Genomic DNA, 57,671 nt, shown 5'->3' with positions numbered 1-57,671 from the left:
GGCTGGCGCACGGTGCGGCTGTCGGCAGGCGGCGGGCGCGACGTCGAGGCCGACGTGTTCGTCGTGCACCCGGACACCCGCTTCGGGCTGCTGTCCGACATCGACGACACCGTCATGGTGACCTCGCTCCCCCGCCCCATGCTCGCCGCCTGGAACTCGTTCGTGCTGACCGAGCACGCCCGCCGCCCGGTGCCGGGCATGTCCGTGCTGTACGAGCGGATCCTCGCGCAGCACCCCGGCTCCCCGACGGTCTACCTGTCGACCGGGGCGTGGAACGTCGCCCCGACGCTGCAGCGCTTCCTGTCGCGCAACATGTACCCGTCCGGCACGCTCCTGCTCACCGACTGGGGTCCCACCCACGACCGGTTCTTCCGAAGCGGCCAGCTGCACAAGCAGGAGAACCTGCGGCGGCTCGCCAAGGACTTCCCGGACATCCGCTGGCTCCTGGTCGGCGACGACGGACAGCACGACGAGAGCCTCTACGGGGACTTCTCGCGGGAACACCCGGACAACGTCGCGGGCGTCGCCATCCGGCAGCTGTCCACGAGCGAAGCGGTCCTGGCCGGTGGTCGCTCGCGGGCGCAGGAACGCTCCCGTGACTCGTCGGCGCCCTGGGTGTACGCACCGGACGGCGCCGGCCTGTGGAGCGAGCTCGCGCGGGTCGGCATCATCGAGTCCGACGCCTCCGACCCGGCCTGAGCGACCCTTCATCACGATCTCGGCCCGGAGCCCCCGTCGCCGACCGCGGCGCTCGGGCATCGGGTGTTCGATCGGTCCATGAGCACCGAGCCGGCCGCACCGCCCGAAGCCGCACCACACCCAGCCGCACCGCACGCAGCCGCGCCGCAACCAGCGCCGAACACACCGCCGAACCGGATCGAGGACCACGCCCTGATCGGCGACACCGGCACCGCTGCCCTGGTCGGCCGCGACGGGACCATCGACTGGGCGTGCCTGCCGCGCTTCGACAGCTCGTCCACCTTCGCCTCGCTGCTCGGCACCGAGGACCACGGGCACTGGACACTCCGACCCGTCGACGACGACGCCACCGCCGAGTGGCGGTACCACGGCGACACCCTGGTGCTCTCGACCGTGTGGACCACCCGTGACGGCGTGGTCGAGGTCACCGAGTTCATGCCCGTCGGCGCGCACCGCCCCTCGATCGTCCGCCGGGTACGCGGGCTCCGCGGCACCGTCGAGCTCCGGCAGACGCTCCGGATCCGCTTCGACTACTCGCGCGCCCTGCCCTGGATCCGGCAGATCGGGGACGACGACGAACCCGCCTTGCTCGCGACGGCGGGCCCCGGCTCGGTGATCGTCCGGGGACCCCGGTTCCGCGCCGACGACCACCGGCACACCGCCGTCACGACGATCCACGACGGCGACGTGCTCGACACGGTGCTCACCTGGTACCCGTCGCACCGCGAGCCGCCGGAGCCGCTCGACGTCGACGCGGCCCTCGCCCACACCGTCTCGTGGTGGACGGCGTGGACCGCCCCCGCGCAGACCACCGGTCGGTACGCCCACGCCGCACGACGGTCGCTGGTGTTCCTCCGCGCGATGACCCACGGCGAGACCGGTGGCGTCGTCGCCGCCGCGACCACGGGCCTGCCGGAGGACCCCGGCGGCGAACGCAACTGGGACTACCGCTACGTGTGGCTCCGCGACGCCTCCCTCGCGCTCGCGTCGCTCATCGCCCACGGCTACCGCGACGAGGCCACGCACTGGCGCGGCTGGCTGCTGCGCGCGATCGCAGGCGACCCCGCCGACGTGCAGATCATGTACGGCATCGCCGGCGAACGCGAGCTGCCCGAACGGGAGCTGCCCGAACTGCCGGGGTACCTCGGGTCGACGCCCGTGCGCGTCGGCAACGGCGCCTCGACGCAGTACCAGGGCGACGTCTTCGGCGAGGTGCTCGCGGCACTGCACGACGCGCGCGAGCTCGGGGTCGAGGAGAACGCCGACTCCTGGGCGCTGCAACGGGCGCTACTCGGCTACGTCGAGGAGCACTGGCAGGAGCCGGACAACGGCATCTGGGAGATGCGCGGCCCGCGGCGCAGCTTCACCCACTCGCGGGTGATGATCTGGGCTGCGTTCGACCGCGGGGTCGCCGCGGTCGAGGAGTTCGGCCTCGAGGGCCCCGTCGACCGCTGGCGCACCCTGCGCGACACCGTCCGCGCCGAGATCGAGGAGCACGGCTGGAACGCCGAGCGCGGTTCGTTCCGCCAGCACTACGACACCGACGAGGTCGACGCGAGCCTGCTCGTCCTGCCGCAGGTCGGGTTCTGCCGCGCCGACGACCCCCGGATGACGGGCACCGTCCACGCCATCGAGGAGGACCTGCGCGTCGGGGACGAGGGCCTCGTGCTCCGCTACCGCACGACGGCCGGCTTCGACGGGCTGTCCGGTGCCGAGCACCCGTTCCTGGCGTGCTCGTTCTGGCTGGTGGAGCAGTACGCCGCCTCGGGACGGGTCGAGGACGCCGAGCATCTGATGGACGTGCTCGTCGGGTACGCCAACGACGTCGGCATGCTCTCCGAGGAGATCGACGTCGCCACCGGGCACCACATCGGCAACACCCCGCAGGTGCTGTCGCACCTGACGCTCGTGTCGGCAGCGGACGCCATCGAGCGCGCACGTGGCGCGACCGTCGGGCACCGCACGCGGTTGCCCGTCCACGACGGCGGCACGCGGTCGTGGACCGGCGAGGGTGAGCGCGCCGGCTCCCCCGCCTGACGTCCGGCTCAGCCCCCCGGGAGACGCCGTGTCTTCGCGCGACACCTCGAAGCCGCCGAGACGCCGCAGGATCCGGCGGCGTCTCGAAGACACGACGGCGTCTTGCGGTGCCCTGATGGTGACCCCACGACGGACGGGAGGCCCGGTGCCAGCTGGCACCGGGCCTCCCGTCCGTCAGGGCGTCCGTTCAGGACGTCGGCAGCGTGTCCGTCAGGACGACGACTCCCAGTCCGCCGGGCCGCGCGAACCGGCGCGGTACTCCTCGAGCGGGACCTCGTCGGCCTTCCAGGCGGCGACGACCGGCTCCACGATCTCCCAGCAGCGCTCGGCCACGTCACCGCGGATGGAGAGCAGCGGGTCGTCGTGGAAGATGCCGTTCAGGACCTCGCCGTACGGGGTGAGCTCGCCGTCGCTGAACGACGACGACAGGGTGACCTGTCCCATCTCGAACGGGTTGCCACCGCCGTTGGCCGACACCGACAGCTCGATCTCGTCCGGGTTCAGGACGATGCGCAGCGTGTCGGTCTTCGGGCGACCGCTCAGACCGGAGGGCAGACGCGTGACCGGCTTGAAGGTGATCAGCACCTCCTTGCGGCTGGCGCCGAGGGCCTTGCCGGAGCGCAGCGTGAAGGGGACACCTGCCCAGCGGGCGGTGTCGACCTCGACCGAGATCTCGGCGAGGGTCTCCGTCTGGCGCGACGGGTCGACGCCGTCCTCTTCCTGGTACGACGGCAGTTCCTTGCCGTCGATGGTGCCGGCGGTGTAGACCGCGCGGCGCGAGGCGATCTTCGCGTCGTCGCCCTTGAGGCGGGTGGAGCGCAGGACCCGGGCGAGCGACGAGCGGAACTCGACCGCGTCGATCGCGGCCGGGGCGTCCATCGTGACCAGGCCGAGGATCTGCAGCAGGTGCGACTGGATCATGTCGACCATCGCACCGGCCTCGTCGTAGTACTGGGCGCGGTTCTCGAGACCGAGGGTCTCGTCGTAGAAGATGTCGACCTTCTCGATGTTCTCGGCGTTCCAGATGGGCTCGAACAGGCGGTTCGCGAAGCGCAGACCGATGATGTTCAGCACCGTGGTGCGGCCGAGGAAGTGGTCGGTGCGGTGCACGCGGTCCTCGGGGACGAGCTTGAGCACCGTCTCGTTGAGGGCCTGGGCGCTGGCGACGTCGGTGCCGAAGGGCTTCTCGAAGGCCAGGGTCGTGCCCTCGGGGAGCTCGACGTGCTCGAGCGCCTCGCAGATGTCGGAGGCGATCTGCGGAGGGAGGGCGAAGTACAGGATCGGCTCGGAGTCGGCCGCGGCCAGGAGCGCCTCGAGGTGCTTCGGGTCGGTGGGGTCGCCCTGGATGAACTGCGTCGACTCGATGGTCGCGTCGACCTCCGGCCCCTTGACGTCCTGCGACGCGAAGGACTGCGTGACGATGTCCTTCCACTTCTCGGGGCTGCGCTCGCTGCGGCCCGTGCCGATCAGCTGCACGGGGACGGCACGGCCGCTCTGCAGGAACGTGCCGAGGCCCGGCAGGAGCAGGCGGGAGGCGAGGTCGCCCGTTGCGCCGAAGATGATGAGGGTGCGCTTGTCGGTCACCTGAGGTGACTCCTTTCGCTGTGGTGGGAGGTCCGCTCCAGTCAAGTCGCGGGCGGGCCCGTTTGTTCCGGATCGGGACCGGAGTTCGTCTCCTGGACGCACTTCGGGCGGCACCGTTCTGGTGCCGCCCGAAGTGTCAGGTGCGCTGCAGCGCCGGGTCAGTGCCCGAAGTTGCCGCGGTAGTACTCGTAGACCCAGCCGACCAGGGTGATCGCCACGAGGACGAGCCCGATCGGGACGATCCACAGGCCGGCGGCCACGCCGAGGAAGCACACGGCGACCGCGGCGGCCAGCAGGATGGGCCACCACGACCACGGGCTGAAGTGCCCGAGCTCGGCGTCGCCGTCCTCGATGTTGGCGTCGGGACGGTCCTCGGGCAGGACCCCGCCCTGGGACGACATCACCTTGCCCAGGTAGAAGGCGATGAACGCCGACATCAGGCCGGTCAGGCCGATCGCCACGGTGCCCACCCACTCGGGCTCGCCGTAGTAGATCATCGCCCACGTGGTGTAGGCGGCGTCCGCCAGGATGAAGAACCCGAAGAGGATCCAGAACAGGTTGGTGTTCGCGCGCATGGCGTTACTTCACCTCGCCCTTCGCGGCGTCGTAGGTCGGGGCATCGGGGGCGTCCTTCGCGGGACCCACACCGATCGGCACACCGGCCTCGGGGTGGTTCAGGTCGAAGGCCGGGGACTCCGAACGGATGCGCGGGATCGACGTGAAGTTGTGGCGCGGCGGCGGGCAGGAGGTCGCCCACTCGAGCGAGCGGCCGTAGCCCCACGGGTCGTTCACGGCGACCTTCGGTGCGTTCCGGGCGGTCACGTAGACGTTGAAGATGAACGGCAGGAACGAGATCGCGAGGATCATCGAGCCGATCGTCGACAGCTGGTTCATCCAGGTGAAGCCGTCGTTCGGCAGGTACGTCGCGTACCGACGCGGCATGCCGATGACGCCCAGCCAGTGCTGGATGAGGAACGTCGTGTGGAACCCGATGAACAGGAGCCAGAAGTGGATCTTGCCGAGACGCTCGTTGAGCATCTTGCCGGTCCACTTCGGCCACCAGAAGTAGAAGCCGGAGAACATCGCGAAGACGACGGTGCCGAAGACCACGTAGTGGAAGTGCGCCACGACGAAGTACGAGTCGGACACGTGGAAGTCGAGCGGCGGCGACGCCAGGATCACACCGGTGAGACCACCGAAGGTGAACGTGATGAGGAAGCCGAGGGCCCAGAGGAGCGGGGTCTCGAACGTGACCGAACCGCGCCACATGGTGCCGACCCAGTTGAAGATCTTCACGCCGGTCGGGACCGCGATGAGCATCGTCATGAGCGAGAACCACGGGAGCAGGACGCCACCGGTGACGTACATGTGGTGCGCCCACACCGTGACCGAGAGTGCCGCGATGGAGATCGTCGCGTAGACCAGGGTCTTGTACCCGAAGATCGGCTTGCGGCTGAACACCGGGAAGACCTCGGAGACGATGCCGAAGAACGGCAGCGCGATGATGTAGACCTCGGGGTGCCCGAAGAACCAGAACAGGTGCTGCCAGAGCAGGGCCCCGCCGTTGGCCGGGTTGAAGATCTGTGCGTCGAACACTCGGTCGAGCCCGAGGCCGAAGAGCGCCGTCGCGAGGACCGGGAAGGCCATCAGGACGAGGAGCGCCGTCACGAGGGTGTTCCACGTGAAGATCGACATACGGAACATGGTCAGACCCGGGGCACGCATCGTGATGATCGTGGTGATGAAGTTCACCGCGCCGAGGATCGTCGAGAAGCCGGTCATGCCGAGCCCGAAGACCCAGAGTGTCCCGCCGAGCCCTGGTGTGAACGTCGTGTCACTCAGTGGCGCGTAGGCGAACCACCCGAACGAGGCAGCGCCCTGCGGGGTGAGGAAGCCGCCGACCGCGATGAGCGAGCCGAACAGGTAGAGCCAGAAGGCGAAGCCGTTGAGTCGCGGGAAGGCGACGTCCGGCGCGCCGATCTGGAGCGGCATGATCGCGTTCGCGAAGCCCGAGAACAGCGGCGTCGCGAACATCAGCAGCATGATCGTGCCGTGCATCGTGAACAGCTGGTTGTACTGCTCCTTCGTCGCGACCACGTGCAGGCCGGGTTCGAAGAGCTGGGCACGGATCACGAGGGCCATCACACCTGCGAGCAGGAAGAAGATGAACGACGCGATCAGGTACATGTACCCGATGGTCTTGTGGTCGGTGGAGGTGATCCACCGAACGACGATGTTGCCCTTCCGACCCACCTTCGACGCCTGGAAGTCCGGCGACGAGGTCTGGGTCGGTTGGCCGACGAGTGACGTTGTCATCTGACGAGCCCCTACTTGTTCTCGCTGGACGCCTCGACCGGCGCCTTGTTGTTCGGTTCGTTGGTGTTGGTGTTGTACTCGTCACCGAGCAGACCGACCTTGCCCTGGTCCTTCAGGGTGTCGAGGTAGTCCTGGTACTGCGCCGGCGTGACGACCTTCACCTGGAAGAGCATCAGCGAGTGGTACTCACCGCAGAGCTCCGCGCACTTGCCCTGGTACGTGCCGAGCTTCTCCGGGATGAAGTACTCCCAGTTGGTCTTGCCCGGGAGCATGTCCTTCTTGTAGAGGAAGTCGATGACCCAGAAGGAGTGGTCGACGTCGCGCGAGGAGAGCTCGATCGCGACCTTCTTGCCCTTCGGCAGGTAGAGGGTCGGCAGCTGCGACTCGTCGATCGCCCCGTTGGCGTTCTCTTCTTCCTGGGCCTGGATGCCCTGGTAGTAGACGCTCTCTTCGGGGTTGTCCTTGTTGATGTAGTTGAAGTCCCACGCCCAGCGCTTGCCGTACACGTGCACGGTGGCGTCGGGGTCGGCGAAGGGCTTCTCGATCGCGGCCTGGTCCTTCGCGGTGAAGGCGAAGAAGCCCAGCACCAGGATCAGCGGCACGATCGTGTAGAAGATCTCGAGCGGCATGTTGTACCGCATCTGCACGGGCAGGCCGGTCTGCCCCTTCCGGCGGCGGTAGACGATCGCTGCCCAGATGATCAGGCCCCACACGATGAGACCGACGGCGAGGAGAACGACCCAGCTGGTGGTCCACAGGCCGACGATGCGGCTCGTGTGGTTGGTGACGTTCTTCGTCTCCTCCGTGCCGGGGAGCCATCCGTTCATCTGCTGCTGCGTGCAGCCAGCCAGTGCGATGACCAGACCGACGGCCACCGGGACGGCCGCCCAACGTATACGGCGATTCGAACGCACTGTTACCTCTCGCAAAAGACGTGAGCTTCAGGAGGTCAGCCCGTCGAGTCCGACGGCGAGCCGCACGAAGGCGGCGCATGGCTGGCTCCCAGCTTGATTGGAACACTCCTAGCTTACTCGCAGCTCGGTACCGCTCGCGCACACACGACACGGTTCTGGCCTCGATCCGCACGTCGGCGGGCACCATTTCGCCCGGTCACGCCGCGCCCCGGCGCGCCACGTCCGGCCACACGAACGCGAGCGGGGAGCGACCGTTCCGGTCGCTCCCCGCTCGCGTGTCGGATCGCTGGTGATCAGTGGAAGCTGTCACCACAGGCGCAGCTGCCCTGCGCGTTCGGGTTGTCGATCGTGAAGCCCTGCTTCTGGATCGTGTCCTCGAAGTCGATCGTCGCGCCGTCGAGGTACGGGACGCTCATCTTGTCGACGACGACCTCGACCCCGTCGAACTCGGCGGTGACGTCACCGTCGAGCAGACGCTCGTCGAAGTACAGCTGGTAGATCAGGCCCGAGCAGCCACCGGGCTGGACGGCGAGGCGCAGGCGCAGGTCGTCGCGGCCCTCCTGCTCGAGCAGGCTCGCCACCTTGCCGGCAGCGGCGTCGCTCAGGAGGACGCCGTGCGACTGCGTTTCGGTCGCCGGTGCTTCGGTGATGGTGTCGCTCATCGCGCGTCTCCCTCCGGGCGGTGCTGGTCACCGCGCCTGGCGTCGATTGTAAGCACCCTCAGCTGCGCGTCGCGAGCCTGGCGAGCAGGATCGTCTCCGACACGATGGCACGGTGCAGGACACCGAGGTGCTGCGACTCGTTCGGGCTGTGCGCGCGGGTGTCCTGGTCCTCGACGCCGGTGACCAGGATCTGCGCGTCCGGGAACTCCGCGGCGAGGTCGGACACGAACGGGATCGACCCGCCGATGCCCTGCTCGACCGCCTCGGCGCCCCACCCCTCGCGCATCGCCGTGCGGGCCTCCTGGACGGCCCAGCCAGCGGTGTCGACGAGGAACCCGTCGCCGCTGTCCGGCTCGGTGATCTCCATCCGTGCACCGAACGGGACGTGCTCGCGCAGGTGGCGCTCGACGGCCGCGGACGCCTGCCGGGCGTCCTGGCCGGGGGCGACGCGGACCGAGACCCGTGCCGAGACCGTGGGCAGCAGGGTGTTCGAGGCGTTCGCGACGCTCGGCACGTCCATGCCGGTCACCGTGATCGACGGCTGGAACCACATGCGGGACAACACGGCGCCTGTGCCGATCGGGCGCACACCGGGCACGAGCGCGGCGTCGACGGCGAGTTCGTCCTCGGTGCGCTCCGGCACGTCGGCCTCGTACGAGCTCAGCCCGTCGACGGCGACCGAGCCGTCGGCGTCGTGCAGCGAGGCGAGCAGCCGCACCATGGGGATCATCGCGTCCGGGGCCGCTCCCCCGAACATGCCGCTGTGGCTGGCGTGCTCGAGCGTGGTCAGGGTGAGCTTGAAGGTGACGTTGCCGCGCAGGGAGACCGTGATCGACGGCACCTCGGTCGACCAGTTGTCGCTGTCCGCCACGACGATGACGTCGGCGGCGAGGTGCTCCTTCTGCTCGCGCAGGAACGTGCGGAACGAGCGGGAGCCGAACTCCTCCTCGCCCTCGACGAACAGCACGATCCCGAGGTCGAGGTCGTCACCGAACTGGGCGTGCACCGCGCGGAGCGACGCGATGTGCGTCATCACACCGGCCTTGTCGTCCGAGGCGCCGCGGCCGTACAGGCGGTCACCGCGCAGGGTCGGCTCGAACGGCGGCGTCTCCCACAGGGCCTCGTCGCCCTGCGGCTGCACGTCGTGGTGGGCGTAGAGCATCACCGTCGGCTTGCCGTTCCGCGCCGGGCGCACCGCGAGCACCGCGGGCTGGCCGAGCTCGGTCTCGGCGTCGGCCTCGGCGACGTCTGCCGTCGAGCCGGACACCGCCGACCGCACGATCCGGACGTCGTCCGCGCCGAACACCCCGGTGGACCGTGCGATGTCCGCGACGGCCTCGGCACTCGCGCGCACGTTCGCCGGGTCGAAGGCCGACCAGGACACCGACGGCAGGCGCACCAGCGCGGACAGGTCGGCGATCGTCGTGGGCAGTGCCCCCTGCACGTGTTCGCGCAGGGCGTCGAGGAGCGCGGGGTCGGTCGCGGGGCTGTGCTGTTCGCTGTCGGTCATGCCCGGTAATCTAGAGGAGATCCCGCACGCACACCGCCGTTAGGAACGCACCGTGGCGAAGGCAGCCCCCAAGACCAACACGACCGTCAACCCGACCGAGGCCGAGCTCCTCGAGCAGGGCAAGGGCCGCCCCACGCCGTCCCGCCGCGAGCGAGAGGCAGCGAACCGCCGCCCCCTCGTCGGCAACACGCCGGTCGACAAGAAGGCCGCCCGCGCTCGTCTCAACTCGGAACGCGAGCGTGCCCGGGTCGGCATGGCGAACGGCGAGGAGCGCTACCTGCCGGCGAAGGATCGCGGTGAGCAGCGACGCTTCGTCCGCGACTGGATCGACGCCCGCTGGAACGTCGGCGAGGTCATGATGCCCGTGCTCGTGCTGTTCCTGATCGTCGGGTTCGCGGCCGCGCAGACCGTGATCGCGTCCTACTCGCTCCTGCTGGTGTGGGCGTTCGTGGCGCTGTTCATCATCGACTGCGTGGTGCTGTGGCTGTCGCTCCGCCGCAAGCTCACCACCAAGTTCGGCGAGCTCCAGCGCGGCACGTTCCTCTACATCCTCACGCGGGCGTGGCAGCTGCGCTTCCTGCGGCTGCCGAAGCCCCAGGTCCGGCGTGGGCAGTACCCCACGCTCTAGCCACACGCACACGACGAAGCGCCGCCCGGCCTGCCGGGCGGCGCTTCGTCGTTCCCGCTCCCCCATTCCTGCTCACGAAGCGGCCGTGGGCGCACCCACACGACGGACTGGAGGCCCGTGGCGGTGTCGCCACGGGCCTCCAGTCCGTCAGGTGGTCGCGCCTACCGCGCGGCGCGACGCAGCCGCCGTCGGCGCAGCCGGTTGATGCGCGCGGCCCAGGTCGGTCCCTCGTAGAGGAACGCCGTGTAGCCCTGCACGAGCGTGGCCCCGGCGTCGATGCGGTCCTGCACGTCCTGCTCGGTGGTCACACCACCGACGGCGATGACGCAGAAGTCGGCGGGCACCGCGGCGCGGACGCGACGCAGGACCTCGAGCGAGCGGGCGGCGACCGGCGCACCGGAGAGGCCCCCGGCACCCATCGCCTCGACGTCGGACGGATCGGCCGTCAGGCCCTCACGGGAGATCGTCGTGTTGTTGGCGATCACCCCGGACAGTCCGAGCTCGACCGCGAGGCCCGCGATCGCGTCGATCTGCTCGTCGGTCAGGTCCGGTGCGATCTTGACGAGCACCGGCGTCCGGCCGGCGGCGTCACGCACCGCGGACAGCAGCGGTCGGAGCTGGTCGAGTTCCTGCAGTCCGCGCAGGCCGGGCGTGTTCGGCGAGCTGACGTTGACCGCCAGGTAGTCCGCGAACGTCGCGAGCCGACGGGTGGACTCGAGGTAGTCGTCGATGGCGTCCTCGACGGAGACGACCCGGCTCTTGCCGATGTTCACGCCGATGACCGGTCGGCCGGGGTTGCGGCGGGCGCGCTCGAGGCGTCGGGCGGCCGCAGCGGCGCCGTGGTTGTTGAAGCCCATGCGGTTGATCAGGGCGCGGTCGCCGATCAGCCGGAACAGGCGCGGGCGCTCGTTGCCGGGCTGCGGCTTGGCGGTGATGGTGCCGACCTCGACGTGGCCGAAGCCGAGCAGGCCGAGACCGGCGATGCCGCGGGCGTCCTTGTCGAACCCGGCGGCCAGGCCGAAGCGCGACGGGAAGTGGATGCCCATCGTGGTGACGCCGTCGGCCGCCGCGGGACGGCAGTACCGCTCGACGACGCCGCTCAGGAACGGCACGCGGGGCAGCCCCGCGATGACGGCGAACGCCAGGTGGTGGGCGCGCTCCGGGTCCATGTTCGCGAACACGGAACGGAACACGACGCGGTAGCCACCGCGCACGATCCGTTCGGCGATGCCGCTCACGCGCGCGTGCCGGACGGTGCGGACGACCCGGCGGCCGTGTCGGATGCCCCGTGGTGGTCGCGGCGGAGCTGGCCGATGGCGTCCTCGAAGTCCTCGAGCGAGTCGAACGCCTGGTAGACGCTCGCGAACCGCAGGTAGGCGACCTCGTCGAGCTCCCGCAGGGGCGCGAGGATCGCGAGGCCGATGTCGTTCGCGTCGATCTGGCTGGATCCGGAGGACCGGACCGTCTCCTCGACGCGCTGAGCGAGCACGGCCAGGTCACCGTCGGTGACCGGGCGCCCCTGGCACGCCTTGCGCACGCCGGAGACGATCTTGTCGCGGCTGAACGGCTCGGTGACACCGTTGCGCTTCACGACGTTGAGCGATGCGGTCTCGGTGGTCGAGAACCGTCGACCGCAGTTGGGGCACTGACGACGGCGGCGGATGGAGGTTCCGTCGTCGCTCGTCCGTGAGTCGACGACGCGGGAGTCCGGGTGGCGGCAGAAGGGGCAGAACATGTCGTTCCCCAGGCTATCGGTTCGTGCGCTCCGTCACGGCGGCCCCGTGCGCGGGGAGCTGCTCCTCGGTGGACAGCGCGACGATGTGCGGCGCGACCTCGGCCAGGGCCTCGGGCGTGTACCGCACGATCTGCTGGGGCCGCAGGAACGTCGACGCCGACAGCCCGGACCCGAACCGGGCCTGGCCGCCGGTCGGCAGCACGTGGTTCGACCCCGCCAGGTAGTCCCCCAGGCTCACCGGCGTGCTCGGTCCGACGAACACCGCACCGGCGGCGTCGATGTCGGCCAGCACCGCGTCGTCGTCGACCGTCTGGATCTCCAGGTGCTCCGGCCCGTACGCGTTGCTCACGGTCGCGGCGTCGGTCAGGGAGTCCACCAGGACGATCGCGGACTGCGGTCCGTCCAGGGCGGCCTGGAGGCGCGCAGCCGTCCCGAGCACCGCCGTGCGTTCCGGGATGGCCGCCTCGACCGCGTCGGCGAACGCCGCGGACGTCGTCACCAGCACGCTGCCGGCCTGCTCGTCGTGCTCGGCCTGGCTGATGAGGTCGGCGGCCACGAACCCGGCGTCGGCGGTGTCGTCCGCGATCACGAGGATCTCGGTCGCTCCGGCCTCGGAGTCGATGCCCACCACCCCGCGCACCAGGCGCTTGGCCGCGGCGACGTAGTTGTTGCCCGGACCGGTGACCAGGTCGACCGGCTCGAGGTCGATCTCGGCGACGCCGTACGCCAGTGCGCCGACGGCTCCCGCGCCGCCCATGGCGTAGACCTCGTCGATGCCGAGCAGCCCCGCCGCCGCGAGGATCGTCGGGTGCACCGCGCCGCCGTGGTCGCGCTGCGGCGGCGACACGAGGGCGATCGAGGGCACGCCCGCGACCTGGGCCGCGACGACGTTCATCACGACGCTGGACGGGTAGACGGCCTTGCCACCGGGCACGTAGAGCCCCACGCGGCGCATCGGCTGCCAGCGCTGGTGGACCTCGGCGCCGTCGGCCAGGGTCGTCACGGACGGGGCGGGGATCTGCGCGGCACTCGCGGCCCGGACGCGGCGGATGGCCTCGTCGAGGGCGGCTCGGACCTCAGGGGTGAGCCCCGCCACGGCGGCGGTGATCTCGGCAGCGGGCACCCGGACGTCCGCGGGTGCCCCGCCGTCGAAGCGCTCGGCCTGGTCGTGCAGGGCCGCGGCACCACGGTGCCGGACGTCCTCGATCAACTCGCGCGCGGCGTCGACCGCGTGCGACACGTCACCCGCGGCGCGGGGCATGAGTCGGAGGAGTTCGGCACGGGCGGGGAGGCCGCCGCGGAGGTCGATTCGCTGCATCATGAGGCCTCCAGCGTACCGGCGGCGTGCTGCACGACGGCGTCGACCACCGGCCGGTGGCGGACCGTCTGCTCGGCGTCCCACGCGTCGAGCAGGTGCAGCGTGGCGATCCGGAACGCCAGGGCACGGACGAGCAGCTGCGGCCACTCGGGGACGCCGGTGCCGAGCACGCCGAGCCGACCGACGGCGACCCCGTGCCAGCACACGGCGTCGACCGCGGCGATCGCGGCGCCGAGGCCCGCCGGGCGCCAGTACACTGCCCAGTCGAACACCGTGGGCGGCTCCCCCGGCGTGAAGAGCACGTTGCCGAGCAGGTCGCCGTGGACGAGCTGCGACGGGGACGTCACCGGCCGGAACGTCGCGGCCAGGCGGTCCAGCGTCGGGTCGTCGGGAAGGGCGGCTCCGCCCCAGGCCGCGCGGTCCGCCTGGCTCCAGGGCTCGTCGCGGTCGTCGAGGAAGTCCGGGCGTGGCAGATGGGCGATCGCCCGGTGGAACGCTGCGCCCGCGGCGATCACGTCGTCCACGCGAGTCGGGTCGGTCCGACCGTCGACCCACCGCCAGGCCTCCCAACCGTCGTCGTCGGCGTCGCCGGCAGCGGCGCGGGCGTCCACGACCCAGTCCCCGGGCGTGGCGGCGACCGGGCGCGGGGTCCGGAACCCGGCCGTGTGGTCGAGCCGCGCCAGCGTGGCGGACCGCCACCGGGCCTCCAGGCGGTCACCGGACGGGCGGAGGACGACGTCCCCGGCGCGCCACGTGAGTCCACGCCCGCCGCCGAGGCGCTCGAGCGCCCGGTCGTGCACGCCGAACGCCCGGAGGACGTGCGGTGCCGGCTGCCCGTCGGTCACGCGGTCCGCAGGATCTTCACCATCGGCCGGCCCTTGGCGATCTCGTCGACGAGCTTGTCGAGGTACCGGATCTGCCGCATGAGCGGGTCGTCGAGCTCCTCGATCCGCACCCCGCAGATCACCCCGGTGATGAGCGGGGCGTTCGGGTTGAGGTGCGCGCCGGCGAAGAAGTCCTCGAACGTGGTCCGGTCGGCCAGGTGCTGCGCGAGCGCCAGGTCGTCGAAGCCGGTCAACCACTCGATGACGGTGTCGAGCTCCGCCTTCGTGTGGCCCTTCCGCTCCACCTTCGCCAGGTAGTGCCCGTAGACGTCCGCGACGGGCGTCCCGAAGATCCGGTGACCGGCCATGGTCGACGCTCCTACACCAGGCAGCGGGGTCCGAGCAGGCTCTTCAGCTCGCCGAACAGGTCGGGGGTCAGGTTCACCGGGAACGGCAGCTCGAAGGTGCGCGCGACGTCGTCCTTGAGCAGCTTCAGCCGGACCTCGGTGTCACCCTGGTGGCGACCGAGCACGGCGGCGAGTTCCGTCACCGTTGTCGTCGTGGCCTGGCGTTCCGGCAGGGACAGGGTGAGCGGGCCGGAGCCCATCGCGTCGCCGACGTTCGGCTGGAACATGCTCACCGCGTGCAGGGCCTTGCCGTCGTCGCGGACGTTGACGCGGCCGCGCAGGACGACGATCGAGTCGGGCACCAGGGACGGGCCGAACTCCTGGTACGTCTTGCCCAGGAACATCACGCCGATCTGGCCGCCGAAGTCCTCGATGTCGACGATGCCGTACGGGTTGCCGCTCGTCTTCGCCACCCGGTGCTGCACGCTCGTCAGCAGGCCGGCGACGGTGACCGTCTCGCCCTCGATCGAGTCGTCGGCCGTCAGCAGGTCGGCGATGGTGATCGACTGGTGCTTCGCGAGCTCGATCTCGAGCCCGGCGAGCGGGTGGTCGGACACGTAGAGCCCGAGCATGTCCCGCTCGAACGCGAGCTTGTCGCGCTTGGACCACTCCGGACGGTCCGGCACCTGCGACACCGCGGCGCTCGGGGCGTCCTCGGCTGCCTCGGCGAAGAGCGAGTCGAAGTCGAACCCGACGTTGCCGTGGGCCTCGTCGCGCTTGACCTTGACCGCGCCCTCGACCGCGCCCTCGTGGATCTCCACCAGGGCACGTCGGGTGTCGCCGAACTCGTCGAAGGCACCGGCCTTGATGAGCGACTCGACCGTGCGCTTGTTCGCCGACGAGATCGGGATCTTGCGCAGGAAGTCGTGGAACGACTCGAAGGCGCCCTTCTCGGTCCGGGCCTTGACGATGTCGTCGACGACGTTGAACCCGACGTTGCGGATGGCACCCATGCCGAACCGGATGTCGTCGCCGACGGCGGCGAAGAAGCCGATCGACTCGTTGACGTCCGGCGGCATCACCTTGATGCCCATCCGGCGGCACTCGTTGAGGTACAGGGCGAGCTTGTCGCGGGCGTCGCCGACGCTCGTCAGCAGCGCCGCCATGTACTCGGCCGGGTAGTGCGCCTTGAGGTAGGCGGTCCAGAAGGACACCACACCGTAGGCCGCCGAGTGCGCCTTGTTGAACGCGTAGTCGGAGAAGGGCAGCAGGATGTCCCACAGCGTCTTGATCGCCGCGTCGGAGTACCCGTTGTCCTTCATGCCCTGCTGGAAGCCCGCGTACTGCTTGTCGAGCTCGGACTTCTTCTTCTTGCCCATCGCGCGGCGGAGGATGTCCGCCTGGCCGAGGGAGAACCCCGCGACCTTCTGCGCGATGGCCATGACCTGCTCCTGGTAGATGATCAGGCCGTAGGTCGTGCCGATGATGTCCTTGAGGGGCTCTTCGAGCTCCGGGTGGATCGGCGTGATCGGCTGCTCGCCGTTCTTGCGGAGCGCGTAGTTCGTGTGCGAGTTCGCACCCATGGGCCCCGGGCGGTACAGGGCGATGAGCGCGGAGATGTCCTCGAAGTTGTCGGGCTTCATCAGCCGCAGCAGGCCACGCATCGGCCCGCCGTCGAGCTGGAACACGCCGAGGGTGTCGCCGCGCTGCAGGAGTGCGTACGCCTCGGGGTCTTCGAGACCCATGTTCTCGAGGTCGAGCTCGGTCCCGCGGTTCGTCTTGATGTTGTCGAGGGCGTCACTGATGATCGTGAGGTTGCGGAGCCCCAGGAAGTCCATCTTGATCAGGCCGAGCGACTCCGCTGCCGGGTAGTCGAACTGCGTGACGATCTGGCCGTCCTGCTCCCGCTTCATGATCGGGATGATGTCGATCAGCGGGTCGCTCGACATGATGACGCCGGCCGCGTGCACGCCCCACTGGCGCTTCAGCCCCTCGAGCCCGAGAGCGGTGTCGAAGACGGTCTTCGCCTCGGGGTCGGTCTCGACCACGGTGCGGACGTCGACGGCTTCCTTGTAGCGCGGGTGGTCCTTGTCGAAGATCCCGGTGAGCGGGATGTCCTTGCCCATCACGGGCGGCGGCATCGCCTTCGTGAGCTTCTCGCCCATGCCGAACGGGAACCCGAGGACGCGCGAGGAGTCCTTGAGCGCCTGCTTCGCCTTGATCGTGCCGTACGTGACGATCTGCGCGACGCGCTCCGACCCGTACTTCTCGGTGACGTACTTGATCGCCTCACCGCGGCGCCGGTCGTCGAAGTCGACGTCGAAGTCGGGCATCGAGACGCGGTCCGGGTTGAGGAACCGCTCGAAGATCAGGCCGTGCCGGATGGGGTCGAGGTCGGTGATGCGCATCGCGTACGCGACCATCGAGCCAGCACCGGAGCCACGCCCCGGACCGACGCGGATGCCGTTGTTCTTGGACCAGTTGATGAAGTCCGCGACCACCAGGAAGTAGCCGGGGAAGCCCATCTGGTTGATGATGCCGACCTCGTAGTCGGCGCGGTCCTGGACCTCTTTCGAGATGCCGTCCGGGTACCGGTAGTCCAGCCCCTTCGCGACCTCTTTCTCGAACCAGGAGTGCTCGGTCTCGCCCTCGGGCACCGGGAACTTCGGCATGTAGTTGGCCGAGGTGTCGAACTCGACGTTGCAGCGTTCCGCGATGAGCAGCGTGTTGTCGCAGGCCTCGAGGTTGTCGCGGAAGACGTGCCGCATCTGCGCCGGGGTCTTCAGGTAGAACTCGTCGGCGTCGAACTTGAAGCGGTTCGGGTCGTTCAGGGTCGAGCCGGACTGCACGCAGAGCAGTGCCGCGTGCGACTTGGCGTCGTGGGCGTGCGTGTAGTGCAGGTCGTTCGTGCCGACCAGCGGGATGTCGAGGTCCTTCGCCAGGCGGATCAGGTCGCTCATGATCCGGCGTTCGATCTCGAGGCCGTGGTCCATGACCTCGGCGAAGTAGTTCTCCTTGCCGAAGATGTCGCGGTAGTCGGCGGCCGCCTGCACTGCTTCGTCGTACTGGCCGAGACGCAGGCGCGTCTGGATCTCCCCCGAGGGGCAGCCCGTGGTGGCGATGATGCCCTCGTGGTACTCCTGCAGGAGTTCGATGTCCATGCGGGGCTTGAAGTAGTAGCCCTCGAGCGACGCCTTGGACGACAGCCGGAACAGGTTGTGCATGCCCGTCGTGTTCTCGGCGAACATCGTCATGTGCGTGTACGAACCGGCGCCGGACACGTCGTCGCCACCACCGTCACCCCAGCGCACACGGGTCTTGTCCGAGCGGTGCGTGCGCGGCGTGATGTACGCCTCGGTCCCGATGATCGGTTTGACGCCACCGGCCTTGGCGGCCTTCCAGAACTCGAAGGCGCCGAACATGTTGCCGTGGTCGGTCACCGCCACGGCGGGCATCCCCTGCGCGGCGGTCTCCGCCACGAGGTCGGAGAGCCTGGCGGCACCGTCGAGCATCGAGTACTCGCTGTGCACGTGCAGGTGGACGAAGGAGTCGGAATCCGACACGGAACCTCCGGTTCGTACGGTGTGCTGCGGGGTGGGAACAGCCTAACCGCGGCCGCCCACATTCCCGCGCGCGTCGGGGCGGTCTGGAGGCGCGTGGCGGGGCCGCACTGCGCCCCCAGGCCGGCAGCGGGTCGCGACACGCGCGGGGCGCGCCGCCGAGCGGCCGGGACACGCCGCACGCGCGCCGCGGCGGGTGCGGAAAGCGTCGCCTGGCGGCCTCCCAACCGACCGTTCGTGACCCCTCAGCGAGAGAGGCCAGGCGCGTCGGGCGCGTCGGCCTGGAGGCGCGGGGCGGGGCCGAACCGCGCCCCCAGGCCGGCAGCTGGCCGCGACACGCGCGGGGCGCGGCGCCCAGCGGTCAGGAAACGCCGCGCGCGGGCCGCCGCGGGTACAGAACCCGTCGCCTGGCCGCCTCCCAGCCGACAGTTCGTGACCCTTCGGCGCAAACGGCGGGGCGCGTCGGCCTGGAGGCACGTGGCGACCCCGCACCGTGCCTCCAGGCCGGCAGCGGGACGCGACACGCGCGGGGTGCGCCGCCCAGCGGTCAGGACACGCCGCCCGCGAGCCGGCGCGGGTGCGGAACCCGTCGCCTGGCGGCGCCGCAGCCGACAGTTCCTGACCCCTCGGCGCGAGAGGCCGGGCGCGCCGGCCTCGGGTCGGGACACGCGCGGGGCGCGCCGCCGAGCGGGCGCGACACACCGCACGCGGGCCGCGGCAGGTACGGAACCCGTCGCCCGTCGGCGCCCCAGCCGACGGTTCGTGACCACTCGGCGCAGACGGCCGGGCGCGTCAGAGCGACGCGCTCCGGATCTGCTCCAGCGCGGCCTGCAGGTCGTCCGGGTACTGCGCTTCGAACGACACCCACTCGCCCGTGCGGGGGTGGTCGAAGCCCAGCCGGACGGCGTCGAGCCACTGGCGCGTGAGCCCGAGCTCGGCCGCCAGCACCGGGTCGGCGCCGTACATCGTGTCCCCGACGAGCGGGTGGCGTATCGCCGCCATGTGCACCCGGATCTGGTGGGTGCGCCCGGTCTCCAGGTGCACCTCGAGCAGGGTGGCGGCGCGGAAGGCCTCGAGCGTCTCGTAGTGGGTGACGCTCGGCTTGCCCTCGGACGTGACCGCGAACTTCCAGTCACTCGACGGGTGCCGGCCGATCGGAGCATCGATCGTGCCCGACGTGGGGTCGGGGTGGCCCTGCGCGAGCGCGTGGTAGACCTTCTCGACCGTGCGCTCCTTGAACGCCCGCTTGAGGTGCGTGTACGCCAGCTCGGTCTTCGCGACCACCATCAGGCCCGAGGTCCCGACGTCGAGGCGGTGCACGATCCCGGCACGTTCGGCGGCACCGGACGTCGCGATCGTGAAGCCGGCGGCGGCGAGGCCTCCGGGCACGGTCGGCCCGTCCCACCCCGGCGAGGGGTGCGCAGCGACGCCGACGGGCTTGTCCACGACGACGATGTCCTCGTCGTCGTGCACGATCGTCATGCCCGGCACGGCCGCCGGAACGATGCGCGGCGGCTCCTTCGGGGTCCACTCGACCTCGAGCCAGGAGTCCGCATGGAGCCGGTCCGACTTGTCGACGGGCACCCCGTCGACGCGGACGCCCCCGGCGGCGACGACGTCGGCCGCGAACGACCGGCTGAAGCCGAGGAGCTTCGCGATGGCGGCGTCGACGCGCTCACCGGCGAGCCCGTCGGGCACGGGAAGAGATCGCGATTCGCTCACGTGGCGTCGTGGCCCAGCGTGTCGCGACGGTCGCGGCCCTCCGGCCTGGAGGCGCGGGTCGGCTCGTCGAGCGCCGCATCAGCCGACGAGAACGCGGCCCCACCGTCGAGCGGCTGAGCCGCGTCGACCGGCTGCGACGCGTCGAGCTGCGCCTGGCGCTTGGCCGAGAGCGTGCGGGTACCGTCGAGGTTCACCCCGAGGATCACCAGCAGCACGAAGACCACCATGCTGATGCAGATGAAGGAGTCGGCGACGTTGTAGATCGCCGGCATCATCCACGGCGTCGAGATGAAGTCGACGACGTGGCCCCGACCGAAGCCGGGCTCACGGAAGAGCCGGTCGAGCAGGTTGCCCAGCGCGCCGCCGAGCAGCATGCCGAGCACGATGGCCCACCACATCGACCGGATGCGACGCGAGTACACGATGATCGCGACGACGACCGCGGCCGAGATGACCGAGAACACCCAGGTCATGTTCACCGCGAACGAGAACGCGGCCCCCGGGTTCCGGACGTACAGGAACTGCAACGCCCCGCCGAGGACCGGGACGGGGGTGCCGTACGGCAGGTTCGCGACGACCAGCGTCTTGGCGACCTGGTCGAACGCCACCACCACGACAGCGGCGAAGGCCAGTGCCGCGATTGCGCGGACACTGACCTTCGCTCGTGATGCTGGTCGCGACAACGTCAGTTGCCGAAGCCCTGCGCCGAAGCCGGCGCCGGGGTGAGACCGGACTGCTCGCCCGAGTCGAGCTCGGAGAGCTGCCCCTGGATGTAGCTCTTGAGCTGCGCACGGTAGTCACGCTCGAAGGTCCGGAGCTCGTCGATCTTGCCCTCGAGCTGGCGCTGCTCCTGCTCGAGCACCGCAACACGCTGACGGTTCGTGTTCTCGGTGTCGGCGATGATCTGGCGCTGCTTCGCCTCGGCCTCGGAGACCAGGCGAGCGGCCTGGGCCGTGCCCTCGGCGATGAGCGCGTCGCGCTTCTCGATGCCCTCGCGGACGTGCTCCTCGTGGAGACGACGCGCCAGGGTCAGGAGGTTCGTGGTGCCCTCGGTGTCCTCGTCGGCGGGGACCGTGGTGGTCGGTGCCGCCGCGGCGACCGGAGCGGGCTCCGGTGCTGCCTCGACCGGGGCCGGGGTGGGCTCCGGCTCGGCTGCGGGAGCGGGCTGCTCGGCCTGCGCCGACTGCGGGGCCGATTCGGCCGCCTGCAGGCGCTGGCGGAGCTCGTCGTTCTCCGCGGTCAGGCGACGGAGCTCGACCACGACCTCGTCGAGGAAGTCGTCGACCTCGTCCTGGTCGTAGCCCTCGCGGAACTTCGTCGGCTGGAACCGCTTGTTGACTACGTCTTCCGGCGTCAAAGCCATTGCCGTCACCTCAATAGAACTGCTGAACGTGTGGAACCGCGTGCGGTGCGACCGAATGTACCAGTCGTACCGTGCGGTGCGGATGCGCCACCGGAGCGGGCATCGATCCCGACCACCGTACACCGACGATGGGGAGGAACCGTGCCGCGCGCCTGGCGTGGCGCGTGTCGCGGACGGGAGTCCGCTCAGATACCGCGTGCCAGGGCGGCGACCACGAACCGGGCGATGATGACGACGAGCATCACGATCGTCCAGCCGAAGTCGAGCGCCACCGGCCCCAGGCGGAGCGGCGGGAGGACCCGTCGCACCGCTCGGATGGGCGGATCCGTGATCGTGTAGACGAACTCGGACACCACGAGCATGCCCCCGCGCGGACGCCAGGAACGGTTGAAGCTCTGCACGAGGTCGAGCGCGAAACGCCCCCACATCACGAAGAAGTACAGGAGCAACGCGAGGGAGATGATCCCTAGGATCACGGACACGATGGGGCTCGCTCGTCTCGGGCGAGCGTCGTCAGACGACGCTCAGGGGCGGGTGTGCCGGGTACGGCTCAGGACTGGGCGAAGAAGTTCGCCTCGATGTCGGACTCTACCTCAGCGGGCTCACCGCTCACTGCGACGTGTGCCGGCGACAGGAGGAAGACCTTGTTCGTGACGCGCTCGATCTTGCCGAAAAGACCGAGCGACAGCCCGGAGGCGAAGTCGATCATGCGTCGGGCGTCACCCTCGGTCATCTGCGAGAGGTTGATGATGACGGGGATGCCGTCGCGGAAGCTCTCGGCGATGGACTGGGCGTCCTTGTACTCGCGCGGGTGGACGGTGAGGATCTCGTTCATTTCCTGGACCGGGGTCGCCTTCTGTGCGGTCGTGTGCGAGCGGCGGAGCGGAGTGACCTGGGCGCCGCGCTGGTGGGTGTGCGTCTTGGTGGGAGCCGGGACGGCTGCGGGAGCGGCCGCGGGGGCTGCTGCCGCCGCGGGGGTCTCCTGCGGCTCGGCGGGCGCCGGAGCAGCCGCTGCGGCCTGGCGGGCAGGGGCTGCCTGCTGGCGCGCGGGCTCGGCCTGCTGCTCGTCCTCGTAGTCGAGTTCCTCATCGGCGAGGCCGAGGTAGACCATCGTCTTCTTCAGCGGGTTGGCCATGGTTCCTCCGGGGTTCGTGCTCGTGGTGCCCTGCAACGAGGCTAGGGTGCGGGCGGCCGGTTTCCCGTGATTGCGGTGCCGATCCGCAGGTGTGTCGCGCCCTCGAGGATCGCCTCGGCGTAGTCCCCGCTCATGCCGGCCGAGATGTCGGTCGCAGCAGGCTCGAGCGCCACGACCCGTTCGGAGATCGAGCGGAGTCGGGCGAAGGCGGCTCGGGGCTCCTCGTCCAGTGGCGCGACCGCCATGACACCCCGCAGTCGGATCGTCCCGGTGTCCAGCACGCGCGACACCATGGCCTCGACGTCGTCCGGCTGCACCCCGCCACGGCCGGGGTCGTCGGTGAGGTTCACCTGCACGAACCCGTCGATGACCCGGGGTTCTGGCTCGGCCTCGGTCGGGGCGAACGCGTCGACGACGGACCCACGGTCGAGCGACTGCACCACGTGGGCGTACCGCCGGGCCTGCCGGGCCTTCTTCGACTGCAGCTGCCCGACGAAGTGCCAGGTCAGGCCGAGGTCCGCCAGCTCGGCGGCCTTCGCCTGCGCCTCCTGGTGGCGGTTCTCCCCCACGTCCGTCACGCCGAGCGCGGCGAGCTCGCGGACGAGCGACGCCGGGTGGTACTTCGTGACGACGACGAGCGTCAGCTCGTCGGGCGAGCGCCCTGCGGCGCGCGCCGCGTCGGCGATGCCGCTCCTGACGGACGCGAGACGCGCCTCCGGTCCGTCGTCGGGTGACGAGGCGGACGGGAGGCGCGTGTCGGCTACCAAGGGTGGGTTACTTCAGGAAGTCGGGGACGTCGAGCTCGTCGTCGTCGTCGAACGCCGGGTCGGCGGCGCGCTGCACCGGCGGCTGGTGCTCCTGCGAGGCCCAGGACGGGCTCGACGTGGTCGAGTCCTCGATCGCGCCGGTCGAGGCGGCGACGGGCGCCGCGGCACTCGACTCCGGGTCGACGTAGCTCGAGCGGCGTTCCTTCTGCTGCTGCGCCGGCTCGCCGCCGTCGAAGCCCGCGGCGATGACGGTCACGCGGACCTCGTCACCCAGGGTGTCGTCGATGACCGCACCGAAGATGATGTTCGCCTCGGGGTGCACGGCTTCCTGCACCAGACGCGCGGCGTCGTTGATCTCGAAGATGCCGAGGTTCGAGCCACCCTGGATCGACAGCAGCACGCCGTGCGCACCGTCGATCGAGGCCTCGAGCAGCGGCGACGCGACGGCGAGCTCGGCCGCCTTGATCGCACGGTCGGCACCGCGGGACGAGCCGATGCCCATGAGTGCGGAACCCGCACCCTGCATGACGCTCTTGACGTCGGCGAAGTCGAGGTTGATCAGACCCGGGGTGGTGATGAGGTCGGTGATGCCCTGCACACCGGCGAGGAGCACCTGGTCGGCCGTGGCGAAGGCCTCGACCATGGAGATGCCACGGTCGCTGATCTCGAGCAGGCGGTCGTTCGGGACGACGATGAGCGTGTCGACCTCGTCCTTGAGGCCCGCGACGCCGTTCTCGGCCTGCGACTGGCGACGCTTGCCCTCGAAGCTGAAGGGCTTCGTCACGACACCGATGGTCAGTGCACCGATGGACTTCGCGATGCGTGCGACGACCGGTGCGCCACCGGTGCCGGTGCCGCCGCCCTCGCCCGCGGTGACGAACACCATGTCGGCGCCGGCCAGGGCCTCTTCGATCTCCTCGGCGTGGTCCTCGGCGGCACGACGGCCGACCTCGGGGTCCGCGCCGGCACCGAGGCCGCGGGTGATCTCGCGGCCGACGTCGAGCTTGACGTCGGCGTCGCTGAGCAGCAGGGCCTGGGCGTCGGTGTTGATCGCGATGAACTCGACGCCACGGAGACCGAGCTCGATCATGCGGTTGACGGCGTTGACGCCGCCGCCGCCGACACCGACGACCTTGATGACGGCGAGGTAGTTGTGGTTCGTGGTCACGTCAGTCAGGCCTCCGGTCGAACCCTCAACCTCTACTTGAAGTTCAGGGGCAATGCTGGTAGATGTGGTGCTGTCTTCGACGCTACGGGTGCGTTCGGCGCACTGTCGCCCCGCCACGCCGCGTGTCGCCGATCAGGTCCGGCAATTCAGTCCTTCGCGCGGATCACGCCGTTGTCCGGTGCCGAGACGTCGTACTCGACGACGACGCCGGGGTTCCGCGCCGCGTGGTCCTTGACCAGCGCGGCGAGCAGTTGGGCCTTCGCCTCCGAGTCGTCCGGGCTCCCCCACACGACCGTCGAGCCGTCCTTGAGGGTCAGGGTGACGTCGTCGGCCGTCGACCCGGCGACGCGCGTCACCTGGGAACGGACGGTCGACGGCAGTGCCAGCACGACCTCGGTCATGGTGCGGAAGCTCGCGGAACCGAGGCGCGCCCGACCGATGTCGGCGAGCGGCATCGTGGCGGGACGCTTCGGCGACGACTGCACGACGATGCCAGCGGGGTCGACGAGGTCGAACGTGCTGCCGGACTGCACCGCGACCACCGGCGTGCGCTCGGTCACCGTGACGACGAGCGTGTGCGGCGGAGCCTCCTCGGTCACGTAGCTCTCGATGAGCGGGAAGCCGGCGACGTCCCGCTTGATCGCGTCGAAGTCGAGCCGGGCCAGGGGCGTGCCGATCTGGTCGGACAGCGCCTGGCGCAGCGCGGACTCGTCGACGCGGTTGGTGCCCTTGATCTCGATCGTGCGGAGCGCCATCAGCGGTGAGAACACCGCGACGAGGATCGAGACCCCGAGCACGAGGACGACGCTCGCCGCCGTGATCCACGCGGCGCGACGGTGCCGGCTGCGCCGGGTGAACCGGCGGACCTCGGCACGCTCGAGCAACCGGCGTCGGCGCTTCGCGATGCGTGCCTCACGCGCGGTCTCGGCAGCGCGCACCCGCGCCCCGATGGGCGCCTCGGCGTGCTGGTCGGTCCGGGAGGCACCGGTCGCGTCGAGCACGTCGGTCACGGTCGCGTCGTGGTCGGCTCCACCGCTCGTGGCGGCTCGGCGTTCCGCGTCGCGGCGGTCGGTCTCCGGGTCCCGGTGGTCCTCGTTCGGCGTGTACTCACGCAGGCGGTCCGCCACGGTGGAGAGTCCGGCGCCGAAGCGGCGTCCGGCCGCACCGGCGAAGGCGCCGACGCGGTCCCGCTGGGGACCGGAGGTGTCGACGTCGGGCTGGACCGCGGGGGTGGGGTCGACCGTCTCGTCGACCGGGGGTTCCGGGGCGGACGCGGGGCGGGCCTCCCGGTCGTCGGCGACGCGTCCGCGGAACGGGAGCCGCGGCTTCGAGGGACGACGACGCTGCCGGGGCGCTTCCGCGGCCTCGGCCGGGGCGTCCCTGCGGGCGTCCCCCTCGTCGAACCCCTCGGGTCGCTTCACCGGGACGACGCTCCGTCGGTACCCAGGGCGCCGAGCACCTGCGGGATGATCCGGTACACGTCGCCGCAGCTGAGCGTCATGATGATGTCGCCGTCACGGGCGACCGCGGCCGCGCGTGCCGCCGCCTCGTCCCAGTCGGGCAGGAACTCGACGCGCGACTGGTCGGCGAAACGCTCCTGCACCAGGGCGCCGGTCACGCCGGGCTCCGGGTCCTCGCGGGCACCGTAGACGTCGAGCACGACCGTGTGGTCGGCGAGCTCCTCGTACACCTTGGCGAAGTCACCCGCCATCAGGCGGGTGCGCGAGTACAGGTGCGGCTGGTGGATGGCGATGATGCGGCCGTCGCCGACGACGTTGCGGGCGGCCTTGAGCGCCGCGGCGACCTCGGTCGGGTGGTGGGCGTAGTCGTCGTAGACCGAGACCCCGCGCTCGACGCCGTGCAGCTCGAAGCGGCGCTGGGTGCCGCCGAACGCCTCGAGCCCGCGGATCGCGTCGGCCGGGGCGACGCCGAGACCGGTCAGGACCGCGAAGGCGCCGACGGCGTTGATCGCGTTGTGCCGGCCGGGCACGCGGAGGGTCAGGTGGTACGCCTCGCCACCGGCGCGGAAGTCGACCTCGACGCCGGCCGACTCGGTGATGCCCTCGATGCGGACGTCCGCGTCGACGGCCTCGCCGAACGTGACGATCTCGGGGGCGTCGGCGCGCTGGCGGATGCCGGCCGTGACCGTCTTCGCACCGGCGTCGTCGCTCGAGATGACGACGCGCTCGCTCGCCTTCGCGGCGAACTCGACGAAGGCCTCGGTGAAGGCCTCCTCGCTGCCGTAGTGGTCCAGGTGGTCGGCGTCGACGTTGGTGACCAGGGCCACGGCGACGTCGTAGAGCAGGAACGAGCCGTCGGACTCGTCGGCCTCGACCACGAACAGGTCACTGGACCCCGGGGCCGAACTCGTGCCGAGGGACTGGATGACGCCGCCGTTGACGAAGCTCGGGTCGAGGCCGAGCTCGACCATCGCCGTGACGATCATGCCGGTCGAGGTGGTCTTGCCGTGCGCACCGGCGACCGCGACGAGGCGGCGCTCGGCGATCAGGGCGGCGAGGGCCTGCGAGCGGTGGAGCACCGGCAGACCGCGGCGCTGCGCCTCGAGGAGCTCGGGGTTGTCGGGCCAGAGGGCGCTCGTGACGACGATGGTGTCGGCCTGGCCGACGTTCGCCGCGTCGTGACCGATGTGCACGGTCGCGCCGAGGTCGCGCATCGTGCCGGTCGTCTCCGTCTCGCGGGAGTCGCTGCCCGTCACGCGGTGCCCGGCGGCGAGGAACATCCGGGCGATCCCGCTCATGCCGGCGCCGCCGATGCCGACGAAGTGCACCGTGCCCAGGTCGTCCGGGATCGGCTGGGTCAGGTCCGGCTTGATGGTCATCGTTCCTCCGTGGTGCTGGGGGCCTGCTTCGCGGCGTCGAGGACCAGGTCGGTCATCCGGTCGGCGCCGTCGCGGTGGCCGACGCTGCCCGCCCGCACGGTCATGTCCGCGATGCGGGAGCGGTCCTGCAGGATGCTCAGCAGCTGGAACGTCACCCAGTCCTGGTCGAATTCCCCGTCGGCCACCAGGACGGCTCCCCCGGCGTCGACGACGTCCTTCGCGTTGTGGCGCTGCTCGCCGTTGCCCACCGGGTACGGCACGAGCGCGCTCGGCAGCCCGACGGCGGTCAGCTCGCACACCATGCCGGCACCCGAGCGCGACACGACGAAGTCGCTCGCCGCGTACGCCAGGTCCATCCGGTCGCAGTAGGGCAGCACGTGGTAGCCCTCGAGGTCGCTCGGGCCGATGTCCGACGCGGCACCCACGACGTGCAGGACCTGCCAGCCGGCGCCCACGATCGTGGCGGCGGACTTGTTGATCGTCCGGTTGATGCTCCGCGCACCCGAGGAGCCACCGGTCACGAGCAGCACGGGCCGCTCCGGGTCGAGCCCGAACTCGGCGAGCCCCTCGGCCCGGACGGCACGGCGGTCGAGCGACTCGATCTCGCGACGGAGCGGCATGCCGACGACGCGGCCGTGGCGCAGGCGGGTGTTCGAGAAGGTCAGGCCGACGTGCTCGGTGAGGAAGGCGGCGAGGCGGTTGGCCAGCCCGGGCTTGGCGTTCTGCTCGTGCACGACGATCGGGGTGCCGGTTCGGCGCGCGGCGATGTACGCCGGAGCGGCCGCGTAGCCACCGACGCCGAGGACCACCTCGATCTCGTGGTCGCGGATGATCTGCTCGGTTCGCTTGACCGCCGCCGCGAAGCGCTGCGGGAAGCGCAGGGCCGCGCCGTTCAGCTTCCGCGGGAACGGCAGGCGCGGGATCGTCAGCAGCTCGTAGCCGCGCATCGGGACGAGGCGGGACTCCAGGCCCTCGGCGGTACCCAGCACGAGCACCTCGGCGCCGGGCTCCCGCTCGGTCAGCCGGTCGGCGACCGCGAGCAGGGGGTTGACGTGGCCGGCGGTGCCGCCGCCGGCGAAGAGGTACTTGCTCACCGCAGTGATCCGTTCGTGGAGGTCCGGTCGAGTGGGGCGTTCGTCAGGCCGGGGTCGTTCTTGCCGGGCAGGTCACGGGCGAAGGAGAGCACGACGCCGATCGCCACCAGGGTCATGATGAGGGCCGAACCACCGGCCGAGATGAGTGGCAGGGGCACACCGAGCACGGGCAGCAGGCCGAGCACGACGGCGATGTTGATGAGCGCCTGGCCGATGATCCACGCGAGGATGCCACCGGTGACCGTCTTCACGAAGGGGTCGCGGGACTGCCGGATGATCTTGATCATGCCGACGGCGAGCACCACGAACAGGCTGAGCACCACGACGGCGCCGATCAGGCCGAGCTCCTCGCCGATGATCGCGAAGATGTAGTCGTTGTCCGCCTCGGGCAACCACGACCACTTCGCCTTCGAGTTGCCGAGGCCGACGCCGAACACGCCGCCGGACGCGAGCGCCCACATGCCGTGCACGGGCTGCCAGCAGATGTCCTGGTACTGGCTGGTGTCGGTGCACCCGGACAGCCAGGCGCTGATGCGGGTCGAGCGCGAGGCCGAGGCCATCGTCACGAAGGGCAGCATCACGGCGAACGCACCGAGGCCGACGAGCAGGTGCCGGGCACGGACGCCGCCGATGTACAGCGCGCCGAACACCAGGATGAGCATGACCATCGCGGTGCCCTGGTCACCGCCGAGGACGACGAGCCCGAGCGAGAGCATCGAGGCGATCCCGATCGGGATGAACACCTCTTTCCAGTCGTCGAGCTTGTCCCGCTTGACGTAGATGATGGCGCCGATGCCGAGCACCAGGCCGAGCTTCACGACCTCGGACGGCTGCGCGGTGAACGACCCGAGCTCGATCCAGTTCCGGTTGCCCTGGATGTCGATGCCGAGCGGGGTGAACACGAGCAGCTGCAGCACGAGCGCCGCACCGAGCAGCCGCATCGCCCACTTCCGCCAGATCCGGGTCGGGACCCGGCTGGCGATGAGCATGAGCGGCACGCCGAGCACGGCGTACAGGCCCTGACGGGACGCCGCCCCGAAGAAGTCGTGGGTCGCCGCGTACTCCTCGACGCTCGACGAGGACAGCACCATCACGACGCCGAAGACGACGAGGAACAGCGTGACGCCGAGGATCGTGTAGAAGGTGCTGGACTCCGCGACGAAGACGTTCTTGACGGCGACGATCGCGCCGTTGGTCCGTCGTGGGGTCGACGCGGTCCGGCCGTTACGGCTGTTCGGAAGATCCGTCGGTGTCGTCGCCATCGACTTCTCCTCCCAGGTGCTCGTTGACCGCGGCCGCGAAACGCTGCCCCCGGTCGGCGTAGGAGCCGAACTGGTCGAACGACGCCGCCGCCGGGGCGAGGAGGACGGTGTCGCCCGGCCTCGCGACCGATGCGGCATGCCGGACCGCCTCGCGCATGACCTGATCAGTGTCCGTCGTCTCCACCTGGAGCACCGGGACCGTGGACGCGTGTCGCGCGAATGCCTCGAGGACCGGGGTCCGGTCGGTGCCGATCACCACGACGGCGCGGACGCCGGGGCCGAAGCGCTCGACCAGACCGTCGACGTCGACGCCCTTGAACAGGCCACCGACGATCCACACGACGGTGTCGAACGACGCGAGCGACGCGGTGGCGGCGTGCGGGTTCGTGGCCTTGGAGTCGTCGACCCAGGTGATGCCGTCCGCCTGGGCCACGAGCTCGGTGCGGTGGTGGTCGGCGCGGAACGCCCGGACGGCCGACTGGATGGCGCTCGGCTGGACGGTGCCGGCACGGGCCAGTGCAGCGGCGGCCAGGACGTTCATGGTCATGTGCGGGCTGGCGAGCCCGGCGGCCTCGAGGTCGGCGATGGTGGACAGCTCGAGCGCGCTGTTGCGACGGTCCTCGTTGAAGGCCCGGTCGCACAGGACGTCCTCGACGATGCCGACGTCGCCGGGAGCGGGGACGCCGGGGGTGAAGCCGACCGCACGGCAGCCCTCCACCACGTCGGCCTCCTGCACCATCTGCCGGGTGGCGTCGTCCGAGGTGTTGTAGACGCACGCCATCACGGTGCGCTCGTAGACCTTGGCCTTCGCCGCGCGGTACGCCTCGGCGGAGCCGTGCCACTCCAGGTGGTCGTCGGCGATGTTCAGGCAGGCGCTCGCGAGCGGCACCACGGCACCGTCGCCGGACGTCGCCGCGTAGTGCAGCTGGTGGCTCGAGAGCTCGACGACGAGCACGTCGTAGCCGACCGGGTCGCGGACGACGTCGAGCACCGGCACGCCGATGTTCCCGCACGCGACGGCACGCAGGCCGCCGGCCTCGTACATCGCGGTCGTGAGCTGTGTCGTCGTGGTCTTGCCGTTCGTGCCCGTGATCGTGATCCAGGGGGCGGCGACCGGGCCGCGGACGACCTTGTCCCGCACGCGCCAGGCGAGCTCGATGTCACCCCAGACGGTGCTGTTCGTCACCGACCACCGCACGGTTGCGTTGTGCGGGGGCAGCCCCGGCGACACGATGACGACGTCGGGTGCCTGCTGCACGAGGGCGTCCGGCACGGCGTCGAGCGGGGTCTGCAGGAACCGGGCACCGATCACGTCGAGCAGCTCGACGCTGTCGGCGGGGGCGTCGGACGAGTAGACCGTCACCTCGCTGCCGAGCTCCACGAGCGTGTCGGCGACCGAGAACCCGGTGGCCCCGAGGCCGAGGACGGCGACGTTCAGCCCCTTCCACCCCTCGGAGTACCAGCTGTCGAGGGACTGGAGGCGGGACGGCGAGGACACCGGGTCAACCAACGCGTGCGATCCATTCGAGGTAGAAGAGTCCGACCCCCGCCGCGACGAAGAGCCCGGCGATGATCCAGAAGCGGACGACGACGGTCACCTCGGCCCACCCCTTCAGTTCGAAGTGGTGGTGCAGCGGACTCATCAGGAAGATGCGCTTGCCGTGGGTGATCTTGAAGTAGGCCCGCTGCAGGATGACGGAGCCGGTGACGATGAAGAACAGGCCACCGATGAGGATGAGCAGCAGCTCGGTACGGCTGAGGATCGCGAGGCCGGCGAGGGCGCCGCCGAGGCCGAGCGAACCGGTGTCACCGAGGAAGATCTGCGCCGGCGAGGTGTTGTACCAGAGGAAGCCGATGAGCCCACCGCAGACCGCGGCCGCGACCACGGCGAGGTCGAGCGGGTTCGACACGGTGTAGCAGGCGTGTGCGGTGCTCGAGTCGAGGCGGGCGCCGCCGCAGATCTGGTTCGACTGCCAGAAACCGATGATGACGTACGAGCCGATCGCCAGGATGCTCGACCCGGTGGCCAGTCCGTCGAGCCCGTCGGCCACGTTCACGCCGTTCGACGTCGACACCGTCAGCAGGACGATCCAGGCGAGGAACAACACGGTGCCGATGACGGTGCCGAGCGCCATGAAGTCGAGCCACGGCACGTCGCGGATCGCCGAGATCATCGTCGATGCCGGCGGCTTGCCGTTCGACGTCGGCACGACCAGGGCGATCGTGGCGAAGATGACGCCGACGATGACCTGACCGAGGATCTTGGCCCAGCCACCGAGCCCGAGGCTCCGCTGACGCCGCACCTTGAGGAAGTCGTCGATGAAGCCGACGAACCCGAGCCCGACCATCAGGAACAGCACGAGCAGGCCGGACAGCGTGATCGAGTCACGCCCGGCCAGGTGGCCGACGAAGTACCCGATCACCGCACCGATGATCAGGACGATGCCACCCATGGTGGCGGTCCCGCGCTTGGTGTGGTGGGACTGCGGACCGTCGTCACGGATGAACTGCCCCCACCCGAGACGGTGGAAGAGCTTGATGAAGAACGGGGTGAGCAGCAACGTGAACACCAGCGACGTGGCGCCGGCGACGAGGAGCGCGATCATTCGGTGACACCTCCGAGGCGGTCGCCGAGGAATCGCAGTTCGGCAGACTTCGAGGACTTGACGAGGACGACGTCGCCGGGGCGGAGCATCTCCTGCATGGCACGGACGGCGTCGTCGACGTCCTCGATGTACACGGACTCGCCGTCCCACGATCCCTCGAGGGTGGCGGCCTGGTGGATGGGCATCGCGCCGCGGCCGACGACCACGAGCTGTCCGATGCCGAGGCGGACGACGAGCCGACCGACGCGGTCGTGCTCCTCGACGGAGAACTCACCGAGCTCGGCCATCTCACCGAGCACGGCGACGGTCCGCTCCCCCGGGCGCACGATCTGCGCCAGGGTCCGCAGCGCTGCCGCGGTGGAGTCGGGCGACGCGTTGTAGGCATCGTTGATGACGGTGACGCCCTCGGGGCCGCCCTGGAGCAGCTCCATGCGCCAGCGCTCGGCGCGCGTCATCGACGCGAGCGCCGCGGCGCCGTCGGCGAGCGGGACGCCCCACAGGTGGGCGACGGTGAGCGCGGCGGACGCGTTCATCGCGTGGTGCTCACCCAGGATCGCGAGGCGCACGTCGACGTGATCCGGGCCTCCAGGCTGTCCTGGAGGCGCGGTGAGGGTGAAGCGGGTGCCGCTGCGGTCCGTCTCGATGCCGGTGATGCGGTAGTCGGCCTCCGCCGACGTGCCGAAGCCGACCACGCGCGCGGCCGTCAGGTCGCGCATCGACGCGACGCGGTCGTCGTCGACGTTGAGCAGGGCCGTCGCGGTCTCGGGCAGGTCGGTGACCATCTCGGACTTCGCGCGCTGCGTCGCCTCGATGCCGCCGAACTCGCCGGCGTGCGCGAGGCCCACCTTGAGGACGACGCCGAGGTCGGGCTCGGCGATCGACACGAGCTTGGCGATGTGGCCGACGCCGCTCGCGCCCATCTCCACGACCAGGTACCGGGTGTCGTACGTGATGCGGAGCATCGAGATCGGTGCGCCGACGTGGTTGTTGAACGAGCCCTCGGGCGCGACGGTCGCGCCGTGCTGCTCGAGGATCGTGCGGAGCATGTTCTTCGTGCTCGTCTTGCCGTTCGAGCCGGTGATGCCGACGACCCGCAGGGGTGCCGGGCGACCGTCGGCGTCGACGCGGTCCGCGGTGCTCATCCGGACGCGCGTGACGACCTCGTGCGCGAGCGCGGCGAGGGCCTCGTACCCGTCGGTGACGACGATCTGCGGCGCGGTCGTGTCCACGCGCTCGGGCGTGATCACCAGGGCGGCACCGGCGTCGACGGCCGCGGCCACGAAGCGTCGGCCGTCGGTGACCTCACCGGGCAGGGCGAAGAAGACACTGCCGGGGCGGACCAGGCGCGAGTCGGTCTCGACCGAGCCCTCGACGACCAGGTCGCCGGGCTCGGCGACGTCGGTCGCCTGCGCGCCGCCGATCAGCTCGCCGCCGACCGCGGTGGCGATCTCGGCGAGGGTCATGGCGATCATCGGACGTCCTCCGCCGGACCGGAGTTCGGCTCCCAGCCGGCCTCGCGCAGGGCCGCGCGGGCCTCGTCACGGGCGGAGTAGGGCGTGCGGACGCCCTGGATGTCGCGGTAGTCCTGGTGACCCGGGCCGGCCCAGAGGATCGAGTCACCCTCGCCGACCAGGCTCACGGCCGTGCGGATCGCCGCCTCGGGCGGGCTGACCTCGTGGATCTCGTGGTCCGGGTAGGCGGCACGTGCTGCGTCGACCAGGGTCTTCCGGATCGACGCGGCGTCCTCGAAGCGCGGGTGGTGGTCGGTGACGACCAGGATGTCGCTGCCGGCCGCGGCCACGCGGGCCATGTCGCCGCGCTTCGTGGTGTCGCGGTCGCCGTCGGCGCCGAACAGCATGAGGACCTTGCCGGAGGTGAACTGTCGGACCGCGGCGAGGGTGTTCTCGAACGCGTCGGCGCTGTGGCCGAAGTCGACGTAGACGCTCGGGCCGTGCTCGCCGGAGACGCGCTCGGTGCGGCCGGGCAGGTAGCACTCGATGGCGGAGACACGGTGCGGCTCGCCGTCGCGCTCGCTCGCGTCGTCCTCGTCCGGGTAGCGGCGGTGGCCCGACTCGAGCGCGTGCGCGATGGCACCGAGCTCGAACCCGCCCTCGACGAGCATCACGATCGCGAGTGCAGCGTTCGCCGCCATGTGCCAGCCGATCAGCGGCACACGGGTCGTCAGCTCGCGACCCTCGGGGCCGGTCAAGCGGAACTCGGTGTAGGCGGCGTGCGCCTCGACGATATCGACGTGCCACTCGGCCTCGACGTCGGGGTGCACCGTGATCGTGGTCACGGGGATGCGGGAGTCCTGCACCACGCGGTGGCCCCAGTCGGTGTCCAGCGAGACGACGCCGCGACGGGCGTGCTCGGGCTGGAACAGCGGGAGCTTCGCCTGGTAGTACTCCTCCATGTCGGCGTAGTCATCGAGGTGGTCGTGCGACAGGTTCGTGAAGGCTGCGACGTCGAAGACGATGCCGTCGACGCGGTGCCGGCTGAGGGCCTGGGCGCTGACCTCGACTGCGACCGCACGGACCTCGCTCTCGCGCATGCGGGCGAGGAGCGCGTGCATCTCGCTGGCCTCGGGCGTGGTCAGGCGGCTCGTCACGCTGAGCGAACCGATGTGGCGCTCCGCGGTCGAGCTCAGGCCGGTGACCAGGCCGAGCTGCTTGAGGATGCCTTCGAGGATGTACGACGTGCTCGTCTTGCCGTTCGTGCCGGTGACGGCGAACAGCTGCGGCAGGTCGGTGGCCTCGTCGGGGTGGGTGCGGTAGACCCACGCCGCGACGTCGCCGAGGGCGGCGCGGGGGTCGTCGACGACGAGCACCGGCAGCCCGGACGGCTCGACCAGTGCGACGCCGTCCTGGTCGGTCAGGACGGCGACGGCGCCGCGCTCGGCGGCCTCGGTCGCGAACTGTGCGCCGTGCCGGTTGGCACCGTGCACGCCGACGAACAGGTCACCCGGCTGCACCTCGGTGGCGCTCAGGGTGACACCGGTGGTCTCGATGCTGTCGACCGAGCCGACGACTCGCAGACCGAACGCGTTGGCGAGTTCGGAGACGGCCCTCGGGGTCGGGTGTTCGGGTCGGAGGACCGGGGGGATCCGTGCGGACAAGTGTTCCTTCTTCCTCACCACGTGGACGGGTAGAGCTTCGCCTCGGACGCGGAGGGGGCTACTCGGTACTTCTCGAGCACCTGGGACATGAGTGTGCGGAACGCCGGAGCCGCTCCGCTGGACCACTTGTTGGTCTGCGGCTTCGTGAACGTCACCGTGACAACATACTGGGGGTCTTCGGCGGGTGCCATTCCGGCCACCGACGTGATGCGCTGACCGCCGTAGCCCTGCGACCCCTCGGCCACCTCGGCGGTCCCCGTCTTCGCGGCGATGTTGTAGCCGGAGATCGGCTTCATCCCCACCAGCGTGCCACCCGTGACGACGCTCTGCAGCATGCCGGTGACCTGCGTGGCGGCGGCTGCGGAGACGACCCGCTGCTTCTGCACGTCGGGCGCGTCGATCGTCTTGCCGTCCGCCGTGGTGCAGCCCTTGACGAAGTGCAGCGGGATCCGGACACCGTCGTTCGCGATGGTCTGGAACACGCTCGCGACCTGCACCGCCGTGGTCGAGATCCCCTGGCCGAACATCGAGTTGATGTTCGTCTGCTGGTCCCAGTTCGGGGTGGTGCCGTAGTCCATCGAGGGCTGGCCCGGGTAGTCGATGGCCGTCTCCGGCTCGAACAGCCCGAACTTCTTCATGTAGTCGAAGCGCTGCTGGGATGTCAGCCGCGCGCCGAGCTCGGTGATGCCGACGTTCGACGAGTTCTGCAGGATGCCGGTCAGCGTGAGGTTCTCGGTGGCGTGGAACTCGGAGTCGTGGATCGTGCCGCCCCAGGGGAACGTGCGCGAGTACGGCACGACGGCCTGGTCGGTGGGGCTCGACTTGCCCTGGTCGAGCAGCGCGGCGGCGATGGCGGCCTTGATCGTGGAGCCCGGCTCGTACGACGCGGTCAGGGCACGGGAACCGAAGGCGCCCTTGTCGGTCGTGGCGTCGACGTCGTTCGGGTCCACCGTCGGGTAGTCGGCGACCGCCAGCAGCTCACCCGTCTTGACGCTCGTGACCGTCGCCGTCGCGGACTCCGCCTGCAGGGTCTTGGCGGCGGACGCGATGGTCTGCTGCGCCATGTACTGCAGGTCGCTGTCGATGGTCGTCTCGAGTGTGCCGCCGTCCTTGGCCTTCTTCGTGGTCACGGTGCTGCCCGGGAGCTGCACGCCGTCCTCGCCACGCTCGTAGGTCTCGGAGCCGTTGGTGCCCGCCAGGCACTGGTTGTAGGAGTACTCCAGGCCGGCCTGAGCGCCGTCGGTGCCCATGAACCCGGTGAGGTTGCCCGTGGTCGCACCCGTCGGGTACACCCGCGCCGCCTGTGGCTCCGGGTACAGCCAGGGGATGCCGAGCGCGCGCACGGCCTCGTAGTGCTGCACGTCGAGGCCCTTGACCAGGTACGCGAAGTCGGACTTCGGGTTCGCGGCGATGTTCTTCCGCATGGTCGCGACGTCACCGCCGGACGCCTTCGCCAGCGCACTCAGGGCGGTGCCGACACTGACGTCCTTGATGCGGGTGCCGCCGAGCTTGCCCTTGAAGCCCTTCACCAGGCGCGGCGAGGTCGTGATGTTGTACCGGGTGACGCTGTCGGCGAGTTCGGTGCCGTTGCGGTCCACGATCGACCCGCGGGTGCCGTAGATCGTCACGGGGATGCTGCGCTTCTGGGCCGACGCCTTGTTCAGCTCCGACGCCTGGACGACCTGGATGTCGACGAGCCGCACCACGAACACCCCGACGAGGGCGATCACGGCGAGCATCACGATGCTGTAGCGCAGGCGTCGGTTGCGGATCGTCTTCGTCACGCGGTGCGGTCCTTCCCGGGCGGTGCTGAGGGTGCGGCGGACCCGCCGGTCACCGGGTGGAGGGCGCCTGGAGCGGGTTCGCGTCGGACTCTACGGACGACTTCGCCGTCCCCTGGTCCGACGCGCTGGCGCCGCTCGTCTTCTCAGACGTCGCGGTGCCGTCCGCGGAGCTCGTGGCGCCGGACGTGTCCTTCGTGCTCGACGTGTCCGTCGTGCCGGTCTCCTTGCTGGTGGAGGTGTCCCCCGGCTTCGTGGCCAGCGGCACGTCGCTCAGCAGTGAGTTCGGCACCTGGTTCTCGGTGGACGCCGTGGCCTCGTCGGGCTTCGCCGGGGTCGGCGTGCCGTACACCCGACCGGTCTTCGGGTCGAGGTACACCGGCGTCGAGTTGGCGATCATGCCGAGCGACTGGGCGTTGCGGGCCAGGTTCTGCGGCGAGTCGAGGACCCGGAGCTGCTCGGACAGCGACTGCTGCGTGCGGGACAGGTTCGTCTGCTCGGCCGACAGCGAGTTGAGCGTGTAGGCGCCCTGGCTGAGCACCATGCTGATGCCGAGCTGGGCCAGCAGCAGGATCCCGAGCGCGGCGACGGCCACCACGGCGTACCCGATGCGGGGGCGTGCCCGGCGCTGGGCTGCGGTCGGGGTGACCTCGACCAGCTCGGGGCGGCGCTGACGGTCGGGGCGCGGGGCCCGCGACGGGACGACCGCAGGGTCGACGAGTGCGAGGTTCGTGCTCATGTCAGTTCCGGATCCGCTCGGCCGCGCGCAGGCGCACGGGGGTTGCTCGGGGGTTGGCGGCGCGTTCGGCCTCGTCGGCCAGCTCGGCGCCCTTGACGATCAGGGAGAAGGTGGGGGCGTGCTCGGGCAGCTCCACCGGCAGGCCTGCGGGGGCGCTCGACTTCGTGCGCTCCACCAGTGCCCGCTTGACGATGCGGTCCTCGAGGGACTGGTACGACTCGACGACGATCCGGCCGCCGACCGCGATGGCGTCGAGCGCCGCCGGGATCGCCCGCTCGAGCACGCTGAGTTCGGCGTTGACCTCGATGCGGAGCGCCTGGAAGACGCGCTTGGCCGGGTGCCCCTGGCGCTGGATGGCGACCGGGGTCGCGTCGTGCAGCACCTGGACCAGGTCGCCGGACATCTCGAACGGCTTCGTCGCCCGCCGCTCGACGATCGCTCGGGCGTATCGGCCGGCGAGCTTCTCCTCGCCGTAGCGCTGGAAGATGCGGCGGAGTTCGCCCTCGTCGTAGGTGGCCAGGACGTCGGCGGCGGTCTGCCCCTCGGTCCGGTCCATCCGCATGTCGAGCGGAGCGTCCTGGCTGTACGCGAACCCGCGCTCAGCCCGGTCGAGCTGCAGCGAGCTCACGCCGAGGTCGAAGAGCACACCGTCGACCTTCGTGAAGCCCTCGCCCTCGATCGCGTCGACGATGCCGTCGTACACGGTGTGCACGAGCCGGACGCGGTCACCGAAGCGGGCCAGGCGCTCCCCCGCGATGCCGAGTGCGTCGGTGTCCCGGTCGAGCCCGATGAGCGTGAGCTCCGGGAACCGCTCGAGCAGACCCTCGGAGTGGCCGCCCATGCCGAGCGTGGCGTCGACGACGACCTTGCCCGGGCCCTCGAGCGTCGGCGTGAACAGGTCGACGATGCGCTGGAGCATCACCGGCGTGTGCGGGAAGCGTGGCGTCTCGTTGTCGTTGTCGTTGTCAGCCATGTGCAGCCCCTCGTCTCCTGGGCCGTGGGTCCGGATCCCCATCCATGCGACCTGACACCGGGGAAGTGGTGTCAGGGCTTCACGGCTGGGAGTCCCGATCCGCGGATCAGAAGATCCCCGGGATCACCTCCTCGTCGTTGTCGGCGAATGCCTCTTCGGCTTCGGCGTAGTAGGCCTCCCACGCGGGGGTGGACCAGATCTCGGCACGGTCACCGCTGCCGATGACCGTGAGGTCCCGCTCGAGCCCCGCGTACTCGCGGAGGTTCTGCGGGATCGTCACGCGATTCTGCTTGTCGGGCTGTTCGGCGCTGGCCCCCGAGAGGAACAGACGCATGTAGTCCCTGGTGCGCTTCGACGTCATCGGGGCGGTCCGGATGCGCTCGTGGAGTTCCTCGAACGTCCGGGCACTGAAGACCACGACGCAACGTTCCTGGCCGCGGGTCATCACGAGCCCGCCGGACAGTTCGTCCCGGAACTTGGCGGGGAGGATCACGCGACCCTTCTCGTCGAGCTTCGGGGCATGAGTACCGAGCAGCACGTCGGGCCTCCCCTCCGCTCCACCGGACCGTTGCGAGCCCCACTTTACTCCACTCCCCTCCCCACGCCCAGGATTCCGCTCCCTTTTCGGCCCGCGACACCCCTACTGGGGGCACGCAGGCCGGAATGGACCAGGCAGCGACGACCTCCAAGGCCCGGAATCATGCGGTTCGACAGCACCGGGGATGGCGTGGAGGAAAGTGGAGGACTTTCGCAGCCGGTGGAGCACTCCGGGGCGCGCCGCGGATTCAGGGTCGGCCCCACCACGCCCGGCTTCCGGTCAGCGCGCGGTCACGACGTGCCGCCGCCACGACGGCGAGTGGTCACGAACCGTCGCTCGCGCGGGACCCAGCCGACAGTTCCCGCACCATCGGCAACCCGCACGCGGCAGGTCGTGACCACTCGCGCACGCACGCGGCGACGGTCCACCCCGGCCTGGAGGCCCGCCCCACGTCCGCCGTGTTGCCCACGCGGGCGCATGCTCGGCCCCACCACGCGCGACTGCCGGTCAGCGCGCGGTCACGACGTGCCGCCGCCGCGACGCCGAGTGGTCACGAACCGTCGCTCGCGCGGGCCCCGGCCGACAGTTCCCGCGCCATCGGCAACCCGCACGCGGCATGTCGCGACCACTCGCGCGCGCACGCACGCGGCGACGGTCCACCCCGGCCTGGAGGCCCGCCCCACCCTCGCCGCGGTGCCCACGCGGGCGCATGGTCGGCCCCGCCACGCTCGGCTTCCGGTCAGCGCGCGGTCACGACGTGCCGCCGCCGCGACGCCGAGTGGTCTTGAACCGTCGCTCGCACCGGCCTCAGCCGACAGCTCCTGCCCCCTCGGCATCCACCGCGCGGCAGGTCGTGACCACTCGCGCACGCACGAATCACCCGCCTCCCGAAACACGAAACGGGGCCGACCCGAAGGCCGACCCCGTGGAGGAGTGTGGAGGGAGTCCTGCTGACTCCTGTCAGCTACTGACTCTGGTCGTTTACTGACTCTGGTCGTTTACTAGCTCTGGTCGTTGCGCTTGTCCCAGCGCTCGTTCATCCGGTCCATGAAGGATCCACCGCCACCGCTGGACGGACGCGCGGACCCACCGGACGCGGGCTTGCCCGGCCGAGCGGGCTTCGCCTTCGGAGCACGCATGCCCGGGCGCAGCGCGAACAAGACACCGGCGAGCATCACGACGAAGCCGAGGATGCCCAGCAGCGGCGCCTTGATGACGAGGCCGACGATGACGATGGCGACCCCGGCGAGTGCGCCGAGGACCCCGAGCGTGATGGCTGTGTACGTCGGACGACCCTGTCGACGTGTGACACGAGCCACGAAATCGGAATCGTTCTGGTAGAGGCTGCGCTCCATCTCTTCGAGAAGGCGCTGCTCCTGTTCCGAGAGCGGCATCTTGGTTCCCTCTGTTCCTGGGATCGACGCGGGGTTGAAAAACGCGGGTTGAGTGGACCGATTCTATGCCTCGACCACTCCACTAGGGTAGGGATCGTGGCTGAGAGTACGCGATTAGTGGACCTCGTATCGGCGCGTATCGACCGGGCACTCGACGAGCAGCGTGAACGGCTCCTCGCGATCAGCCCCGACCTCGCGCCGTTCGACCGGTACGCACGAGACCTGTTGTCCGGCGGCAAGCGCTTCCGGGCACTGTTCTGCTACTGGGGATGGCAGTCGGTGGCCGGCCGTTCGGGCTCGTTCGACCCGCTGGCCGAAGGGTCCCGGCAGACCACGGCCGAGGCGGTCGTCACGGTCGCCGCCGCGCTCGAGGTCTTCCACGCCGCCGCCCTGGTGCACGACGACATCATGGACCGCTCGGACACCCGCCGCGGGCGTCCGGCCGCGCACCGCCGCTTCGAGTCCCTGCACGAGGAGTCCGGCTTCGTCGGCGACCGCGGGCAGTACGGCACGAACTCCGCGCTGCTCCTCGGCGACCTGCTGCTCTCGCTGAGCGACTCGGTCTTCGACGAGGGCCTCGCGCTCCTCGACCCGGTGCGGGCCCGCATCGTCCGCCAGGAGTTCCACGCGATGCGCCTCGACGTCACGGCGGGGCAGTACCTCGACGTGCACGAGGAGACCGCCTGGCCGGTCATCGACGAGTCCGAGCACCTGCTCCGCGCCCAGCGCGTCATCGTCTTCAAGTCGGCGAAGTACTCGATCGAGGCCCCGCTGGTCATCGGTGCCCTCGTCGCCGGCGCGAGCGACTCCCAGCTCGAGGGCCTCCGCGCCTTCGGACTCCCCCTCGGCGTGGCGTACCAGCTCCGCGACGACATGCTCGGGGTCTTCGGCGATCCCGAGGTCACCGGCAAGCCGGCCGGCGACGACCTGCGCGAGGGCAAGCGCACCGTCCTCATCGCCTCGGCGCGCAAGACGCTGGCGAACGGCCCACGGCAGCTCCTGGACGAGCTCCTCGGAGACCCCGACCTCGACGAGGAGCAGGTGCAGATGCTCCGCGCGACCCTCACCGAGTCGGGCGCCGTGGCCGCCGTGGAGCGGTCGATCGAGCGGCACGTCCAGCGCGCCAAGGCGGCGCTCGACGCCTCGCCGCTGACGCCGTCGGCGCGCGAGCAGCTCGCGTCGCTGGCCGACACGGTCAGCCGCCGGTCGTCCTAGACGCGAGGCCAGGACAGACAGGAGGCCCGTGGCGACACCGCCACGGGCCTCCTGTCCGTCCGGATGGCGTCTAGAGCAGCGACTGGGCGACGCGACGCACCTCGGCCTTGCGGCCGGCGCGGAGCGCCGCGATCGGCGTGGTGCCCATCGCGTCGTCGACGGTGAGCATCCAGCGCACCGCCTCGTCGTCGGTGAAGCCGTTGTCGCCGAGCACGATCAGCGTGCCGCGGAGCTCGGGCATCGGCTCCCCGTCCTCGAGGAACTCGACCGGCACGCGCAGCACACCGCCGACGCGGGCTGCCAGCAGGGTCTTCTGCTCGAAGAGTCGGTGGATCCGTCCGGGGCTCGTGCTGAACATGTCCACCAGCTCGGGGACGGTCAGCCAGCGTTCGGAGAGGGACAGGTCGTCGGCGGGTGCGGCACTCACACGCCCATGGTGCCAGAGTGACCGCCGGAGTGAATCCGCCTCGTTCGTCACATTCGTCACATCCACCCCATCTGACTCTCTGGTTGACTTGGGAATCAGGCCATGCCAGCGTTGTGGCACCTGTGAGTGCGCGCACGCGTGCGCACGGCTCAGTCGAGATCAGGAGAAACCCGTGGACCACGCTGCAGACGAAGTCGCCCGGCGCGCACGATCCGCCCGGTTCGCCACCATGCCCATCGTCCTCGCGGGCACGATCGCCGTGACCGCCGGCCTGACCGGCCCCATCGCGCACGCCGAGCCGCGGCACGACGACGCCGACGCGAACCACAAGCGCCACGTCGACCAGGACCGCGCCGTGACCGACCGCCCGGTGTTCGGCACCGCCGTCGCCCGGCCGACGCAGACCGTCGTGCGGACGGTCGCCGCCACCACGAAGGCCCCCACCACCTACACCGTCCACCACGGCGACACGGTCTCGGGCATCGCCGCCCGTTTCGGCCTGTCGGCGCAGGAGATCCTCGTGCGCAACGGCCTCGGCTGGAACACGATCATCCACCCCGGGCAGACGCTCCACCTGGCGTCGACGCCCGCCGTCACCACCGCGGCGGTTCGGACCTCCGGGTCGACCGGCGGCTCCGGCTCCGACACCTCGAGCTACCACGTGAAGCAGGGCGACACCGTCTCCGGCATCGCGTCCCGCGTCGGCGTGTCGACCACGGCGCTCCTCAACGCGAACAAGCTGTCGCAGCGCAGCGTCATCTACCCCGGGCAGACGCTCCGGGTGCCGCACGGAACGTCATCGACGCCGTCGACGTCCACCGCCTCGGCTCCGTCGACGAAGACGAGCGTGAAGATCAGCGCCGGAGACACCGTGGCCTCGATCGCCGCCGCGCACCACGTCTCCGTCAAGTCGCTCCTGTCGGCGAACGGGTTGTCGTACACGAGCACGATCTACGCCGGCAAGACGCTCGTGATCCCGTCGTCGAACGCCACCGCCGCGCCCGCGGTCTCCGCGAGTGCGGCGGTCAGCGGTGCCGTCGGCCTGAGCGCCGAGCAGCGCCAGAACGCCGCGACCATCGTGGCCGTCGGTCGATCGCTGGGAGTCCCGGACCGGGGCATCGTCGTGGCCCTCGCCGCCGCGATGCAGGAGTCGAGCCTCCGGAACCTGCCGCACGGCGACCGCGACTCGGTCGGTCTGTTCCAGCAGCGTCCGTCCCAGGGTTGGGGCAGCGCGCTGAAGCTGCAGGACCCGGCGCACGCCACCGCGCTGTTCTTCGGCGGGCGACACAACCCGAACGCCGGCAAGACCCGCGGCCTGCTCGACGTGCCCGGCTGGTCCTCGATGAGCATCACCGACGCGGCCCAGGCCGTGCAGCTCTCCGCCTACCCGAAGGCCTACGCCACCTGGGCGAGCGCCGCCCAGGGCTGGCTGGCGACACTCTGAGCCTCATCCGGAAGATCGAGATTGGGTCACGGGCGGTGCGCCGGTGCGTCCGAGTGCGGTTCCGATTCGTAGAATGCCGCCGATGACCACCAACGCCGCCACGGATCCGATGATCGGTCGCATGATCGATCAGCGGTACCGCGTCCGCTCCCGCATCGCGCGCGGGGGCATGGCGACCGTCTACCTCGCGACCGACGTGCGCCTCGAGCGACGCGTCGCGATCAAGATCATGCACGGGCACCTGGCCGACGACCAGGCCTTCCGTGAGCGCTTCATCCAGGAGGCCCGGTCGGCGGCCCGGCTGTCGCACCCGAACCTGGTGGGCGTGTACGACCAGGGCGCCGAGGGCGAGATCGCCTACATCGTCATGGAGTACATCCCCGGCATCACGCTGCGGGACCTGCTGCAGGAGCACCACGCCCTGACGCCCGAGCAGGCGACCGACATCCTGCGCGCCGTGCTGGCCGGCCTCGCCTCGGCCCACCGCGCCTGGATCGTGCACCGCGACCTGAAGCCCGAGAACGTCCTGCTCGCCGACGACGGCCGCATCAAGCTCGGCGACTTCGGCCTGGCCCGGGCCACGACCGCGAACACGGCGACCGGCGCGGCCCTGCTCGGCACGATCGCCTACCTGTCCCCCGAGCTCGTGACCCGCGGCGCCGCCGACTCGCGCAGCGACATCTACGCGCTCGGCATCATGCTCTACGAGATGCTCACCGGCGAGCAGCCCTACAAGGGCGAGCAGCCGATGCAGATCGCCTACCAGCACGCCAACGACTCCGTGCCCGCACCGAGCGCCGCCGTGTCGGGGGTGCCGCCGGAGCTCGACGAGCTGGTCGCCTGGTCGACCGCACGCGACCCCGAGGACCGCCCCCGCGACGCCCGCGAGATGCTCGACCACATGGCGGGCAACCAGCAGCGTGCGACCGGCCAGTACCGCACCGCCGTGCTCCGCCCCGAGAACGGCACCGCGATCCTGCCCTCGGGTGGCGCCGGCACGCTCGGCGCCGCAGCGGCCGCAGGAGCCGCAGCTGCGGACGAGACCGCCATCATCGACCGGTCCGGCGACCGCGACACCGGCGAACGCGGTCGAGCACCCGCCCGTGCGCGCGGCAACGCCCCGGGCCCCCGTCGCACCGGGGCACAGCCGGGCGTGCTGTCCCCCGCCGGACAGCGGCTCGCCGACCAGTCGGCGAAGCGTCGGAAGCGCGGCTGGATCCTGCTGTCCGTGGTCGTCGTGCTCGCGCTGATCGGAGCCGGCTTCGGCTGGTACTTCGGCCCGGGGCCGGGTGGCAACGTGCGGATCCCGGAAGTCACGGGCAAGTCGGTCTCGCAGGCCCGGCAGCTGCTCGAAGCACAGGGCCTGCAGGCGGCGTCGAAGACCGGGACACGGTTCGACGCCGTCGTCGCGAAGGGGCAGGTCTCCACGACGAAGCCGGCCCCGAAGCGCGAGGTGCAGAAGGGCACGGCGGTGCAGATCGTCGTGTCGAACGGCCCCCGGATGATCCCGCTGCCGGCGATCGTCGGGCAGCCGCTCTCCACCGTGACGGCCGCACTCGACGACGACTTCGAGCTGCAGGACGACCGGTACGAGTTCTCCGCCGACGCCCCGAAGGACACCGTGGTCGCGGCGACCGGCCGGGCGTCCGGCGGCAAGCCGCTCGACCTCACGACGGTGAAGGCCTACGGCGAGACCGGGCAGGTCACGCTGACCGTCTCGCTCGGCCCCGTGCCCGACGTGGTCGGCAAGACGGTCGACGAGGCCGCCGCGGCACTCGACGACGTCGGACTGATCCTCGGCGCCCGGACCGAGCAGTACAGCGAGACCGTGCCCGCGGGTCAGATCGTCTCCGCCGCCGTGCAGGGTTCCCCCGCCGTGCGCGGGTCGGCCGTGGACGTCGTCGTGTCGAAGGGTCCGACGCCGATCACCGTGCCCGAGGACGGCGTCGTCGGGGCGACGATCAACGAGGCGACGAAGACCCTCGAGGACCTCGGCCTCAAGGTCTCCGTACCCGACTGCACGAACATCCTCTGCGGCTTCTACGACTGGAAGTCGAAGCTGCCGGTCACCGGCACCGACCCGGGCGCCGGCGCCACGGTCCACCGCGGCGACACCGTCACCCTGTCCTACGACCAGTAGGGGCCGGGGCGGGCGCTGCGTGAGCGGTGTGCCGCCAGAGCGACGCTGTCTCGCCCGACAGCGCCGACACCGTCGCGAAAGCGACAGTGTGCCGCCACCGTTCGGTGGCACACGGTCGCTTTCGAGAGCAGCAGATGCTGACGCTCCGCACCCTCGGCCGTCGACGCGACCCCGGGACGGACGGGAGGCCCGTGGCGGCGCCGTCACGGGCCTCCCGTCCGACACACGAAAGCGACAGAACCCCGCGAACATGCTGCGGGGTTCTGTCGCTTTGGCGACACGGTTCGTGCGTTACGAGCGGTCGGGCTGGTGCGCGCCGAGTTCCTCGGCCACCAGGAAGGCGAGCTCGAGGGACTGCATGTGGTTCAGGCGCGGGTCGCACAGCGACTCGTAGCGCGTGGCGAGGGTGGCCTCGTCGATGTGCTCCGAGCCGCCGAGGCACTCGGTGACGTCGTCACCGGTGAGCTCGACGTGCATGCCACCCGGGTAGGTGCCGACCTGGCGGTGCGCCTCGAAGAAGCCGAGGACCTCGTCCACGACGTCGTCGAACCGGCGGGTCTTGTAGCCCGTCGGCGTGGTCAGGCCGTTGCCGTGCATCGGGTCGGTGACCCACAGCGGGTTGGCGTCCATGCCCTTGATCGCCTCGAGCAGCTTGGGCAGCTCGTCGCGGATCTTGCCCGCACCCATCCGCGTGATGAAGGTCAGGCGACCCGGCTCACGGTTCGGGTCGAGCTTGTCGACGAGCGCCTTCATGTCGTCGACGCTCGTCGTCGGGCCGAGCTTCACGCCGATCGGGTTGCGCACCCGCGACAGGAAGTCCACGTGGGCGCCGTCGAGGTCGCGCGTGCGCTCACCGATCCAGATGAAGTGACCGGACGTGTCGTACGCCAGGCCGGAGCGCGAGTCGATGCGGGTCATCGGGCGCTCGTAGTCCATCAGCAGCCCCTCGTGCGAGGCGTAGAACTCGACGTGCTTGAGCGCCTCGAAGTCGGCGCCGCAGGCGTCCATGAAGCGAATCGCGCGGTCGATCTCCTTGGCGAGGTGCTCGTAGCGGGCGTTCGCGGGGTTCGAGGCGAAGCCCTTGTTCCACGAGTGCACCTGGCGCAGGTCGGCGAAGCCCCCCTGCGTGAAGGCCCGGACGAGGTTCAGCGTCGAGGCAGCGGTGTGGTACCCCTGCACCAGGCGGCGCGGGTCGGCCGTCCGGCTCTCCGGGGTGAAGTCGTAGCCGTTCACGATGTCGCCGCGGTAGGCGGGCAGCGTGACGTCGCCACGGGTCTCGAAGTCGCTCGAGCGGGGCTTGGCGAACTGCCCGGCCATGCGCCCCATCTTGATGACGGGCATCGAGGCGCCGTAGGTCAGCACGACGGCCATCTGCAGGATCGTCTTGACCCGGTCGCGGATCGAGTCGGCGGTGGCACCGGCGAAGGTCTCGGCGCAGTCACCGCCCTGCAGCAGGAAGGCCTTGCCCTGAGCGGCGGCGGCGAGCCGCTCGCGCAGCTTGTCGACCTCGCCCGCGAACACGAGCGGCGGGAGCGTGGCGATCTCGGCTGAAGCGGCCTCGGCAGCGGCGGCGTCCGGCCAGGTCGGCTGCTGCTTGATCGGGAGCGTCCGCCAATAGTCGAGCCCCTCGATGACGTCCGGATCCTGCAGGGCGACGAAGTCGGTCGACTCGAACAAGGGCGTTACCTCGGTGTTCTGTGCGGGCGGCCCGACGACGCGCTACCGGCACCGGGCCGCACGTCGTCGATGGGCGTCCTGGCGGGGTGCCGGGACCATCAGAGCCTAACGTGCAGGCGTCGACTTCCGTTCCCGCATGACGGCCTCGCGCGCGGAGCTCGCCCGCTCCTTCACGCTGGTGGCGTAGACGTCCACGTACTCCTGTCGGCTCAGGCCGGCGAGCTCGTGCATGACCTCGTCCGTGACGCTGCGCAGGATGAAGCGGTCGGTCTCGAACCCCTGGAACCGCGAGAAGTCGAGCGGCTTGCCGAACACGACCCCGACGCGCTTGATCTTCGGGAAGCGCTGCCCGATCTGCTGCACCTCGCGCGTGCCGACCATGGCGACGGGCACGACGAGCACGCGCCCCTCGAGGATCATCCGGGCGATGCCGGTGCGGCCGCGGTAGAGCTTGCCGTCGGGGCTGCGGGTGCCCTCGGGGTAGATGCCGAGCTGCTCACCGCGTGCCAGGACCTGCAGGCCGGTGCGCAGCGATGCCTCGGACGCCTTGCCGCCGGAGCGGTCGATCGGCAGCTGGCCGATGGCGTTGAAGAACGTCTTCGTCGCCCAGCCCTTCAGCCCGCGACCGGTGAAGTAGTCGCTCTTCGCCAGGAACGAGAGTCGACGGTCGAGCACCGCGGGCAGGATCACCGAGTCGATGAACGAGATGTGGTTCGACGCGAAGATGACCGGCCCCTTGGCGGGCACGTGCTCACGCCCGACCACCCACGGCCGGAACAGGGTGAGGATGAGCGGGCCGAGCACGAAGTTCTTCAGCAGCCAGTAGGTCATCGACGACTCCAGGTGGTGAGAAGGTGGTGGCCCGGGTGGGTGGCCCGACCCTACGCCGTGCGGGCGTGGATGCGGGCGAGGTCGGCGGCACCGACGACGCCGGCGTCGTTGACGAGCTCGGCGATCACGAAGTCCGGCTCCGGGTGGTACCCGCGGGCCGGCAGGTTGTTGAGGTACGCCTGCTTGATCGGGTCGAGCAGCCGGTCCCCCGCGCTGGCGACGCCGCCGCCGAACACGAAGAGCTGCGGGTCGAGCACCGCGGACAGCGACGCGCACGCCTCGCCGAGGTGTCGACCGAGCCGACGGAGGGCCGCGAGGGCACCCGGGTCGTCGGCCAGGATCAGGTCGCCGACGATCTTGCCGTCGAGCTGGCCGCCGTTGTCGGCGCGGGCGTCGGCCAGGGCCGAGCCGATGCCACCGGCGTCGGCGACGTCGTTCGCCATGCGCTGCAGGGCACGACCCGAGCCGTACTGCTCGATGCAGCCGCGGGCACCGCAGCCGCAGGGCAGCCCGTTCGGGACGATGCGCAGGTGGCCGATCTCGCCGCCGGTACCGAAGCCCCCGCGGAACAGACGGTCCTCGGTCACGATGGCGCCGCCGACGCCCGTGCCGATGGTGAGCATCGTCATGTCGGACACGAGCCGACCGGCGCCGAACCGGAACTCGGCCCAGCCCGCGGCGTTCGCGTCGTTGTCCACCGTGATGTGCAGGTCGCCGAGGCGCTGCTGCAGCTTCTGCCGGAGCGGTTCGTTCCGCCACCGGATGTTCGGCGTGTAGTAGACGATCGACTGGGAGGCGTCGATGAACCCGGGGGCGGCGACCCCCACGGCGCCGACCTGGTGGAGCGAGCTGAGTCGCTCGACCATCGAGACGACGTCGTCGAGCATGGCGTTCGGGTCCGCAGCGTTGGTGGCCACGCGGTCCTCGGCGACGATCTCGCCCAGTTCCGTCACGACCGCACCCGCGATCTTGGTGCCCCCGATGTCGATTCCGATGGCGTGCACGAGCAACGAGCCTACCGGTTCGCCGCGAAGTCACGGAACGCCCGGTGACGCGTCCTATGCTGGCGGTGTCGCCTCGGTGTTGAGGCGCACTCGAGTCGAACCGGCAGACAAGGGAGTCACCGTGAACGATCAGCGTCCTGCACGCAGCAGCGCCTCCACCGACACGTCCACCGCTGGCAGCGCCGCCACCGGGACCACACCGTCGGCCGGCAGGCACGCCACACCCGCCGGCGCCGGCGCCGGTCCGGCCACCGCGGCCGCACCGGCCTCACCGGCCACCCCGGCCGCACCGACCACCCCGGCCCAGGACCACCCGGTGTCCGCGGCCCACGGCGGTCCCGTCGCCCCGGACCACGGCTCGGCAGCACGGCTGCTCGGCGACCGTGTCCGCCTGACGCCCGACCGTCCGATCCTGGCCCAGCGCCACGGTGACACCTGGACGACCTTCACCGCGGCGGAGACGCTCGCCCGGGTGCGCGGCATCGCCAAGGGCTTCGTCGCCGCCGGGCTCGAACCGGGCGCGCACGTCGCGATCCTGTCGCGGACGCGGCTCGAGTGGACCCTGGTCGACTTCGCCGTGTGGACAGCCGGCCTCGTGTCTGTACCCGTGTACGAGACGAGCTCCCCCGACCAGGTGCGCTGGATCCTGTCCGACTCCGAGTCGGTCGCGATCGTCATCGAGCAGGAGGAGCACGCGCGCCGCGTCGCCTCCATCGCGCCCGACCTGCCCTCCCTGGGTCAGCACTGGACGATCGACGGCGGCGGCCTCGACGACCTGACCCGGCTCGGCGAGGACGTCACCGACGACGAACTCGACGCCCGGACCGCGAACGTGCACGGCCACGACGACGCCACGATCATCTACACCTCGGGCAGCACCGGCCGACCGAAGGGCTGCGTCCTGCGGCACGACAACTTCACCGCCACGGTGGAGGGCGCGAGCGAGGCGATGCCCGAGGTCGTCGCCGACGGCGCCTCGACCCTGCTGTTCATCCCGCTCGCCCACGTCTTCGCCAGGTTCATCGCCGCGATGTCGGTGTCCGCCGGCGTCCTCGTCGGCCACGAGCCGGACACCAAGGACCTGATGCGCGCGGTGTCGACCTTCAAGCCGACGTTCCTGCTCGCGGTCCCCCGGGTGTTCGAGAAGATCTACAACTCAGCGGAGCAGAAGGCCGACCTCGGTGGCAAGGGCAGGATCTTCCGCGCGGCCGCAGACACCGCGGTCGCCCACTCCGAGGCCCTCGCAGCCGGCAGGGTGCCGTTCCTGCTCGGCCTGAAGTTCAAGCTGTTCGACCGGCTTGTGTACGCCAAGCTCCGCGACGCCCTCGGCGGCCGGGTCGGGTACGCCGTCAGCGGTTCGGCACCCCTCTCCCCGCGGCTCTCGCACTTCTTCCGCTCGATCGGGGTGCTCATCCTCGAGGGCTACGGCCTGACCGAGACCACGGCACCCGCCACGGTCAACCGCGCCCGCGAACTCCGCATCGGGACCGTCGGCCGCGCGCTGCCCGGCATCGAGGTCCGGATCGCCGACGACGGCGAGATCCTGATCCGCGGCGTCGACGTCTTCGACCGGTACTGGCGGAACGACGAGGCGACCGAGCACGCCTTCGCCGACGGCTGGTTCCGGACCGGTGACCTCGGCCGGCTCGACGCCGACGGGGTCCTCACCGTCACCGGACGCGCCAAGGAGCTCATCGTCACCGCGAGCGGCAAGAACGTCGCCCCGGCACCGCTCGAGGACGGCATCCGCGAGCACCCGCTCATCGGCCAGGTCGTGGTCGTCGGCGAGGGCAAGCCGTTCGTCGCCGCGCTCGTGACGCTCGACCGCGAGATGCTGCCCGGCTGGTGCGAGTCCCGCGGGATCACCCCGGCGCTGAGCGGGCACGAGGCCGCGTACGACGAGCGCGTGCTCTCCGCCGTCCAGGAGGCCATCGACGCCGCCAACGGCCGGGTCTCCCGCGCCGAGTCGGTCCGGTCGTTCACGATCCTCGACACCGACCTGACGGAGGCCTCCGGGCACCTCACGCCGAAGCTGACGATCAAGCGGTCGGTCATCCTGAAGGACTTCGCCGCCGACATCGACCACATCTACTCCGGGTCGAAGGTGCAGACGACGGCGACCCCGGTGATCGAGGGTCGGCGGCGCAACCGCGCGTAGCGCCCGTCGGGCGAACCGGGTCGATTCGGGCGTGCCGGATCGGTTCTTCTGACCAGGTACGCCCGATTCCGCTAGGTGGGCGCAGGTCGGAGACGCGACCGCCTGGAGGCCCGGTGCCGGTCCGCCGGACTGGCGCCGGGCCTCCAGGCGGTAGCCGCGCGGTCGGCTGGCAGCTTTCGGACGTACCGGGTCGTTTCGGGCGTACCGGGTCGGTTCTTCTGACCAGCTACGCCCGATTCCGCCAGGTACGCGCGGAGCCGACCCGTGACCGACCAACAGCGGGCGTACCGGGTCGATTCGGGCGTACCGGGTCGATTCGGGCGTACCGGGTCGATTCGGGCGTACCGGGTCGTTTCGGGCGTAGCGGGTCGTTTCTTCTGACCAGCTACGCCCGATTCCGCCAGGTACACGCGGGGCCGACCCTTAACCGACCGGCTACGGGCGTACCGGCCGACTCGGGCGTACCGGGTCGATTCGGGCGTACCGGTGTCGATTCGGGCGTACCGGGTCGATTCTTTCGACCAGGCACGCCCGATTCCGCCAGGTACGCGCGGTGTGGACGCAACAGCCTGGAGGCCCGGATCACGTCCGACGGACGTGATCCGGGCCTCCAGGCCGTACAGCGGGCGCCGGGGCGCCTGCGGGGCTCAGGCCTCCTGCGACTGCTCCGTCGCGGGGGCGTCGAGGACGGCGGTCGAACCGGTCGTGACGGTGGTCTCGGCTGGTCGACGGTTGGTGCGGGTGCGGTGCGAGCTGAGCTCGTCGTTCTGACTGGTCATGCGGGAGTCCTGGGGGGATGGGATGGTCGTCGGTGGGAGGCCGACAGCAGCACGGTACCCCCTCGTCAGGACAAAGCGACAATCCCCCGTGGGGGTGTCACACCACTGTTCACAGCCGGCGAACGCGGGCCTGTGCAGGCACTCAGTGGAACCAGTCCTGCGCACGGATGTCGCGCAGCGCCTGTCGGCGAATCTCGGGGTCGAGCGTCATCACGTAGACGGTGCCGTCGAGGTGGTCGCACTCGTGCTGGAGCGCCTCGGCCATCAAGCCCGTGCCCTCGAGGACGACCTCGTCGCCGTCGACGTCGACACCCCGCACCTTCGCGTACGGGGAGCGACGCGTCGGGTAGCCGAGCCCCGGGACGGAGAGGCACCCTTCTTCCATGAGCTCAGGCTCCCCGGACACCTCGACGATCTCGGGGTTGAGGACGTAGCCGACCTCGCCGTCCACGTTGTACGAGAACGCACGGAGTCCGACGCCGATCTGGGGCGCGGCCACTCCGGCACGTCCGGGTTCCTTGACGGTGTCGATGAGGTCCTGCACGAGGTCACGGACCCCGGCGCTCCCGAGCAGTTCGGGGCGGATCGGGTCGGCCGGCGAACGGAGGACGGGGTCGCCGAACAGGCGGATGGGACGAACGGTCAATTTACTGCAGCACCACCAGGAGGTCGCCGGCGTCCACCTGCTGGGTCACCGGGATCGCGAGTCGGCCGACGGTGCCCGACACGGGCGCCGTGATGGCCGCTTCCATCTTCATCGCCTCGATGCTCGCCACCGGCGTACCGGCCTCGACGACGTCACCGACGGCGACCTTGAGCGTCACCACGCCGGAGAACGGCGCGGCCACGTGCTTGGGGTCGGACGCGTCGGCCTTCTCGGCCGCCTTCGTCTCGACCTCGACCGAACGGTCGCGGACGGCGACCGGGCGGAGCTGCCCGTTCATCGTCGCCATGACCGTTCGGATGCCCTTGGCGTCCACCTCGCCGATCGCCTCGAGCCCGACGAACAGGTCGACGCCCTTGCCGAGCGGGACGCTGTGCTCCTGTCCGGGGCGCAACCCGTACAGGTAGTCGACGGTCGGCACGACGGACAGGTCGCCGTACTGCTCCCGCACGCGCTGGAACTGCTGCGTCGGCTGCGGGAAGAGCAGGCGGTTGAGGGCCTGCTGGCGCGCGGGTCCGGGGGTCTCGAGGTGCGCGCGTTCGTCCGCGGGCACGGGGGTGATCTCGAGTCGGACCTCGCGACCGGCCAGGACCTTGGAGCGGAACGGCTCGGGCCAGCCGCCGGGCAGGTCGCCCAGCTCGCCAGCCATGAACCCGACCACGGAGTCCGGGATGTCGTACTTGTCGGGGTTCTGCTCGAAGTCGACCGGGTCGGCACCGACCGCGGCGAGCTGCAACGCGAGGTCACCGACGACCTTCGACGACGGCGTGACCTTGGTCGGGCGCCCGAGGATCCGGTTCGCCTCGGCGTACCAGTCCTCGACCTGCTCGAACCGGTCGCCGAGCCCGAGGGCGATCGCCTGCTGCCGGAGGTTCGACAGCTGACCGCCGGGGATCTCGTGCTTGTAGACACGCCCGGTCGGACCGGCGAGCCCGGACTCGAACGGGGCGTACACGCGACGGACCGACTCCCAGTACGGCTCGAGGTCACCGACGGCGTCGAGGGACAGACCGGTGTCGCGCTCGGTGTGGGCCAGTGCGGCGACCAGGGCGGACATGCTCGGCTGGCTGGTCGTGCCGGCCATGGGTGCCGCGGCCACGTCGACGGCGTCGGCCCCGGCGCGCGAGGCGGCGAGCAGGGTCGCGAGCTGGCCGCCGGCGGTGTCGTGGGTGTGCACGTGCACGGGCTGGTCGAAGCGCTCGCGCAGGGCGGTGACGAGCTTCTCGGCCGCACCGGCACGGAGGAGCCCCGCCATGTCCTTGATGCCGATGACGTGCGCGCCGGCCTCGACCATCTGCTCCGCAAGGCGGAGGTAGTAGTCGAGCGTGTAGAGGTCCTCGGCGGGGTCGAGGAGGTCGGCGGTGTAGCAGAGCGCCGCCTCGGCGACGGCCGTGCCGGTCGCGAGCACGGCCTCCAGGGCTGGACGCAGCTGGCTGACGTCGTTCAGCGCGTCGAACACGCGGAAGACGTCGACGCCGGACCGAGCCGCCTCGTCGACGAAGGCGTCGGTCACCTCGGTCGGGTAGGGCGTGTACCCGACGGTGTTGCGGCCGCGCAGCAGCATCTGGATCGGGATGTTCGGCATCGCTTCGCGCAGCGAGGACAGGCGCTCCCAGGGGTCTTCACCGAGGAACCGGAGTGCGACGTCGTACGTGGCACCACCCCAGGCCTCGACGCTGAGCAGCTGCGGGGTGAGCCGCGCCACGTGCGGTGCGACGGCGACGAGGTCCTTCGTGCGGACCCGCGTCGCGAGGAGCGACTGGTGGGCGTCCCGCATCGTCGTCTCGGTCACCGCGAGGGCCGTCTGGGCGCGCAGGGCCTTCGACCACTCGGCCGGACCCATCGCCAGCAGGCGGTCGCGCTGCCCCTCGGGCACCGGGGTCGTCAGATCCGTGGCCGGGAGCTTGTCGGCCGGGTCGGTGACGAGCGGCGATCGCTCACCGTTCGGCTTGTTCACCGTGACGTCGGCGAGCCAGGTGAGCACCTTCGTGCCGCGGTCCTTCGAGACGTGGCCGCCGAAGAGCTGCGGGCGTTCCTCGATGAACTTCGTCGAGACGTCGCCGCGGGCGAAGTCCGGGTCCTCGAGTACGGCCTGCAGGAACGGGATGTTCGTGCTGACGCCGCGGATGCGGAACTCGGCGAGGGCGCGCTTGGCCCGGGACACCGCCGCCGGGAAGTCCCGGCCGCGGCACGTCATCTTCGCGAGCATCGAGTCGAAGTGCGGGCTGATCTGTGCGCCGGTGGCGACCGTGCCGCCGTCGAGCCGGACGCCGGCACCGCCGGGGCTGCGGTAGGTGCTGATCCGGCCGGTGTCCGGACGGAAGCCCTGCGTCGGGTCCTCGGTCGTGATGCGGGTCTGCAGCGCGGCGCCGTGCACGGCGACGGTGTCCTGGGACAGACCGAGGTCGGCGAGGGTCTCCCCCGCCGCGATGCGCATCTGCGACTGCACCAGGTCGACGTCGGTGACCTCTTCGGTGACCGTGTGCTCGACCTGGATGCGCGGGTTCATCTCGATGAAGACGTGCTGCCCCTCGCGCTCGCCCTCGGTGTCGAGCAGGAACTCCACGGTGCCGGCGTTGACGTACCCGATCGACCGGGCGAAGGCCACGGCGTCGCGGTGCAGCGCCTGCGCGATCGCGGGGTCGAGGTTCGGCGCCGGCGCGATCTCGACGACCTTCTGGTTGCGCCGCTGCACCGAGCAGTCCCGCTCGAACAGGTGGATCGTGCCCGCGTCGGTGCCGGTCGCGTCGGCGAGGATCTGCACCTCGATGTGGCGCGGACGGATGACGGCCTGCTCGAGGAACATCGTCGGGTCGCCGAACGCACTGTCGGCCTCGCGCATGGCTGCTTCGAGGGCGTCGCGCAACTCGGGCTTCGTCTCCACCCGGCGCATGCCACGGCCACCACCACCAGCGACGGCCTTGGCGAAGACCGGGAACCCGATCGCGTCGGCGCCGGCGATCAGTTCGTCGATGTCGCGGCTCGCCGGGGTGCTCGCGAGGACCGGGACGCCGGCCGCGATCGCGTGCTCCTTCGCGGTGACCTTGTTGCCGGCCATCTCGAGCACGTGCTCGCCCGGACCGATGAAGGTGATGCCGTTCGCGGCTGCTGCCGCGGCGAGCTCGGGGTTCTCGGACAGGAACCCGTACCCCGGGTAGATCGCGTCGGCCCCCGACTCGCGGGCGACGCGGATGATCTCGGAGACGTCCAGGTACGCCCGGACCGGGTGGCCCCGCTCCCCGATCAGGTAGGCCTCGTCGGCCTTGAGGCGGTGCAGGGAGTTCCGGTCTTCGTACGGGTAGACGGCCACCGTACGGGCCCCCAACTCGTAGGCGGCACGGAACGCGCGGATGGCGATCTCGCCACGGTTCGCAACGAGGATCTTCGTGAACACGACGTCCCTTTCAGCCCGGGTTGAGGTGAGACAACCCTAGTGGCGGTAACGTTGCTCAACGTGCATGTACTCAGCGTGAGCTCCCTCAAGGGTGGTGTCGGCAAGACGACGGTGACGCTCGGCCTGACCTCGGCCGCGTTCGCCAAGGGACTGCGCACGCTGGTGGTGGATCTGGACCCGCAGTCCGACGTCTCCACGGGCCTCGACATCAACCTCGCCGGCCACCTCAACGTCGCCGACGTCCTCGAGAACCCGAAGGAGAAGATCGTCCGTCAGGCGATCGCCCCCTCGGGCTGGACGAAGGGGTCGCAGGGCAAGATCGACGTCATGGTCGGCTCGCCCTCGGCCATCAACTTCGACGGGCCGCACCCGTCGATCCGCGACATCTGGAAGCTCGAAGAGGCCCTGGCCAACGTCGAGCAAGACTACGAACTCGTCCTCATCGACTGCGCGCCGTCGCTGAACGCCCTGACGCGTACCGCGTGGGCCGCGTCCGATCGCGTCACCGTCGTCACCGAGCCCGGCCTGTTCTCCGTCGCCGCCGCCGATCGTGCGCTGCGCGCCATCGAGGAGATCCGCCGCGGGCTCTCCCCGCGCCTGCAGCCCCTCGGCATCATCGTGAACCGTGCCCGGGTGCAGTCGCTCGAGCACCAGTTCCGCATCAAGGAGCTCCGGGACATGTTCGGCCCGCTCGTGCTCTCCCCGCAGCTGCCGGAGCGCACGTCGCTGCAGCAGGCGCAGGGTGCCGCGAAGCCGCTGCACGTCTGGCCCGGCGAGTCCGCGCAGGAGATGGCGAAGAACTTCGACCAGCTGCTCGAGCGCATCATGCGCACCGGCAAGATCGGTCCGTACGCCGAGGGTGGCGCCGCGTAGGTCGGTGCTCGTGCGGTCGCGGCGCGGTCGCGGTCGCGTGACATGCCGCTCACGTCCGCCGAGCGGTCACCAACTGTCGGCCGACAGCGTCGCAGCCGACGGTTCGTGACCACTCGACTACACGCACACGGCGGTTCGGGACCACGCGCAGACTGCCGGGAGGCCCATCCCGGCTCCGGCAGACACGCCCGGCCTCGGCTTGCCGCGCGGTCACAACACACCGCTCACGTCCGCCGAGCGGTCAACAACTGTCGCCCGGCAGCGTCGCAGCCGACAGTTCGTGACCACTCGGCGAGGCACACACGACGGTTCGCGACCATGCGCAAACCGCCGGGAGGCCCGCCCCGGCCCCGGTAGACATGCCCGGCCCCGGCTCGCCGCGCGGTCACAACACACCGCTCACGTCCGCCGAGCGGTCAACAACTGTCGCCCGGC

General features: G+C 70.6%; 47 protein-coding genes (1 of these 47 running past the window's edge). 8 read left to right on the top strand and 39 right to left on the bottom strand.

The genetic code is table 11. The features are described from left to right. Positions 1–699: the 3' portion of an App1 family protein gene (locus DEJ00_RS13900; protein ID WP_071248161.1), read on the top strand. It extends 366 nt beyond the left edge of the window; the window shows 699 of its 1,065 coding nt (coding positions 367–1,065); its start codon lies off the left edge, out of view; the stop codon is at positions 697–699. A 78-nt stretch (positions 700–777) separates the two neighbouring features. Further along, positions 778–2,736 carry a glycoside hydrolase family 15 protein gene (locus DEJ00_RS13895; protein ID WP_258373692.1) on the top strand — a complete coding sequence of 653 codons (1,959 nt, stop codon included), beginning with the start codon at positions 778–780 and terminating at the stop codon, positions 2,734–2,736. A 210-nt stretch (positions 2,737–2,946) separates the two neighbouring features. On the opposite strand, the gene DEJ00_RS13890 is transcribed toward DEJ00_RS13895, so the two are convergent. The 6 genes from DEJ00_RS13890 to DEJ00_RS13865 form a co-directional block, all read right to left on the bottom strand. Further along, complete coding sequence (locus DEJ00_RS13890) at positions 2,947–4,320, bottom strand: glucose-6-phosphate dehydrogenase (protein ID WP_071245742.1); 1,374 nt, start codon at positions 4,318–4,320, stop codon at positions 2,947–2,949. Positions 4,321–4,478: 158 nt separating this feature from the next. Then, positions 4,479–4,895, bottom strand: a complete 417-nt coding sequence (locus DEJ00_RS13885) for a cytochrome c oxidase subunit 4 (RefSeq protein WP_027465267.1) — start codon at positions 4,893–4,895, stop codon at positions 4,479–4,481. A 4-nt stretch (positions 4,896–4,899) separates the two neighbouring features. After that, a complete protein-coding gene (gene ctaD, locus DEJ00_RS13880) occupies positions 4,900–6,636 on the bottom strand; it encodes a cytochrome c oxidase subunit I (RefSeq protein WP_027465266.1) in 1,737 nt (578 codons plus the stop codon). Between the two features lie 11 nt (positions 6,637–6,647). Continuing rightward, complete coding sequence (gene coxB, locus DEJ00_RS13875; RefSeq protein ID WP_027465265.1) at positions 6,648–7,550, bottom strand: cytochrome c oxidase subunit II; 903 nt, start codon at positions 7,548–7,550, stop codon at positions 6,648–6,650. Positions 7,551–7,843: 293 nt separating this feature from the next. Continuing rightward, the gene (locus tag DEJ00_RS13870; RefSeq protein WP_035808216.1) at positions 7,844–8,212 is read right to left on the bottom strand and encodes an iron-sulfur cluster assembly accessory protein; all 369 of its coding nucleotides are present in this window, start codon (positions 8,210–8,212) and stop codon (positions 7,844–7,846) included. Between the two features lie 58 nt (positions 8,213–8,270). Beyond that, on the bottom strand, positions 8,271–9,722 hold the full coding sequence (locus DEJ00_RS13865; RefSeq protein WP_111057759.1) for a dipeptidase: 1,452 nt from the start codon (positions 9,720–9,722) through the stop codon (positions 8,271–8,273). Between the two features lie 52 nt (positions 9,723–9,774). Between DEJ00_RS13865 and DEJ00_RS13860 the strand changes: the two genes are divergently transcribed. Beyond that, positions 9,775–10,350 carry a DUF3043 domain-containing protein gene (locus tag DEJ00_RS13860; protein ID WP_071245734.1) on the top strand — a complete coding sequence of 192 codons (576 nt, stop codon included), beginning with the start codon at positions 9,775–9,777 and terminating at the stop codon, positions 10,348–10,350. A 161-nt stretch (positions 10,351–10,511) separates the two neighbouring features. On the opposite strand, the gene DEJ00_RS13855 is transcribed toward DEJ00_RS13860, so the two are convergent. The 26 genes from DEJ00_RS13855 to DEJ00_RS13730 all read right to left on the bottom strand — a co-directional run bounded on the left by DEJ00_RS13855 (position 10,512) and on the right by DEJ00_RS13730 (position 40,630). Then, entirely contained in the window at positions 10,512–11,588 is a 1,077-nt protein-coding gene (locus tag DEJ00_RS13855) for a quinone-dependent dihydroorotate dehydrogenase (RefSeq protein ID WP_111057758.1), read from the bottom strand. Then, positions 11,585–12,085, bottom strand: coding sequence for a transcriptional regulator NrdR (nrdR, locus tag DEJ00_RS13850; RefSeq protein WP_027465260.1), 501 nt, complete (start codon positions 12,083–12,085; stop codon positions 11,585–11,587). Before nrdR ends, DEJ00_RS13855 begins: the two co-directional genes overlap by 4 nt. A gap of 13 nt (positions 12,086–12,098) precedes the next feature. Then, complete coding sequence (hisD, locus tag DEJ00_RS13845) at positions 12,099–13,406, bottom strand: histidinol dehydrogenase (protein WP_111057757.1); 1,308 nt, start codon at positions 13,404–13,406, stop codon at positions 12,099–12,101. Next, complete coding sequence (locus DEJ00_RS13840; RefSeq protein WP_111057756.1) at positions 13,403–14,248, bottom strand: hypothetical protein; 846 nt, start codon at positions 14,246–14,248, stop codon at positions 13,403–13,405. Before DEJ00_RS13840 ends, hisD begins: the two co-directional genes overlap by 4 nt. Further along, positions 14,245–14,595: a DUF2200 domain-containing protein gene (locus tag DEJ00_RS13835; protein WP_111057755.1), complete on the bottom strand. Its 351-nt coding sequence runs from the start codon at positions 14,593–14,595 to the stop codon at positions 14,245–14,247. The genes DEJ00_RS13840 and DEJ00_RS13835 overlap by 4 nt, the downstream gene beginning before the upstream one ends. A gap of 11 nt (positions 14,596–14,606) precedes the next feature. After that, positions 14,607–18,086: a DNA polymerase III subunit alpha gene (dnaE, locus tag DEJ00_RS13830; protein WP_071245757.1), complete on the bottom strand. Its 3,480-nt coding sequence runs from the start codon at positions 18,084–18,086 to the stop codon at positions 14,607–14,609. A gap of 840 nt (positions 18,087–18,926) precedes the next feature. Beyond that, positions 18,927–19,856, bottom strand: coding sequence for an RluA family pseudouridine synthase (locus tag DEJ00_RS13825; protein WP_111057754.1), 930 nt, complete (start codon positions 19,854–19,856; stop codon positions 18,927–18,929). Next, positions 19,853–20,539, bottom strand: a complete 687-nt coding sequence (gene lspA, locus DEJ00_RS13820) for a signal peptidase II (protein WP_258373691.1) — start codon at positions 20,537–20,539, stop codon at positions 19,853–19,855. Before lspA ends, DEJ00_RS13825 begins: the two co-directional genes overlap by 4 nt. A 2-nt stretch (positions 20,540–20,541) precedes the next feature. After that, on the bottom strand, positions 20,542–21,219 hold the full coding sequence (locus tag DEJ00_RS13815) for a DivIVA domain-containing protein (RefSeq protein WP_027465254.1): 678 nt from the start codon (positions 21,217–21,219) through the stop codon (positions 20,542–20,544). 185 nt (positions 21,220–21,404) lie between these two features. Beyond that, entirely contained in the window at positions 21,405–21,701 is a 297-nt protein-coding gene (locus tag DEJ00_RS13810) for a YggT family protein (RefSeq protein WP_017886631.1), read from the bottom strand. A gap of 68 nt (positions 21,702–21,769) precedes the next feature. Beyond that, the gene (locus DEJ00_RS13805) at positions 21,770–22,354 is read right to left on the bottom strand and encodes a cell division protein SepF (protein WP_027465253.1); all 585 of its coding nucleotides are present in this window, start codon (positions 22,352–22,354) and stop codon (positions 21,770–21,772) included. Positions 22,355–22,395: 41 nt separating this feature from the next. Continuing rightward, positions 22,396–23,121 carry a YggS family pyridoxal phosphate-dependent enzyme gene (locus tag DEJ00_RS13800; protein ID WP_071245726.1) on the bottom strand — a complete coding sequence of 242 codons (726 nt, stop codon included), beginning with the start codon at positions 23,119–23,121 and terminating at the stop codon, positions 22,396–22,398. Between the two features lie 7 nt (positions 23,122–23,128). Then, a complete protein-coding gene (gene ftsZ / locus DEJ00_RS13795; RefSeq protein ID WP_027465251.1) occupies positions 23,129–24,289 on the bottom strand; it encodes a cell division protein FtsZ in 1,161 nt (386 codons plus the stop codon). A 146-nt stretch (positions 24,290–24,435) separates the two neighbouring features. Beyond that, positions 24,436–25,710: an FtsQ-type POTRA domain-containing protein gene (locus tag DEJ00_RS13790; protein ID WP_111057753.1), complete on the bottom strand. Its 1,275-nt coding sequence runs from the start codon at positions 25,708–25,710 to the stop codon at positions 24,436–24,438. After that, positions 25,707–27,128, bottom strand: coding sequence for a UDP-N-acetylmuramate--L-alanine ligase (gene murC / locus DEJ00_RS13785; protein WP_111057752.1), 1,422 nt, complete (start codon positions 27,126–27,128; stop codon positions 25,707–25,709). Before murC ends, DEJ00_RS13790 begins: the two co-directional genes overlap by 4 nt. Further along, positions 27,125–28,222 (bottom strand): glycosyltransferase, encoded by a 1,098-nt coding sequence (locus DEJ00_RS13780; RefSeq protein WP_111057751.1) that lies wholly within the window; start codon positions 28,220–28,222, stop codon positions 27,125–27,127. Before DEJ00_RS13780 ends, murC begins: the two co-directional genes overlap by 4 nt. Continuing rightward, the gene (gene ftsW, locus DEJ00_RS13775; RefSeq protein ID WP_111057750.1) at positions 28,219–29,484 is read right to left on the bottom strand and encodes a putative lipid II flippase FtsW; all 1,266 of its coding nucleotides are present in this window, start codon (positions 29,482–29,484) and stop codon (positions 28,219–28,221) included. The genes DEJ00_RS13780 and ftsW overlap by 4 nt, the downstream gene beginning before the upstream one ends. Beyond that, a complete protein-coding gene (gene murD / locus DEJ00_RS13770; protein ID WP_111057749.1) occupies positions 29,447–30,982 on the bottom strand; it encodes a UDP-N-acetylmuramoyl-L-alanine--D-glutamate ligase in 1,536 nt (511 codons plus the stop codon). The genes ftsW and murD overlap by 38 nt, the downstream gene beginning before the upstream one ends. A gap of 4 nt (positions 30,983–30,986) precedes the next feature. Continuing rightward, on the bottom strand, positions 30,987–32,090 hold the full coding sequence (gene mraY, locus DEJ00_RS13765) for a phospho-N-acetylmuramoyl-pentapeptide-transferase (protein WP_111057748.1): 1,104 nt from the start codon (positions 32,088–32,090) through the stop codon (positions 30,987–30,989). Further along, positions 32,087–33,562, bottom strand: coding sequence for a UDP-N-acetylmuramoyl-tripeptide--D-alanyl-D-alanine ligase (gene murF / locus DEJ00_RS13760; RefSeq protein WP_111057747.1), 1,476 nt, complete (start codon positions 33,560–33,562; stop codon positions 32,087–32,089). The genes mraY and murF overlap by 4 nt, the downstream gene beginning before the upstream one ends. Beyond that, the gene (locus DEJ00_RS13755; protein ID WP_111057746.1) at positions 33,559–35,205 is read right to left on the bottom strand and encodes a Mur ligase family protein; all 1,647 of its coding nucleotides are present in this window, start codon (positions 35,203–35,205) and stop codon (positions 33,559–33,561) included. Before DEJ00_RS13755 ends, murF begins: the two co-directional genes overlap by 4 nt. A gap of 14 nt (positions 35,206–35,219) precedes the next feature. After that, on the bottom strand, positions 35,220–36,989 hold the full coding sequence (locus tag DEJ00_RS13750; protein ID WP_083404250.1) for a penicillin-binding protein 2: 1,770 nt from the start codon (positions 36,987–36,989) through the stop codon (positions 35,220–35,222). 49 nt (positions 36,990–37,038) lie between these two features. Continuing rightward, positions 37,039–37,725: a hypothetical protein gene (locus DEJ00_RS13745; protein ID WP_111057745.1), complete on the bottom strand. Its 687-nt coding sequence runs from the start codon at positions 37,723–37,725 to the stop codon at positions 37,039–37,041. A 1-nt stretch (position 37,726) separates the two neighbouring features. Beyond that, positions 37,727–38,698 (bottom strand): 16S rRNA (cytosine(1402)-N(4))-methyltransferase RsmH, encoded by a 972-nt coding sequence (gene rsmH / locus DEJ00_RS13740; RefSeq protein WP_111057744.1) that lies wholly within the window; start codon positions 38,696–38,698, stop codon positions 37,727–37,729. 106 nt (positions 38,699–38,804) lie between these two features. Further along, positions 38,805–39,236 (bottom strand): division/cell wall cluster transcriptional repressor MraZ, encoded by a 432-nt coding sequence (gene mraZ, locus DEJ00_RS13735; RefSeq protein ID WP_017886616.1) that lies wholly within the window; start codon positions 39,234–39,236, stop codon positions 38,805–38,807. Positions 39,237–40,237: 1,001 nt separating this feature from the next. Continuing rightward, on the bottom strand, positions 40,238–40,630 hold the full coding sequence (locus tag DEJ00_RS13730) for a DUF3040 domain-containing protein (protein ID WP_111057743.1): 393 nt from the start codon (positions 40,628–40,630) through the stop codon (positions 40,238–40,240). 96 nt (positions 40,631–40,726) lie between these two features. Between DEJ00_RS13730 and DEJ00_RS13725 the strand changes: the two genes are divergently transcribed. After that, positions 40,727–41,845, top strand: a complete 1,119-nt coding sequence (locus DEJ00_RS13725; RefSeq protein WP_027465241.1) for a polyprenyl synthetase family protein — start codon at positions 40,727–40,729, stop codon at positions 41,843–41,845. A 70-nt stretch (positions 41,846–41,915) separates the two neighbouring features. On the opposite strand, the gene DEJ00_RS13720 is transcribed toward DEJ00_RS13725, so the two are convergent. Further along, positions 41,916–42,272 (bottom strand): Rv2175c family DNA-binding protein, encoded by a 357-nt coding sequence (locus tag DEJ00_RS13720; protein WP_173033316.1) that lies wholly within the window; start codon positions 42,270–42,272, stop codon positions 41,916–41,918. A 172-nt stretch (positions 42,273–42,444) separates the two neighbouring features. Between DEJ00_RS13720 and DEJ00_RS13715 the strand changes: the two genes are divergently transcribed. Then, positions 42,445–43,716, top strand: a complete 1,272-nt coding sequence (locus DEJ00_RS13715; protein WP_258373690.1) for a LysM peptidoglycan-binding domain-containing protein — start codon at positions 42,445–42,447, stop codon at positions 43,714–43,716. An 82-nt stretch (positions 43,717–43,798) separates the two neighbouring features. Further along, entirely contained in the window at positions 43,799–45,856 is a 2,058-nt protein-coding gene (gene pknB / locus DEJ00_RS13710) for a Stk1 family PASTA domain-containing Ser/Thr kinase (RefSeq protein WP_111057777.1), read from the top strand. A gap of 291 nt (positions 45,857–46,147) precedes the next feature. On the opposite strand, the gene DEJ00_RS13705 is transcribed toward pknB, so the two are convergent. The 3 genes from DEJ00_RS13705 to DEJ00_RS13695 all read right to left on the bottom strand — a co-directional run bounded on the left by DEJ00_RS13705 (position 46,148) and on the right by DEJ00_RS13695 (position 49,368). Further along, positions 46,148–47,533 carry a class II 3-deoxy-7-phosphoheptulonate synthase gene (locus DEJ00_RS13705; RefSeq protein ID WP_051596677.1) on the bottom strand — a complete coding sequence of 462 codons (1,386 nt, stop codon included), beginning with the start codon at positions 47,531–47,533 and terminating at the stop codon, positions 46,148–46,150. 105 nt (positions 47,534–47,638) lie between these two features. Next, a complete protein-coding gene (locus tag DEJ00_RS13700) occupies positions 47,639–48,364 on the bottom strand; it encodes a 1-acyl-sn-glycerol-3-phosphate acyltransferase (RefSeq protein ID WP_027465236.1) in 726 nt (241 codons plus the stop codon). 50 nt (positions 48,365–48,414) lie between these two features. Further along, positions 48,415–49,368 carry an ROK family glucokinase gene (locus DEJ00_RS13695; protein WP_017886608.1) on the bottom strand — a complete coding sequence of 318 codons (954 nt, stop codon included), beginning with the start codon at positions 49,366–49,368 and terminating at the stop codon, positions 48,415–48,417. 121 nt (positions 49,369–49,489) lie between these two features. On the opposite strand from DEJ00_RS13695, the gene DEJ00_RS13690 reads away from it, so the two are divergent. Continuing rightward, on the top strand, positions 49,490–51,526 hold the full coding sequence (locus DEJ00_RS13690; RefSeq protein WP_258373689.1) for a long-chain fatty acid--CoA ligase: 2,037 nt from the start codon (positions 49,490–49,492) through the stop codon (positions 51,524–51,526). A 647-nt stretch (positions 51,527–52,173) separates the two neighbouring features. On the opposite strand, the gene DEJ00_RS18835 is transcribed toward DEJ00_RS13690, so the two are convergent. From DEJ00_RS18835 to DEJ00_RS13680, 3 genes are all read right to left on the bottom strand, one after another. Then, entirely contained in the window at positions 52,174–52,305 is a 132-nt protein-coding gene (locus DEJ00_RS18835) for a hypothetical protein (RefSeq protein WP_258366694.1), read from the bottom strand. A gap of 142 nt (positions 52,306–52,447) precedes the next feature. Further along, positions 52,448–52,951: a peptide deformylase gene (locus tag DEJ00_RS13685; RefSeq protein WP_027465234.1), complete on the bottom strand. Its 504-nt coding sequence runs from the start codon at positions 52,949–52,951 to the stop codon at positions 52,448–52,450. Position 52,952: 1 nt separating this feature from the next. Then, positions 52,953–56,363 (bottom strand): pyruvate carboxylase, encoded by a 3,411-nt coding sequence (locus tag DEJ00_RS13680; RefSeq protein WP_111057741.1) that lies wholly within the window; start codon positions 56,361–56,363, stop codon positions 52,953–52,955. A 60-nt stretch (positions 56,364–56,423) separates the two neighbouring features. On the opposite strand from DEJ00_RS13680, the gene DEJ00_RS13675 reads away from it, so the two are divergent. Then, on the top strand, positions 56,424–57,236 hold the full coding sequence (locus DEJ00_RS13675; protein WP_027465232.1) for a ParA family protein: 813 nt from the start codon (positions 56,424–56,426) through the stop codon (positions 57,234–57,236). Positions 57,237–57,671 lie beyond the last annotated feature (435 nt).

Source organism: Curtobacterium sp. MCLR17_039, from assembly GCF_003234745.1.
In the GTDB taxonomy this organism is placed as follows: domain Bacteria; phylum Actinomycetota; class Actinomycetes; order Actinomycetales; family Microbacteriaceae; genus Curtobacterium; species Curtobacterium flaccumfaciens.
This window is presented reverse-complemented; position numbering and strand designations above follow the sequence as displayed.

What these genes read in the sequence shown, in the direction of transcription:
- hisD (WP_111057757.1), bottom strand. Translation starts at nt 13,406, where the DNA reads ATGATGCAGCGAATCGACCTCCGCGGCGGCCTCCCCGCCCGTGCCGAA.
- pknB (WP_111057777.1), top strand. Translation starts at nt 43,799, where the DNA reads ATGACCACCAACGCCGCCACGGATCCGATGATCGGTCGCATGATCGAT.
- DEJ00_RS13700 (WP_027465236.1), bottom strand. Translation starts at nt 48,364, where the DNA reads ATGACCTACTGGCTGCTGAAGAACTTCGTGCTCGGCCCGCTCATCCTC.
- DEJ00_RS13835 (WP_111057755.1), bottom strand. Translation starts at nt 14,595, where the DNA reads ATGGCCGGTCACCGGATCTTCGGGACGCCCGTCGCGGACGTCTACGGG.
- DEJ00_RS18835 (WP_258366694.1), bottom strand. Translation starts at nt 52,305, where the DNA reads ATGACCAGTCAGAACGACGAGCTCAGCTCGCACCGCACCCGCACCAAC.
- mraY (WP_111057748.1), bottom strand. Translation starts at nt 32,090, where the DNA reads ATGATCGCGCTCCTCGTCGCCGGCGCCACGTCGCTGGTGTTCACGTTG.
- DEJ00_RS13865 (WP_111057759.1), bottom strand. Translation starts at nt 9,722, where the DNA reads ATGACCGACAGCGAACAGCACAGCCCCGCGACCGACCCCGCGCTCCTC.
- DEJ00_RS13805 (WP_027465253.1), bottom strand. Translation starts at nt 22,354, where the DNA reads ATGGCCAACCCGCTGAAGAAGACGATGGTCTACCTCGGCCTCGCCGAT.
- murF (WP_111057747.1), bottom strand. Translation starts at nt 33,562, where the DNA reads ATGATCGCCATGACCCTCGCCGAGATCGCCACCGCGGTCGGCGGCGAG.
- nrdR (WP_027465260.1), bottom strand. Translation starts at nt 12,085, where the DNA reads ATGTTCTGCCCCTTCTGCCGCCACCCGGACTCCCGCGTCGTCGACTCA.
- dnaE (WP_071245757.1), bottom strand. Translation starts at nt 18,086, where the DNA reads ATGCTCGACGGTGCCGCCAGGCTCTCCGACCTCGTGGCGGAGACCGCC.
- DEJ00_RS13885 (WP_027465267.1), bottom strand. Translation starts at nt 4,895, where the DNA reads ATGCGCGCGAACACCAACCTGTTCTGGATCCTCTTCGGGTTCTTCATC.
- rsmH (WP_111057744.1), bottom strand. Translation starts at nt 38,698, where the DNA reads ATGGCTGACAACGACAACGACAACGAGACGCCACGCTTCCCGCACACG.
- DEJ00_RS13745 (WP_111057745.1), bottom strand. Translation starts at nt 37,725, where the DNA reads ATGAGCACGAACCTCGCACTCGTCGACCCTGCGGTCGTCCCGTCGCGG.
- DEJ00_RS13870 (WP_035808216.1), bottom strand. Translation starts at nt 8,212, where the DNA reads ATGAGCGACACCATCACCGAAGCACCGGCGACCGAAACGCAGTCGCAC.
- DEJ00_RS13815 (WP_027465254.1), bottom strand. Translation starts at nt 21,219, where the DNA reads ATGGCTTTGACGCCGGAAGACGTAGTCAACAAGCGGTTCCAGCCGACG.
- ftsW (WP_111057750.1), bottom strand. Translation starts at nt 29,484, where the DNA reads ATGGCGACGACACCGACGGATCTTCCGAACAGCCGTAACGGCCGGACC.
- DEJ00_RS13895 (WP_258373692.1), top strand. Translation starts at nt 778, where the DNA reads ATGAGCACCGAGCCGGCCGCACCGCCCGAAGCCGCACCACACCCAGCC.
- ctaD (WP_027465266.1), bottom strand. Translation starts at nt 6,636, where the DNA reads ATGACAACGTCACTCGTCGGCCAACCGACCCAGACCTCGTCGCCGGAC.
- murC (WP_111057752.1), bottom strand. Translation starts at nt 27,128, where the DNA reads ATGACCATCAAGCCGGACCTGACCCAGCCGATCCCGGACGACCTGGGC.
- DEJ00_RS13730 (WP_111057743.1), bottom strand. Translation starts at nt 40,630, where the DNA reads ATGCCGCTCTCGGAACAGGAGCAGCGCCTTCTCGAAGAGATGGAGCGC.